The 55,264-nt window shown below is 71.0% G+C and carries 55 protein-coding genes and 1 tRNA gene (1 of these 56 only partly in view); 38 read left to right on the top strand and 18 right to left on the bottom strand.

Annotated elements, in window-relative coordinates; all coding sequences use genetic code 11:
* A protein-coding gene (locus ACLNEE_RS01930) for an LCP family protein (protein ID WP_411424775.1) crosses the window boundary here: on the top strand, positions 1-349 show its end. It extends 713 nt beyond the left edge of the window; only the last 349 of its 1,062 coding nucleotides appear in the window; the start codon falls outside the window, past its left edge; the stop codon is at positions 347-349.
* Here the strand turns inward: ACLNEE_RS01930 and ACLNEE_RS01935 are convergent.
* A complete protein-coding gene (locus ACLNEE_RS01935) occupies positions 346-909 on the bottom strand; it encodes a hypothetical protein (protein WP_412006720.1) in 564 nt (187 codons plus the stop codon). The two genes, ACLNEE_RS01930 and ACLNEE_RS01935, sit on opposite strands and share 4 nt — an antisense overlap.
* Before the next feature lie 126 nt (positions 910-1,035).
* On the opposite strand from ACLNEE_RS01935, the gene ACLNEE_RS01940 reads away from it, so the two are divergent.
* Positions 1,036-2,016 (top strand): ribose-phosphate pyrophosphokinase, encoded by a 981-nt coding sequence (locus ACLNEE_RS01940; protein ID WP_411424721.1) that lies wholly within the window; start codon positions 1,036-1,038, stop codon positions 2,014-2,016.
* Positions 1,971-3,293 (top strand): glycoside hydrolase family 10 protein, encoded by a 1,323-nt coding sequence (locus ACLNEE_RS01945; RefSeq protein WP_411424720.1) that lies wholly within the window; start codon positions 1,971-1,973, stop codon positions 3,291-3,293. The genes ACLNEE_RS01940 and ACLNEE_RS01945 overlap by 46 nt, the downstream gene beginning before the upstream one ends.
* Positions 3,294-3,309: 16 nt before the next feature.
* On the opposite strand, the gene pepN is transcribed toward ACLNEE_RS01945, so the two are convergent.
* The 3 genes from pepN to ACLNEE_RS01960 form a co-directional block, all read right to left on the bottom strand.
* Positions 3,310-6,027 carry an aminopeptidase N gene (gene pepN, locus ACLNEE_RS01950; protein ID WP_411422254.1) on the bottom strand — a complete coding sequence of 906 codons (2,718 nt, stop codon included), beginning with the start codon at positions 6,025-6,027 and terminating at the stop codon, positions 3,310-3,312.
* Between the two features lie 5 nt (positions 6,028-6,032).
* The gene (locus tag ACLNEE_RS01955; RefSeq protein ID WP_412006721.1) at positions 6,033-6,539 is read right to left on the bottom strand and encodes a hypothetical protein; all 507 of its coding nucleotides are present in this window, start codon (positions 6,537-6,539) and stop codon (positions 6,033-6,035) included.
* A 63-nt stretch (positions 6,540-6,602) separates the two neighbouring features.
* Positions 6,603-7,130, bottom strand: a complete 528-nt coding sequence (locus tag ACLNEE_RS01960; RefSeq protein WP_411422252.1) for a hypothetical protein — start codon at positions 7,128-7,130, stop codon at positions 6,603-6,605.
* Between the two features lie 114 nt (positions 7,131-7,244).
* Between ACLNEE_RS01960 and ACLNEE_RS01965 the strand changes: the two genes are divergently transcribed.
* Together ACLNEE_RS01965 and ACLNEE_RS01970 are read left to right on the top strand one after the other, a co-directional pair.
* Complete coding sequence (locus ACLNEE_RS01965; protein WP_411422251.1) at positions 7,245-8,402, top strand: histidine kinase; 1,158 nt, start codon at positions 7,245-7,247, stop codon at positions 8,400-8,402.
* A gap of 61 nt (positions 8,403-8,463) precedes the next feature.
* Positions 8,464-8,536, top strand: a tRNA-Glu gene (locus ACLNEE_RS01970).
* Positions 8,537-8,635: 99 nt separating this feature from the next.
* On the opposite strand, the gene ACLNEE_RS01975 is transcribed toward ACLNEE_RS01970, so the two are convergent.
* Positions 8,636-9,154: an SRPBCC family protein gene (locus ACLNEE_RS01975; protein ID WP_411422250.1), complete on the bottom strand. Its 519-nt coding sequence runs from the start codon at positions 9,152-9,154 to the stop codon at positions 8,636-8,638.
* Between the two features lie 176 nt (positions 9,155-9,330).
* Between ACLNEE_RS01975 and ACLNEE_RS01980 the strand changes: the two genes are divergently transcribed.
* The 6 genes from ACLNEE_RS01980 to ACLNEE_RS02005 all read left to right on the top strand — a co-directional run bounded on the left by ACLNEE_RS01980 (position 9,331) and on the right by ACLNEE_RS02005 (position 16,118).
* On the top strand, positions 9,331-10,497 hold the full coding sequence (locus ACLNEE_RS01980) for a phycobilisome linker polypeptide (RefSeq protein ID WP_412006722.1): 1,167 nt from the start codon (positions 9,331-9,333) through the stop codon (positions 10,495-10,497).
* A 176-nt stretch (positions 10,498-10,673) separates the two neighbouring features.
* A complete protein-coding gene (zwf, locus tag ACLNEE_RS01985; RefSeq protein ID WP_412006723.1) occupies positions 10,674-12,197 on the top strand; it encodes a glucose-6-phosphate dehydrogenase in 1,524 nt (507 codons plus the stop codon).
* Positions 12,198-12,239: 42 nt separating this feature from the next.
* Positions 12,240-13,538 (top strand): glucose-6-phosphate dehydrogenase assembly protein OpcA, encoded by a 1,299-nt coding sequence (locus tag ACLNEE_RS01990; RefSeq protein ID WP_411422248.1) that lies wholly within the window; start codon positions 12,240-12,242, stop codon positions 13,536-13,538.
* A gap of 23 nt (positions 13,539-13,561) precedes the next feature.
* The gene (locus ACLNEE_RS01995) at positions 13,562-15,031 is read left to right on the top strand and encodes a cobyrinate a,c-diamide synthase (protein WP_411422247.1); all 1,470 of its coding nucleotides are present in this window, start codon (positions 13,562-13,564) and stop codon (positions 15,029-15,031) included.
* Positions 15,028-15,282: an acylphosphatase gene (locus tag ACLNEE_RS02000; protein ID WP_411422246.1), complete on the top strand. Its 255-nt coding sequence runs from the start codon at positions 15,028-15,030 to the stop codon at positions 15,280-15,282. Before ACLNEE_RS01995 ends, ACLNEE_RS02000 begins: the two co-directional genes overlap by 4 nt.
* 122 nt (positions 15,283-15,404) lie before the next feature.
* The gene (locus tag ACLNEE_RS02005) at positions 15,405-16,118 is read left to right on the top strand and encodes a GAP family protein (RefSeq protein WP_411422245.1); all 714 of its coding nucleotides are present in this window, start codon (positions 15,405-15,407) and stop codon (positions 16,116-16,118) included.
* A 10-nt stretch (positions 16,119-16,128) separates the two neighbouring features.
* Here the strand turns inward: ACLNEE_RS02005 and ACLNEE_RS02010 are convergent, their stop codons facing one another.
* The 3 genes from ACLNEE_RS02010 to crtE are packed head-to-tail and all read right to left on the bottom strand — an operon-like array spanning position 16,129 to position 19,105.
* Positions 16,129-17,589, bottom strand: a complete 1,461-nt coding sequence (locus ACLNEE_RS02010) for an AAA family ATPase (protein WP_411422244.1) — start codon at positions 17,587-17,589, stop codon at positions 16,129-16,131.
* A complete protein-coding gene (locus ACLNEE_RS02015) occupies positions 17,586-18,146 on the bottom strand; it encodes a divergent PAP2 family protein (protein WP_412006724.1) in 561 nt (186 codons plus the stop codon). Before ACLNEE_RS02015 ends, ACLNEE_RS02010 begins: the two co-directional genes overlap by 4 nt.
* Positions 18,146-19,105, bottom strand: coding sequence for a geranylgeranyl diphosphate synthase CrtE (gene crtE / locus ACLNEE_RS02020; RefSeq protein ID WP_411422242.1), 960 nt, complete (start codon positions 19,103-19,105; stop codon positions 18,146-18,148). Before crtE ends, ACLNEE_RS02015 begins: the two co-directional genes overlap by 1 nt.
* Before the next feature lie 168 nt (positions 19,106-19,273).
* Between crtE and ACLNEE_RS02025 the strand changes: the two genes are divergently transcribed.
* On the top strand, positions 19,274-20,617 hold the full coding sequence (locus ACLNEE_RS02025; RefSeq protein WP_411422241.1) for a hypothetical protein: 1,344 nt from the start codon (positions 19,274-19,276) through the stop codon (positions 20,615-20,617).
* Positions 20,618-20,647: 30 nt separating this feature from the next.
* On the opposite strand, the gene folD is transcribed toward ACLNEE_RS02025, so the two are convergent.
* Entirely contained in the window at positions 20,648-21,529 is an 882-nt protein-coding gene (folD, locus tag ACLNEE_RS02030) for a bifunctional methylenetetrahydrofolate dehydrogenase/methenyltetrahydrofolate cyclohydrolase FolD (protein ID WP_411422240.1), read from the bottom strand.
* 66 nt (positions 21,530-21,595) lie between these two features.
* Here folD and ACLNEE_RS02035 point away from each other — a divergent pair, with 66 nt between their 5' ends.
* The gene (locus ACLNEE_RS02035; protein WP_411422239.1) at positions 21,596-23,677 is read left to right on the top strand and encodes an HDIG domain-containing metalloprotein; all 2,082 of its coding nucleotides are present in this window, start codon (positions 21,596-21,598) and stop codon (positions 23,675-23,677) included.
* Between the two features lie 26 nt (positions 23,678-23,703).
* Here the strand turns inward: ACLNEE_RS02035 and ACLNEE_RS02040 are convergent, their stop codons facing one another.
* On the bottom strand, positions 23,704-24,225 hold the full coding sequence (locus tag ACLNEE_RS02040; protein ID WP_411422238.1) for a hypothetical protein: 522 nt from the start codon (positions 24,223-24,225) through the stop codon (positions 23,704-23,706).
* Between the two features lie 123 nt (positions 24,226-24,348).
* Between ACLNEE_RS02040 and ACLNEE_RS02045 the strand changes: the two genes are divergently transcribed.
* Entirely contained in the window at positions 24,349-25,884 is a 1,536-nt protein-coding gene (locus ACLNEE_RS02045) for a peptide ligase PGM1-related protein (RefSeq protein ID WP_411422237.1), read from the top strand.
* Between the two features lie 70 nt (positions 25,885-25,954).
* The gene (locus ACLNEE_RS02050; protein ID WP_412006725.1) at positions 25,955-26,575 is read left to right on the top strand and encodes a hypothetical protein; all 621 of its coding nucleotides are present in this window, start codon (positions 25,955-25,957) and stop codon (positions 26,573-26,575) included.
* A 4-nt stretch (positions 26,576-26,579) separates the two neighbouring features.
* Here the strand turns inward: ACLNEE_RS02050 and galE are convergent, their stop codons facing one another.
* The gene (gene galE, locus ACLNEE_RS02055) at positions 26,580-27,605 is read right to left on the bottom strand and encodes a UDP-glucose 4-epimerase GalE (RefSeq protein WP_411422235.1); all 1,026 of its coding nucleotides are present in this window, start codon (positions 27,603-27,605) and stop codon (positions 26,580-26,582) included.
* Positions 27,602-27,901: a DUF6165 family protein gene (locus ACLNEE_RS02060; RefSeq protein ID WP_411422234.1), complete on the bottom strand. Its 300-nt coding sequence runs from the start codon at positions 27,899-27,901 to the stop codon at positions 27,602-27,604. Before ACLNEE_RS02060 ends, galE begins: the two co-directional genes overlap by 4 nt.
* A 175-nt stretch (positions 27,902-28,076) precedes the next feature.
* On the opposite strand from ACLNEE_RS02060, the gene gmd reads away from it, so the two are divergent.
* The 4 genes from gmd (at position 28,077) to ACLNEE_RS02080 (ending at position 31,365) form a co-directional block, all read left to right on the top strand.
* Complete coding sequence (gmd, locus tag ACLNEE_RS02065; RefSeq protein ID WP_411422232.1) at positions 28,077-29,216, top strand: GDP-mannose 4,6-dehydratase; 1,140 nt, start codon at positions 28,077-28,079, stop codon at positions 29,214-29,216.
* A 100-nt stretch (positions 29,217-29,316) separates the two neighbouring features.
* Complete coding sequence (locus tag ACLNEE_RS02070) at positions 29,317-29,622, top strand: nucleotidyltransferase domain-containing protein (RefSeq protein ID WP_412006726.1); 306 nt, start codon at positions 29,317-29,319, stop codon at positions 29,620-29,622.
* Entirely contained in the window at positions 29,619-30,644 is a 1,026-nt protein-coding gene (locus tag ACLNEE_RS02075; RefSeq protein WP_411422230.1) for a GDP-L-fucose synthase family protein, read from the top strand. The genes ACLNEE_RS02070 and ACLNEE_RS02075 overlap by 4 nt, the downstream gene beginning before the upstream one ends.
* A 274-nt stretch (positions 30,645-30,918) precedes the next feature.
* A complete protein-coding gene (locus tag ACLNEE_RS02080) occupies positions 30,919-31,365 on the top strand; it encodes a hypothetical protein (protein WP_411422229.1) in 447 nt (148 codons plus the stop codon).
* 27 nt (positions 31,366-31,392) lie between these two features.
* Here ACLNEE_RS02080 and ACLNEE_RS02085 read toward each other — a convergent pair whose 3' ends face one another.
* From ACLNEE_RS02085 to ACLNEE_RS02095, 3 genes are all read right to left on the bottom strand, one after another.
* The gene (locus ACLNEE_RS02085; RefSeq protein ID WP_411422258.1) at positions 31,393-32,157 is read right to left on the bottom strand and encodes a carbohydrate ABC transporter permease; all 765 of its coding nucleotides are present in this window, start codon (positions 32,155-32,157) and stop codon (positions 31,393-31,395) included.
* A gap of 90 nt (positions 32,158-32,247) precedes the next feature.
* The gene (locus tag ACLNEE_RS02090) at positions 32,248-33,891 is read right to left on the bottom strand and encodes a 2-isopropylmalate synthase (RefSeq protein ID WP_411422228.1); all 1,644 of its coding nucleotides are present in this window, start codon (positions 33,889-33,891) and stop codon (positions 32,248-32,250) included.
* 97 nt (positions 33,892-33,988) lie between these two features.
* Positions 33,989-34,564: a LabA-like NYN domain-containing protein gene (locus tag ACLNEE_RS02095; RefSeq protein WP_411422227.1), complete on the bottom strand. Its 576-nt coding sequence runs from the start codon at positions 34,562-34,564 to the stop codon at positions 33,989-33,991.
* 71 nt (positions 34,565-34,635) lie between these two features.
* Here ACLNEE_RS02095 and ACLNEE_RS02100 point away from each other — a divergent pair, with 71 nt between their 5' ends.
* The gene (locus ACLNEE_RS02100) at positions 34,636-36,228 is read left to right on the top strand and encodes a glycoside hydrolase family 57 protein (RefSeq protein ID WP_411422226.1); all 1,593 of its coding nucleotides are present in this window, start codon (positions 34,636-34,638) and stop codon (positions 36,226-36,228) included.
* Between the two features lie 67 nt (positions 36,229-36,295).
* On the opposite strand, the gene crtL is transcribed toward ACLNEE_RS02100, so the two are convergent.
* On the bottom strand, positions 36,296-37,591 hold the full coding sequence (gene crtL / locus ACLNEE_RS02105; RefSeq protein ID WP_412006727.1) for a lycopene beta cyclase: 1,296 nt from the start codon (positions 37,589-37,591) through the stop codon (positions 36,296-36,298).
* A 55-nt stretch (positions 37,592-37,646) separates the two neighbouring features.
* Complete coding sequence (gyrA, locus tag ACLNEE_RS02110) at positions 37,647-40,346, bottom strand: DNA gyrase subunit A (protein ID WP_411422224.1); 2,700 nt, start codon at positions 40,344-40,346, stop codon at positions 37,647-37,649.
* A gap of 69 nt (positions 40,347-40,415) precedes the next feature.
* On the opposite strand from gyrA, the gene ACLNEE_RS02115 reads away from it, so the two are divergent.
* From ACLNEE_RS02115 to rsmD, 7 genes are all read left to right on the top strand, one after another.
* On the top strand, positions 40,416-41,570 hold the full coding sequence (locus tag ACLNEE_RS02115; RefSeq protein WP_411422223.1) for a homocysteine biosynthesis protein: 1,155 nt from the start codon (positions 40,416-40,418) through the stop codon (positions 41,568-41,570).
* A gap of 63 nt (positions 41,571-41,633) precedes the next feature.
* Positions 41,634-42,305 carry a CAAD domain-containing protein gene (locus ACLNEE_RS02120; RefSeq protein WP_412006728.1) on the top strand — a complete coding sequence of 224 codons (672 nt, stop codon included), beginning with the start codon at positions 41,634-41,636 and terminating at the stop codon, positions 42,303-42,305.
* 44 nt (positions 42,306-42,349) lie between these two features.
* The gene (locus ACLNEE_RS02125) at positions 42,350-43,513 is read left to right on the top strand and encodes a GuaB3 family IMP dehydrogenase-related protein (protein ID WP_411422221.1); all 1,164 of its coding nucleotides are present in this window, start codon (positions 42,350-42,352) and stop codon (positions 43,511-43,513) included.
* 180 nt (positions 43,514-43,693) lie between these two features.
* On the top strand, positions 43,694-44,017 hold the full coding sequence (trxA, locus tag ACLNEE_RS02130; RefSeq protein ID WP_006909712.1) for a thioredoxin: 324 nt from the start codon (positions 43,694-43,696) through the stop codon (positions 44,015-44,017).
* Positions 44,018-44,093: 76 nt separating this feature from the next.
* The gene (locus tag ACLNEE_RS02135) at positions 44,094-45,140 is read left to right on the top strand and encodes an LOG family protein (RefSeq protein WP_411422220.1); all 1,047 of its coding nucleotides are present in this window, start codon (positions 44,094-44,096) and stop codon (positions 45,138-45,140) included.
* 16 nt (positions 45,141-45,156) lie between these two features.
* Positions 45,157-45,795, top strand: a complete 639-nt coding sequence (gene hisH / locus ACLNEE_RS02140; RefSeq protein WP_411422219.1) for an imidazole glycerol phosphate synthase subunit HisH — start codon at positions 45,157-45,159, stop codon at positions 45,793-45,795.
* The gene (gene rsmD, locus ACLNEE_RS02145) at positions 45,792-46,370 is read left to right on the top strand and encodes a 16S rRNA (guanine(966)-N(2))-methyltransferase RsmD (RefSeq protein ID WP_411422218.1); all 579 of its coding nucleotides are present in this window, start codon (positions 45,792-45,794) and stop codon (positions 46,368-46,370) included. Before hisH ends, rsmD begins: the two co-directional genes overlap by 4 nt.
* A 5-nt stretch (positions 46,371-46,375) precedes the next feature.
* On the opposite strand, the gene petG is transcribed toward rsmD, so the two are convergent.
* Positions 46,376-46,489, bottom strand: coding sequence for a cytochrome b6-f complex subunit V (gene petG / locus ACLNEE_RS02150; RefSeq protein ID WP_411422257.1), 114 nt, complete (start codon positions 46,487-46,489; stop codon positions 46,376-46,378).
* 138 nt (positions 46,490-46,627) lie between these two features.
* Between petG and ACLNEE_RS02155 the strand changes: the two genes are divergently transcribed.
* From ACLNEE_RS02155 to ACLNEE_RS02205, 11 genes are all read left to right on the top strand, one after another.
* Complete coding sequence (locus tag ACLNEE_RS02155) at positions 46,628-47,005, top strand: c-type cytochrome (protein ID WP_412006729.1); 378 nt, start codon at positions 46,628-46,630, stop codon at positions 47,003-47,005.
* The gene (locus ACLNEE_RS02160; RefSeq protein WP_411422216.1) at positions 47,002-47,763 is read left to right on the top strand and encodes an RNA methyltransferase; all 762 of its coding nucleotides are present in this window, start codon (positions 47,002-47,004) and stop codon (positions 47,761-47,763) included. The genes ACLNEE_RS02155 and ACLNEE_RS02160 overlap by 4 nt, the downstream gene beginning before the upstream one ends.
* Before the next feature lie 28 nt (positions 47,764-47,791).
* Positions 47,792-48,850, top strand: a complete 1,059-nt coding sequence (locus tag ACLNEE_RS02165; RefSeq protein ID WP_411422215.1) for a serine hydrolase — start codon at positions 47,792-47,794, stop codon at positions 48,848-48,850.
* A complete protein-coding gene (locus tag ACLNEE_RS02170) occupies positions 48,847-50,256 on the top strand; it encodes a DUF3370 domain-containing protein (RefSeq protein ID WP_411422214.1) in 1,410 nt (469 codons plus the stop codon). Before ACLNEE_RS02165 ends, ACLNEE_RS02170 begins: the two co-directional genes overlap by 4 nt.
* Entirely contained in the window at positions 50,253-51,341 is a 1,089-nt protein-coding gene (gene bchI, locus ACLNEE_RS02175) for a magnesium chelatase ATPase subunit I (protein ID WP_411422213.1), read from the top strand. The genes ACLNEE_RS02170 and bchI overlap by 4 nt, the downstream gene beginning before the upstream one ends.
* 15 nt (positions 51,342-51,356) lie before the next feature.
* Positions 51,357-51,839 carry a crossover junction endodeoxyribonuclease RuvC gene (gene ruvC, locus ACLNEE_RS02180; protein WP_411422212.1) on the top strand — a complete coding sequence of 161 codons (483 nt, stop codon included), beginning with the start codon at positions 51,357-51,359 and terminating at the stop codon, positions 51,837-51,839.
* Between the two features lie 4 nt (positions 51,840-51,843).
* Positions 51,844-52,476 carry a 5-formyltetrahydrofolate cyclo-ligase gene (locus ACLNEE_RS02185; protein ID WP_411422211.1) on the top strand — a complete coding sequence of 211 codons (633 nt, stop codon included), beginning with the start codon at positions 51,844-51,846 and terminating at the stop codon, positions 52,474-52,476.
* A 71-nt stretch (positions 52,477-52,547) separates the two neighbouring features.
* On the top strand, positions 52,548-52,745 hold the full coding sequence (locus ACLNEE_RS02190; RefSeq protein ID WP_412006730.1) for a hypothetical protein: 198 nt from the start codon (positions 52,548-52,550) through the stop codon (positions 52,743-52,745).
* Between the two features lie 94 nt (positions 52,746-52,839).
* Positions 52,840-53,328 (top strand): hypothetical protein, encoded by a 489-nt coding sequence (locus ACLNEE_RS02195; RefSeq protein ID WP_411422209.1) that lies wholly within the window; start codon positions 52,840-52,842, stop codon positions 53,326-53,328.
* Positions 53,329-53,763 carry a SufE family protein gene (locus ACLNEE_RS02200; RefSeq protein ID WP_411422208.1) on the top strand — a complete coding sequence of 145 codons (435 nt, stop codon included), beginning with the start codon at positions 53,329-53,331 and terminating at the stop codon, positions 53,761-53,763.
* 34 nt (positions 53,764-53,797) lie between these two features.
* Entirely contained in the window at positions 53,798-55,129 is a 1,332-nt protein-coding gene (locus tag ACLNEE_RS02205; RefSeq protein WP_411422207.1) for a homoserine dehydrogenase, read from the top strand.
* Positions 55,130-55,264: the final 135 nt, after the last annotated feature.

Here is a 55,264-nt window from a genome sequence, read left to right on the forward strand (position 1 = left end):
ACGGCCGGTGGAGAGCCGGCTGGCCAACCAGCAGGAGGTGGTGCGCAGCCTGCTCAAGGAGCTGAGCCTGACGAGCCAGGTCGATGCCCTGCCGGAGCTGGTCGAGAAACTGCGCGAGGAGGTGGACACCAACCTCAGCCCCGCCGAGGTGCTGAGCCTGATGGCCGCGTCCGTTGGGGCCGATCCCCCCACCCAGTTCAGCACCCTTCCCCTGGCCCCTCCCCGGAGCGGCGGCAAGGACAAGGGCGGGCCCCAGCAGCTGCGGGAGATGGCCCGCTCGGCCCCGGATCCCCTCTGGCCCGAACCAGCCCCGCCCGAACCGGCTGGGGAGAGGGCCCAGGCCCCCTAGTCCGCCCCCTCGGCCGCCCCCTCGGCCGCCGGGGCCAGATCGAGGCGGGCACAGGCCAGGGCGAGGGCGAGGGCCAGATCGGGAGTCTCCAGGGCCCCGTCAGCTTCGCCGCGGCGACTGGCCTCCACCACCCCGAGCCAGGGCAGGCCCTGCCGCCGCCGCAGCTCGGGCCGCCAGGGCAGGCCCCACTGGATCAGGCCGGCCAGGGGCACGCCCTCCTGACGCGCCAGGGCGACCATGGCCGCCGCGAGGCCGCTCGCCTGCTGCTCGGCGGTGATCAGCAGCAGCGCAGGCTGCCGCCAGGCCCCCAGGGCCTCCGCCCAGGTGCTGCCATCAGCCAGGGGCTCACCGGGGTCGAGCGGCAACGGCACCAGGGCTCCGCTGCCGGAGCTGGACGCGCGTTCCGCCAGGGCCGCCAGCCCCCCGTGGGGATCGGCGGGCGGCAGCGGTGCCTCCAGGCTCAGAGCGAGGGCGGAGGCCAGCACCGGGCCGGCCGTGGCCGTCAGGGCCGCGACCTCCGGGGCCCTGCCGGCGCCCAGCAACACGAGGGCGGGGGGCAAGGGGGGCAACCGCCCGCCAGAAAGCGTCATGGTTATTTGCACTCCAGCAGGCAGGCTCGCTTCTACCATCGGGGTTCAGCCGACGCGCCCGCGCCCGCCGTGACCAGTTTTCTCACCGCTGATCGGCTGGCACAGGAGCGCGCCCACACCGATCCAGGCCACGACACCCGCCGCCTGCGGCTGTTCAGCGGGACGTCCAACCAGGAGCTGGCCCGCGAGATCGGCGCCTACCTGGGGGTTCCCGACGGCCCGCGGGTGATCAAGCGCTTCGCCGACGGCGAGACCTACATCCAGATCCAGGAATCGATCCGCGGCTGTGACGTCTTTCTGATGCAGCCCACCTGCGCGCCGGTGAACGATCACCTGATGGAGCTGCTGATCATGGTGGACGCCTGCAGGCGGGCCTCCGCCCGCCAGGTCACGGCGGTGATTCCCTACTACGGCTATGCCCGCGCCGACCGCAAGACGGCCGGGCGTGAATCGATCACCGCCAAGCTGGTGGCCAACCTCCTCACCAAGAGCGGGGTCGACCGGGTGCTGGCGATGGACCTCCATTCCTCCCAGATCCAGGGCTACTTCGACATTCCCTGCGACCACATCTACGGATCACCCGTGCTGGTCGACTATCTCCAGACCCTCGACCTGGGCGAGGTGGTGGTGGTGTCCCCGGATGTGGGTGGGGTGGCCCGGGCCCGGGCCTTCGCCAAGCAGATGAACGATGCCCCCCTGGCCATCATCGACAAGCGCCGCGCTGCCCACAACGTGGCCGAAAGCCTCACCGTGATCGGCGATGTGGCCGGCAAGACGGCCATCCTGATCGACGACATGATCGACACCGGCGGAACGATCTGCCAGGGAGCCCGGCTGCTGCGCCGCAACGGGGCGGCCCGGGTCCTCTGCTGTGCAACCCACGCCGTGTTCTCCCCGCCCGCCACGGAACGGCTCTCCGAGCCTGGACTGTTCGAGGAGGTGGTGGTGACCAACAGCATCCCCCTGGCGCAGGAGCGCCGCTTCCCCCAGCTGCGGGTGCTATCGGTAGCCAACATGCTGGGAGAGGCCATTTGGCGCATCCACGAGGAGAGCTCGGTCAGCTCGATGTTCCGCTGACCCCGCTGGCGCCCCCTCCCCTGGCGCCCCAGCCCCGCCTGGCGCCCCTGCCGCGCCTTGCGCCCCTGAAGCGGTTCAGCCGCCTCAAGGCCCTGCTGCCGGTGGGCCTGAATCTGCTGCTGGCGGCGGCCTTCAGCCTGCCGAGCCCCGCGCCAGCCCGCCAGAAGCCACCCGTGCAGCCGCGCATCGGTGTCTGGCTGACCAACAGCCCCAGCCCCCTCTACTACGACCCGGCACGCCTCGACCAGGCCGTGGCCGACCTGGCCGACAGCGGCTTCACCACCCTCTACCCCAACGTCTGGAGCCGCGGCACCACCTTCCACCGCTCGCGCCACGCCCCGATGGAGCCGGCGCTGGCCAAGGCCAACCCCAACCTCGATCCGATCTGCCGGATGACCCGCCAGGCGCAGCGCCGCGGCATGGAGGTGATCCCCTGGTTCGAGTACGGCCTGATGGAACCGGGCCAGGCCGCGATCGTGAGCGAGAAACCCGAATGGGTGCTCCAGCGCCGCGACGGCAGCACCGCCTACCCGATGCACGGCCAGACGATGGTGTGGCTCAACCCGGCCCACCCCGGCGTGCGCGAGCGCTTCATCGGCCTGATTCTCGAAGTGGTGCAGCGCTGCGGCGTGGACGGCATCCAGCTCGATGACCATTTCGCCTGGCCGGTGGAGCTGGGCTATGACCCCTACACCCGCCAGCTCTACCGCACCGAGACCGGCCGGGAGCCCCCCGACAATCACCTCGACCGCTACTGGATGAAGTGGCGCCGCCAGCAGCTCACCAGTCTGCTGCGGGAGCTGCGCCAGCGGCTGCGGGATTTCGACGCCACCCCGGCCAAGGGCGGGCGCACCCCTCGGCGGGAGCGGGTGATCAGCCTCTCGCCCGGCCCCTTCCGCTTCGCCTACAACCGCTGGCTGCAGGACTGGGAGCTCTGGTCGGTGGGGGAGCTGGTCGACGACCTGATCGTGCAGAACTACGCCTACTCCGTGAAGGGCTTCGCCAAGGACCTCGACCAGCCGGCCCTGGTCAAGGCCAAGGGCTGGGGCATGCCCGTGGAGATCGGCATCCTGGCGGGCTTCGGCGGTCGCACCCCGGACATGGCCACCCTGCGGGAGAAGGTGCTGCTGGCCACCGGCCGGGGCCATGGGGTCATCTACTTCTACTGGGAGGGGCTGTGGGGGCTCCATGCCGGACCCGAGGGCGGCGCCGCGCGGCGCGCCGCCTTCCGCCGGCTGCACCAGGAGATCCGCTCAGGCCTACCCGGCAGCAGGTAGGGGCAGAGGCCAGGGCTCAGGGGCCCTCTCCAACGCCCTCTGCAGCCGCGAGACACTGGTCCACCACCTCGCGGGTGTTGGTGGAGAGCTCAGCGGCGGCCAGCTCGGAGAGGGCGTCCCGCATGCGATGGCGGCGTTCGGGGCCATAGCTCTGCCAGCGGCTGAACACCTTGGCCATGCGGGAGGCGGTGATCGGGTTGCGGTGATCCAGCGCGGCGATCTGCGCCGCCATGAAGCGATACCCCCGCCCATCGGCGGCGTGGAAGACCGGGGTGTTGCCCGCCAGTCCCCCCAGCACAGCCCGCACGGAATTGGGCGCGGCCGGGTCGTAGCGCGGATGCTCCAGCAGGCGGGCCACCCGCTCCAGCCCATCCTGGAAGGGGGCTGAGGCCTCCAGAGCGAACCAGGCATCGAGGATCACCGGCCGGTCCTGCCAGCGCCGGTAGAAGGCCTCCAGGGCAGCCTGCCGTTCCGGCACCGCCAGACACTGCAGGGCGCGCAGGCCGGCACGGGCCAGGGTCATCGAGGGACCGTCGACGGCGTGGCGGGCCGCCTGCAGCACATCGGCATCGCCGGCCGCGGCCCGCCAGGCCCAGATCGTGCCGGTGAGACGGCGGGCACCGCTGCCCTCGGGCCAGGACAGGCCCCACTGGGGCCGGCAGCGGTCCAGGGCGGAGCGCAGCGGATCGGCCAGGGCTTCGCCGAACAGCCGCTGCAGGGCCAGCAGGGCCTCGAACAGGGCCGGAGGATCCGGCTCGGCAGCGGCATCCTCCAGCTCCGGCAGGCCCGGCAGGGCCATCAGCACACTGCGGCTGGCCTCGGAGAGAACGGGATCCTCCAGGATGCGCTGGAACGCCACGACCAGGGCTTCCTCCAGCCCCCCATCCGGGTGGCCGGCGGCCCGGGCGAGGACCGCCTGGCGCAGCAGCAGCTGGGCCGCATCCCAGCGGGCGAAGGGGTCGCTGTCGTGGGCCAGCAGATGCACCAGCTCGCTGCTGGGTCGACCCAGCGCGAGCTTCACCGGAGCCGAGAAACCACGCAGCAGCGAGAGGGCCGGCGGATGGGGCTGGCGGGGCAGCCCCACCAGCCGCAGGCTCTGGTCCTCCCGGTCAATCACCAGCAGGCGGGTGCCCCGGCCCCAGGGCAGCGAGGACCCGGGGAGTGCATCGGGATCCTCCCCCTCGAACCGCACCGGCAGGGGGAGGCCCGCCTGGTCGATCAGCCCCATCGCCAGGGGGATCACCAGGGGCAGCTTGTCCGGCTGCCCCGGCGTGGCTGGGGTGTGCTGACGGATCTGCAGCTCCAGCAGGCCGGCCTCGCCATCCCAGTGGCGGCGGATGTGCAGTTCCGGAGTGCCGGCCTGGTGGTACCAGCGGCGGAACTGCTCCCCGGAAAAGCTGGGGAGGGCAGGGCTGCCCTCGGCCCAGGCCCGCTCGGCGGCATCCAGCATCGCCTGCAGGAAGTCGTCGCAGGTGGCGGCACTGCCGTCATGGCGGCTCACATACAGCGCCATGCCCTGCATGAAGGTCTCCTCGCCCAGCAGGGTGTGGAGGGTTCTGATCACCTCAGCACCCTTTTCGTAGATCGTCGTCGTGTAGAAATTATCGATGGCCTGGTAAGCGTCCGGCTGCACCGGATGGGCCGTGGGGCCGGCATCCTCCCGGAACTGGGTGTTGCGCAGCAGCGAAACGTTCTCGATGCGATTCAGGGCCTGGCCGTGGAGATCGGCCGTGAAACTCTGATCCCGAAAGACGGTGAGTCCTTCCTTGAGCGAGAGCTGGAACCAGTCCCTGCAGGTGATGCGGTTGCCGGTCCAGTTGTGGAAGTACTCATGGGCCACTACGCTCTCGATGCGCTCGAGCTCTGCATCGGTGGCGGTTTCGGCATCGGCCAGCACGAGCTTGGAGTTGAAGATATTGAGACTCTTGTTCTCCATGGCGCCCATGTTGAAGTGGCGCACGGCGACGATGTTGAACTCGTCGAGGTCGTATTCGAGGCCATAGCGCTGCTCATCCCAGGCCATCGCCCGCTTGAGCGAGGCCATCGCGTGGGCGGTGTACGGCGCATCGCCCGGCTCCACATGGATGCGCAGCTTCACCGGGCGGCCGCTGGCCGTGGTGAACAGGTCGCTCACCTCCTCCAGGCGCCCGGCCACCAGCGCGAAGAGATAGGAGGGCTTGGGGAACGGGTCATCCCAGACCGCGTAGTGGCGCCCCTGGCCGGCGGGATCCTCCAGCAGGCCGGCCTCGATGCAGTTGCCGTTGGAGAGGAGCACCGGGCAGGCCTGGCGATCGGCCTCGATCCGTACCCGGAACGGACTGAGCAGATCGGGGCGGTCGGGATGAAAGGTGATGCGCCGGAAGCCCTCGGCCTCGCACTGGGTGGTGAACAGCCCACCGCTGACGTAGAGCCCCTCGAGGGTGGTGTTGGTCTCCGGGTGGAGCCGCACACGGCTCTCCAGCACGAACGGCCGGGCCGGCGGGGCCTCGAGCACCAGGCCATCCTCCAGCAGGCGGCAGGCCGGGGGCGCCAGCGCCACGCCATCGAGCCGGAGCTCCAGCAGCTCCAGTTCCAACCCCCGCAGCAGCAGGGGGCCGGGGAAACCCGCGGGGTTCGGCACGAGCTCCAGCCGGGTGTCGACCTCGGTGTGATCGGCGAAGAGCCGCACCGTCAGGTCGGTGCGCGCGATCAGGCAGGGGCTGGGACGGTAGTCCGCGAGGCGCACCGTGGCCATGGGGCTCAGTTGCGGGTGGGTGGGGTCTGGGCGGGTTTCGGCGTCTCGGGCGTCTCGGTGGCGCCGGCCTGCTTCAGGGCGGCATCCACCATGCTGCGCACCTCGTCCGGCACCTCCTTCGGGCAGACCTCCGCGGCGCCCAGAACCGCGGAGTTGATCGATCCCTTGCGGAGATCCTCCAGGCTCAGGGGCTTGGCCCCCACCTGGGTGATGGCACCGGCATGCTGGCCCTGGATCACCTGGGCGATCGTCTCCCCGGCGATGGCGACGGCCTTGTCGAACTCCACGCCTGCCGCCCGGGCGATGCAGACGTTGACGGCGGCGATGCGGGTGTAGAGATCCATCTCCGCTTCGGTGGCCGGAGCGGCCAGGGCTGGGGCGGCTGCCCACCACAACGGCAGAGCCAGGGCAGGGGCCAGCAGCAGCAGGCCGTAGCGGCGGAGCAGGAACACCAGGCAGCGGATCCGGATGGTTCCATGCTGCTGCATCGCCCGCTCCGGCGATCGCGGCATGGGGCGACCGGAGCGGGCACGCACAGCCAGGGAACGGCCAGGCAGGGCAGGGGAAGCCAGTGCTCAGGCCACCAGGGCGACCCCGGCCTCCTCGACCCGGATCTCATGGTGGGTCTCCGCCAGCTCCAGGGCGCCGTCCCGCCAGGAATAGATCGACCGGGCGCGGTAGCGGTCCTGATCCACCAGACGGATGTGCTCGAGGATGTCCCATTCCTGGAAGTGGGACTCGAAGATCAGCTCGTGCTCATCCACCTGCCGGATCTGGCTCTTGGTGGGGCTGCCGCAGAGGTAGCCGCGGCTGCGCCGCAGCTGGTGCCCACACAGGTAGGCCTCCATGGTGCCGGTGGGAACGAAGCGGGGTTTGCGCTCGAAGAAGGCGTGGTCCTCGTCGGGCCACCAGGTGAACCGGTAGGCGGCCTCCCCTTCGATCGGCTCGGAGAAGGCTTCCACCCGCAGCATCATGTCGACCCGCAGGGCCTCCCCATCCGAGAAGAAATACAGCCGGCGGGAGCGCCACAGACCCAGGTTGCGGGAAAACCAGCGCCGCAGGCTGCTGTCCAGCTGGATCCGGCTTGGGGCGGCACTGCGCATGGGTTGGGAACACCAGTCCTGGGAAGGGGCCTGATCCGGACGACCGGTCAGGACACGTTCCTTTTCTCATAGCCACGATGGACCGGCCATGCCCAGACCCCATAACGTGGCTGCGTGAGCACGGATCCCTCGCTGACAGGCGCGCTCCCCGGCGAGCGGCAGGTTCTCCAGTTGTTGCTGGTGGCTACCAGCCATCATCTGGCCAGTCCTGATCTGCGCACCCTGCTCCAGTTCCTCCGCCAGGAGGAGCTGGGTTTCGAGGTCAACCTGGAGATCGCCGATCCCCGGCGTCAGCCCGAACTGCTGGAGCTGCACCGGCTGCTGGCCACCCCCGCCCTGGTCAAGCTGGCCCCACCCCCCAAACAGGTGTTCGCGGGCAATCCGATCACCCAGCGGCTGCAGAGCTGGCTGCCCCGCTGGCAGCACGTGGAGGCGGTCAAGGGTCTGGGTCTGCAGCCGAACTCCCTGGACTTCGATGGCAGCCGCTCCCAGCGGGAACTGCAACTGGAGGACCAACTGCTGGTGCTGCGTCAGGAGAACGAGACCCTGATCGAGCGCCTCGGCGTCCAGGAGCGCCTGCTCCGCATGGTCGCCCACGAACTGCGCACCCCGCTCACGGCGGCCAAGCTGGCCATGCAGAGCCACGCCCTCGGCCAGATCGATGAACGCCGCTTCCAGGATGTGGTGCGGCGGCGGCTCAACGACATCGAGGAGCTCTCCAAGGACCTGCTGGAGGTGGGAACGACCCGCTGGGAGGCCCTGTTCAACCCGAAGCGTCTGAGCCTGGGGAAGCTGGCGGCGGAAACCATCCTGGAGCTGGAGAAGCTGTGGGTGGGGCGGGAGCTGCGCCTGGTGACCGACATCCCGGCCGACCTGCCGGACGTGTTCGGCGATGAGCGGCGGATGCACCAGGTGCTGCTCAACCTGCTGGAGAACGCCTTCAAGTACACCCCGGAGCAGGGCAAGGTGAGCCTGACCCTGCTGCACCGCACCGACCAGTGGGTGCAGGTGAGCATCTGCGACAGCGGCCCCGGCATCCCAGCGGAGGAACAGCAGCGGATCTTCCAGGACCGCGTGCGCCTGCCGCAGACCGCCGACACCACCTCGGGCTACGGGGTGGGGCTCTCGGTCTGCCGGCGGATCGCCGAAGTCCATGGCGGCCGGATCTGGGTGGCGTCCCAGCCGGGGGAAGGGGCCTGCTTCCACGTGACCGTGCCGGTCTGGACCGGACAGCGCCAGGCTGCCTTGACGAAGGGTCACCCTGACCCGTAGCTTCCTTCCATCAGCACAACGGCCAAGACACCAGTCCTGAAGCCGTTCCTGCTGTGGCCTCGCCCCCATCGTCTAGAGGCCTAGGACACCTCCCTTTCACGGAGGCGACAGGGGTTCGAATCCCCTTGGGGGTATGCATCCAGCTTCCGTTGCGGGCGGAAGCGCAACGCTCACGCTGGACGTCCTATACCAGGTCCCTCCGCCGGCTCAGCGGGGGCTGATGAGGCCGGTTCTCAGGCGAGTCCGGCGCGGCGCATGGCTTCGAGCTGAACACCCCGCAGGTTGTTGGCCAGGTCGTCCCGCAGCCGCTGCTCGATCAGCCCGATCGGCATGCCGGGGCGGCCCTGCACGATCAGTTCGTAGAGAAGGCTGGTGATCGAGCCGTCGTGGTGGATCCGCCACATGCCCTCGAAGCGCCGGAAATCACCCCGGTTCATCGCGAAACGCAGCTCACCGGCTTCGCGGTCTTCCTCGAGTTCCAGCTCCACCTTGGCGGTGAAGCGCATCCCGCAGAACTGCTGGGTGCCCACCTGCTCGAGGCAGACCCGGTTGCCACGACGCCAGAGCTGGCGGGAGCTGGCGAGGTTGGGGATGAAGCGGCTGAGATTGGCGTAATCGGTCAGCACGCTCCAGAGAAAATCCGGCTCGAGGCCCAGCCGCAGCTGCACAGCCAGGCGGCGGGTCCCCTGGGACAGCCGCTCCATGTCCTGCTGGATGGTGTCGAGACTGCAGCTGCCGCTGAAGGAAGACATCGGCCCAGGGGCCTCGGGCCCGGCAGTCGAGGACGGAGCAACGAGAGGCGATGCGAGGAGCTGCGCCAACGGGAGCTGTGTGTGCTGCGGCACAAACCTAAGCCGTTCCGCCAGAGATCGACGGTTCGGTGTGTTTCCTATGATCAGCCGGATTTTTTGCCGGAGACCCAGCCATCATGCGTGTTTCAACGGGCAGCGCCTCTCAGTCCGACAGCCGCATGGTCACCGTGGTGGTCGAAGCCTTCGGCATCGGCCGCCAACGTCAGGCTGAACGACGTTTCACGGTGCCCTTCCCCCAGCTGCAGAGCACGATGCAGACCATCGCCCGCCAGGGTGGTCGCATCACCGCCGTCGAGGTCGCCGGCGCGCTCTCGGCGACGGCCACCGACGCCCCCGCAGCCTCCCCTGCCCCGGCCCCCGCCGCTGCTCCTTCGAAACCCGCCGCCGTGTCCCACGCCGCCGTTCCCGTCAACCTCTACAAGCCGAAGGACCCGTTCCTGGGCACCGTCACCGAGAACTACAGCCTGCTGGCGGAGGGGGCCATCGGCCGGGTGAACCACATCACCTTCGACCTGGCCGGTGGCGATCCCCAGCTCCACTACGTGGAAGGCCAGAGCATCGGCATCATTCCCGACGGCACCGATGCCAACGGCAAACCCCACAAGCTGCGCCTCTACTCGATCGCCAGCACCCGCCACGGCGACAACATGGCCGATCACACGGTCTCCCTCTGTGTGCGCCAGCTGCAGTACGAGAAGGACGGCGAGACCATCAACGGCGTCTGCTCCACCTTCCTGTGCGACATCGAGCCCGGTGCCAAGGTGAAGATCACCGGCCCGGTGGGCAAGGAGATGCTCCTGCCCGAAGACGAGGAGGCCAACGTGATCATGCTGGCCACCGGCACGGGGATCGCTCCGATGCGCGCCTATCTGCGCCGCATGTTCGAGCCTTCCGAGCGCGAGAAGAACGGCTGGAACTTCCGCGGCAAGGCCTGGCTGATCATGGGTGTGCCCACCACGGCCAACCTGCTCTACGACGCCGATTTCGAGCACTACCAGAGCCAGTTCCCGGACAACTTCCGCTACACCAAGGCGATCAGCCGCGAGCAGAAGAACGCCAAGGGCGGCCGCATGTACATCCAGGACCGGGTGCTGGAGAACGCCGAGGAGATCTTCACGATGATCGAAGATTCCAGGACCCACGTCTACATGTGCGGCCTGCGGGGCATGGAGCCCGGCATCGACGAAGCGATGACCGCCGCGGCTTCGGCCAAGGGCATCGACTGGAGCGAGCTGCGGCCCCAGCTCAAGAAGGCCGACCGCTGGCACGTGGAGACCTACTGATCTGCGGGCCACTGAACCTGCAGGCCGTGGGCGCACCAGCGCGCCCGAGCGCCTCGACCAGGCCCGCCGAACGGCGGGCTTTTTTCGTGTTCGCACACAGAAGGGGTCACAAAGCCGCCGGCAGTCCTGGGCATCGGCGCTGGGGTCGTTAAACCAGAAGGACCAGCCCACCCCCCATGGCCGCCGTCCTGACCAATCCCCTGCGGATCGGCCTTCGCCAGGAGCGGGTCATTCCGCCCCAGAGCATCGTCATCTTCGGGGCCAGCGGTGACCTCACCCACCGCAAACTGGTCCCCGCCCTGTTCGAACTGCACCGGCAGCGGCGCCTGCCCAGCGAGTTCGCCGTGCTGGGCTGTGCCCGGCGGCCCTGGAGCGACGACGAGTTCCGCTCGCGCATGGCCACGTCGCTGGCCAGCACCATCGCGGAGGATCCCGCCGCCTGGGAGGCCTTCGCGGCCGGGCTCTTCTACGAGCCCGCCGATCTCTCCAATCCGGCCTCGATCGTGAAGCTGGGCGAGCGGCTCGAGAGCATCGACCGGCTGCGGGCCACCCGCGGCAACCGCACCTTCTACCTGTCGGTGTCGCCGGCCTTCTACGGCAGTGGCACCCGCGCCCTGGCCGCCGCGGGACTGCTCAGCGATCCCGAGCGCAGCCGGGTGGTGATCGAGAAGCCCTTCGGCACGGACTATCCCAGTGCCCAGGAGCTCAACCGGGTCGTGCTGGGGTGTGCGAAAGAGAAGCAGATCTTCCGCATTGACCACTACCTCGGCAAGGAGACGGTTCAGAACATCCTGGTGCTCCGCTTCGCCAACACCATCTTCGAGCCGATCTGGAACCGCAACTACATCGCCAACGTGCAGATCACGGCGGCGGAAACGGTGGGGGTGGAAGAGAGGGCCGGGTACTACGAGACCTCCGGTGCCCTGCGCGACATGGTGCAGAACCACCTCACCCAGATGCTGGCCCTGACCACGATGGAACCCCCCGGCCGCTTCGATGCCGAGGCGATCCGCAACGAGAAGGCGAAGGTGCTGCAGGCCGCCCACCTGGCCAACGAGAGCGAGCCCTGGAAGTGCTGCGTACGGGGCCAGTACAGCGCCGGGGGAAGCAAGAACCGCCCGATCACCGGCTACCGCGACGAGCCCGGGGTGAACCTCAACAGCACCACGGAGACCTACGTGGCGATGAAGCTGTTCATCAACAACTGGCGCTGGCAGGGGGTGCCCTTCTACCTGCGCACGGGCAAGCGGCTGCCCAAACGCCTCTCCGAAGTGGTGCTCACCTTCCGCGAGGCACCGGTGCACCTGTTCGACGCCGCCAGTGGCGCCCCGACCCCCAACCAGCTGATTCTGCGCATCCAGCCGGACGAGGGGGCCGAGATCAAGTTCGAGGTGAAGGCACCCGGTTCCGGCATGCGCAGCCGCCCCGTGGACATGGCCTTCAGCTACGACGAGAGCTTCGGGGAACCCAGCGACGAGGGCTACGTGCGCCTGCTGGCCGACGCCATGCTCGGCGAACCCACCCTGTTCACCCGCAACGACGAGGTGGAGGCCGCCTGGCGCCTCTACACCCCCCTGCTGGAGCTGATCGAGGATGCGCCCTGGCAGCTGCCGGTGCATCCCTACGAGGCCCGAACCTGGGGCCCGGCCGCCGCCGACAACCTGCTGGCCGAAGACGACCTGGTGTGGCGTCGTCCCTGAACACCCGCCGCTTCCCGCCTGCTTCTCCATCGCCCCGCCCCGATGTCCGCCCAGCTCACCCTCCAGGCCCCCACAGCCCTTCCCCCCGCCGATGTGGCGCCCTACCTGGAACGCCTCTGGGGGGAGGACCTGCAGCATTCCAACGGCGCGGCCACCTTCACCCTGGTGGTGTACGAGCCCTCCTGGCTGCAGCAGCAGCTGATCCGCACCGGCCGCATCCAGGGGCCGCTCACCGGCCTGATGGAAGCGGAGCTGATCGAGGCCGCCAAGGCGGCGGTGCCGGCCCTCGACCTGCCGTTCAGCACGGCGGTGATGGACCAGCGCCTGGCCTGGCGGCTGGGACAGCAGCCCGGCAGCCAGGAGGCCGAAGACCTGCGCGGCCAGTTCGTGGACAGCGCCATCAGCTCCCACATGCCGCGGCGTCTGATCACCCTGGCCCCCACTGTGGACGGGGGCCGGCCCCTGGAGACCCTGGTGGCGGCCTACTGTCCCCTGCCCGAGGAGGGGGCCGGCGGTCCGGCCTGCGGTGACGTGGTGGTCCTGCGGGGGGGGCGCGATGTGCTGAAGAGCAAGCTCGAGCTGGTGCAGCCGCTCATCCCGGACGAGCTGCCCTGCTGGGTGTGGTGGAACAGCAGCCTGGACGAGGCCCCGGAACTGCTCGACGCCCTCGCCCCGCCCCCCCGTCGCCTGGTGGTGGACAGCTCCCTGGGCCAGCCGCGCCGCTGCATCGACCTGCTGGTGCAGCGGATCGCGGTGGGGCAGGCGGTGAACGACCTCAACTGGCTGCGGCTGCGCAGCTGGCGGGAATCGCTGGCGATGGTGTTCGATCCGCCCTCACGGCGCGATGCCCTCGATCACGTGGTGCAGCTGGACATCGACGTGGAGGGTGACCATCCGCTCAAGGGGCTGCTGCTGGCGGCCTGGCTCGCCGACCGCCTCGGCTGGCAGCTGATCGACTCCTACCCCGTGGACGCCGACGGTGCCGGCTCCGGCATCGGCGCCGAGTTCCAGCGGGCCGATGGCTCGTCGGTGCAGTTCCGGCTGATGCCGGTGCCGGTGGGCAGCCCCAAGATTCACCCGGGCGCCCTGGTGGGCCTGCGGCTGATCTGCGCTCCCGCCGGGCGGCCGCCGCTGTGCGTGATCCTGTGCTCGGAGTCCGGCGGCTGCATGCGCCTGGAGGCCGGCGGCATGGCCTCGATGGAGCTGGCGGAGGACGTGGTGCCCCTGCCGAACGAGAGTGAGGAGGTGGAGGTGGCCCGGTTGCTGTCCGGCGGCCATGACACCACCAACCCCCTTCTGGCCGGTGCGGCCCCGATCGCTGCCAAGCTGCTTCCCAGTTAGGGCCGGGCCGGCCCCCCACGCCCTTGCCCTGCCTGATTGCGGCGCCCTGCAGCGGCAGCGGCAAGACCCTGCTGTCGCTCTGCCTGGCGGCCCTGGCCCGGGAGCGGGGCCTGCGACTGCAGCCCTTCAAGGTGGGCCCTGACTACCTCGATCCCCAGCTGCTGAGCCGGGTGAGCGGCCTGAGCTGCCGCAACCTCGATCCGCTGCTGTGCGGCGAGGGGTGGGTGCAGGCCTGTTTCCACTGGCACGGCAGCCGGGCCGACCTGGCCCTGGTGGAGGGGGTGATGGGCCTGTTCGACGGCCGCGGCCCGGGCACGGACGGCAGCTCGGCGGCGGTGGCCCACCTGCTGGATCTGCCGGTGGTGCTGGTGGTCGAGGCCTCCCGCCAGGCCGGCTCCCTGGCCGCCCTGGTGCGGGGCTTCCGCGACCATGGCCCGCCACGGGTGCGGCTGGCCGGCGTGGTGCTCAACCGGGTGGGGAGCGAACGCCATCGGGCCCTGCTGGCGGAGGCCCTGGCGAGCCTGGCGGTGCCCCTGCTCGGGGTGCTGCCCTCCGACCCTTCCCTGGAGCTGCCCTCCCGGCACCTGGGCCTGCTGCCCCCGGGGGAGCTGCCGGACCTTCCAGAGCGCCAGAGGGTGTGGGCCAGCCTGGCCCGGCGTCACCTCGACCTGGAGCGGCTGTGGCCCCTGCTCGCCCCCCCGCTGCGGGGATCGGTCGGGGAGGATCCGGTGCGTGGGCTGCTGCGGCGCCAGGCCACCCCCCCGGCGGCCACCCTGGCCCCCGCCGCCACCGAGCGGCTGCCGGTGGTGGCCGTGGCGCGGGACGCCGCCTTCCATTTCCGCTACCCGGAGGCCGACGAGTTCCTGCGCGGCTGCGGCCTGGAGCCCCACGCCTGGAGCCCGCTGGCGGATGAGGATCTGCCGGCGGGTTGCCGGGCGGTGCTGCTGCCCGGCGGCTACCCGGAACTGCATGCCGCCCAGCTGGCATCCAGCCGCCGCAGCCTCGGCGCCCTGGGCCGGGCGGCGGCGGCGGGGATCCCGATCGCGGCGGAGTGCGGCGGGCTGCTGCTGCTGGGCCGGACGCTGGTCGATCCGCAGGACCGCCCCCACGGCATGGCGGGCCTGCTGCCCTTTTCGGCCCGACGCGGCCCGCTGAGCCTGGGCTACCGCGAGGCCACCGCCTGCGGGGATGGCCTGCTGGTGCGGCGCGGGGAGCGGTTCGTCGGCCACGAGTTCCATCGCTGGCAGCTCGATGGCGTGGCCGATCCGGGCGGACTGTGGCAGGTTGAAGGATGGGGCAGCCTCTGCCGGAGCGAAGGATGGAGCACACCGACCCTGCACGCCAGCTGGCTGCATCTCCACTGGGCTGGATGCCCGGCGATTCCCTCACGGATGGCCGCCGCCGCCGCGCGCAGCGGGCCGCTGTCACCGAGCGGCGGTTCCTCCACCCCAACGAAGCGCGCCGGGGTGAGACCAAGCAGCGCTGGCGCATGATCGTGGGCGGCAGGGTGCAGGGGGTGGGCTTCCGGGCCGCCTGCTGCGCCCGGGCCCAGAGCCTGGGCCTGGGGGGCTGGGTGCGCAACCTCCCTGACGGCTCGGTGGAAGTGCAGGCGGAGGGCCCCACCCACGAGCTGGGCGAACTGCAGCGCTGGTGTGGCACCGGCCTGCCGCCGGCGCAGGTTCACGGCGTCAGCACGGAGCCGCTGGCCCTCACCGGCGAGGACTGGTTCGAAGTTCGCCGCTGAGACCGTTCGTCACTGAAACTGTTCGCCGCTGAAACCGGTCACCGGTGGGCAGCGGTGCCAGAACTTGGTGCCATTCCGTGCTGTCATGCCGTGGTGTCGTCCCGCGCTGATCGCCTGGCCCCATGACCATGCCCACCCTCGCGGCGCCCCCGCTGCCCCACCTGCTGGGGGACCTCGCCGCCTTCGGCCTGGCGATCGGCCTCTCCCCCCTGCACATCGCCCTGCTGCTGCTGCTGCTGCTCGGGGCACGCCCCCTGGAGCGGGGGAGCTGGTTCGTGCTCGCCTGGCTGGTCACCACCGGCCTCGTGGTGACGGCCCTGCTGACGGTGGGTCATGGCCTGCTGCTGACGATGGCGAAGGGCACGGTCCACCGGACCGGCCTGGACCTGCTGGGGGCCGGCGCCCTGCTCGCCCTCGGTCTGCGGGAACTGCTCAGCCGCTCGGAGGAGACGTCGCCGCCGGGATGGACCGACAGGCTCGAGCACTTCGTCGCCCTGCCGCTGCCGCTGCTGCTGGGCGTGAGCGCAGCGCTGCAAATCCTCAGCCCGGACAACCTGGTGCTGTTCGCCAAGGCCGCGGGGACCCTGCTGGAGGCTGGACTGGCACCCGGCCAGGAGGTGGCGGCGACGGCGCTGTTCGCCCTGACCAGCGGTCTGCTGCTGCTGGCCCCCCTGCTGGCTCTGGTGGTGGCCGGCCGCGAGCGCCTGCTGCCCTTGCTGCAGGGCGGCAAGGCGTGGCTGTTCGCCCGGGGCGACCTGCTCCTGGGCCTGGTCAGCCTCAGCTTGGCGGGCTACCTGGGCTGGCAGGGCATCGAGGGGCTCGGCATGCCGCTCTGATCAGCTCCGATCAGCCCATCGCGTCATCCTGCAGCCAGTCGGCCCAGATCCGGGCCTCGTCGCGGGCGGCCGGCGTCGCCATCAGGGCCACGGACTCGCTGGCGCGGCTCACGGCCACGTAGAGCAGCTGGCGGCGGAGCACCGGGTCCTGGGGCCAGAAGACATCGGCATCGACGAACACCTGGGCGAAGGTGCTGCCCTGGCTGCGGTGCACCGTGAGCACCGCGGCGGGTCCGAGGGCGGCGAAGGCATCCCGCACCAGGAAGAAGCGCCGCCAGAGGGCCTTGCCCTCCCGCTTTCCCGCCAGCCGGGCCTGCTGGCGCAGCCGCGCCAGCACGGCCTCGAGGGCGGCGCGCCCCGGGGAGGCCAGCGCCGGCAGCAACCGCAGCGTCAGCTGGGTTTCCCCCGTCTCGACCGTGGCGGTGAGGGTGTCGATCACCGGCACCGCCAGCTCCCCGCCCAGGTCGGCGCTGCTCAGCCCGAAATCGGCCAGGTCGCAGCGCTCCGGGGTCACATCCCGCACCACCAGCTCCCGGTTCGAGCCCAGCACCATGTCGGGCTCCTCGGCGGCGTCCTCCCCCTCGCGGCAGGCCGGAGCCATCACCGCACTGCGGCTGATCAGCACCTCCCCGGGCAGCACGGGCAGCTGGTCGGCCATGGCGCCATGCAGGGCCCGCCGGGCAATCGGCACCAGCCGCTCCAGCGAACGGTTGGTGTAGCAGAGGATCCTGGCCAGATCTGGGTTGTCCGTCTCGGCGCTGCGGCGCATCGCGTCCTGGGCGGCCCGCAGCCAGTCGGAACGGTTGAGCAGGGCCACCATGCCCTCGGCGGTCCGCACCGGCGGCAGGGGCGGTGGCGGCCGGCCGGGCAGGATCGCCTCGCGGATGCCGCGGGCCAGCCGCAGCACGGGCCCCTGGTGCCGCACCACTTCGGTGAGCTGCGAGCCGGCGGAGCGGCCCAGGGCGAACACCGGGCTGCGCGGCTCGGCCACCGGGGGCAGCTGGGCGGGATCCCCGACGAACACCAGACGGGTGCGGAACGGGTGGGCACAGCGCAGGGTGATCTCGAGCAGGTCGCTGTCGACCATCGAGGCCTCGTCGATCAGCACGAGCCCCAGGTGCTCCAGCGCCCCGGCGGTCTGCTCGGTCTCCTCGCAGCGCTCGCGATCCCCCTGGCGCCTGAGCTTGAGCCGCAGCAGCCGGTGGATGGTGGAGGGGTACCAGGTCGGCGCGAGGCCGGCGCGGCGCAGGTGGTCCCGCAGCACGCCCACCGCCTTGTGGGTGGGGGCCACCACGGTCCAGCACAGGCCTGCGGCCTCCGCCTGGGCCAGGAAGGCCATCGAGAGGAAGGTCTTGCCGGTGCCGGCGTAGCCGCTGAGCACGAAGGGGGTACCCTCTGCCGGCCCCGCCAGCCAGGCGGCGAAGGCCTCGGCGGCGGCCTGCTGGTCGGCGGTGAGGGCCAGGGCGCTCAAGCCAGCTGGGGGAGGATCCCCCAGCGCAGGGCCAGCTCCAGCGGCGAACCCACGAACACCAGGCCGGGCAGGGCCACGGCGGGCCCCATCAGGCTGCCGATCAGCACCTCCAGGCGGGTGTGCCCCAGGTTTTCCTTCAGGGGGGGACGGGGCGGCACGGCTCCCGACGCGGCGACGGCCGGCTCCGGATCCCCGGCGGGGCCGGGCCAGAGGGTGTCGGGCAGGCCATTCAGCCGCTGGGCGGTGAGACCGGCGGCACGGCGCACCCCCGCCGCGTCGTAGAGCACCACGAAACACAGCGTGGCCGCCAGGGCGAAGAGGGGATCGCCGAATCCCTGCTGCCAGCCGAGGGCCGCCGTGGTGCCGGTGAGCAGGGCGGAATGGCTGGAGGGCATGCCGCCGGTCTCGAACAGCACGGCCGGCCGCCAGCGGCGGTGCTGCACCAGTTCGATCAGCAGCTTGGAGAGCTGGGCCAGGCCACAGGCCGCCAGCCCCCACCAGAGAACCCCGTTGCCGAAGAGTGCCGTGAGGGGGCTGAGGTCATGGGCGACCGCCATCATCGATCGCGGCTCGTGATGTAGTCCGCCAGGGCCAGCAGGGGAGCGGCCCTGCCCTCCGCGGCGAAGGGGGCCAGGGCCGCCTTGGCCTCGGCCACCAGGTCCTCGGCCCGCTGACGCGACGCCTCCAGGCCGAGCAGTTTGGGGTAGGTGGTCTTGTCGGCGGTGAGGTCCTTGCCGGCCGTCTTGCCCAGCACCTCACTGCTGGCCGTCACATCGAGGATGTCGTCGATGATCTGGAAGGCCAGGCCGATGCCGCGGGCGTAGGTGCGCAGGGCCGTGAGCAGGTCGTCCGGGGCCCCGGCGATCATGGCGCCGGTGATCACACAGGCCCGCAGCAGCGCGCCGGTCTTGTGGAGGTGGATGTACTCGAGGGTGTCGAGGTCCACATCCTTGCCCTCGCACTCCAGATCCACCACCTGCCCCCCCACCAGCCCGGGGGCGCCGGAGGCCAGGCTCAACTCGCCCACCACCCGCAGCAGGCGCTCGGCGGGGATATCCGGACTGCGCAGGGCGACCATCTCGAAGGCCCGGGTGAGCAGGGCATCGCCGGCCAGGATCGCGTTGGCCTCGCCGTAGACCTTGTGGTTGGTGGGCCGGCCGCGACGGAGATCGTCGTCGTCCATGGCGGGCAGGTCGTCATGGATGAGCGACATCGTGTGGATCATCTCCAGGGCCACGGCAGTGGGCAGGGCCCGGTCGCCGTCGCCACCGGCCAGTTCACAGGCGGCGAGGCAGAGGATCGGACGGAGACGCTTGCCGCCGGCCAGCAGCGAATAACGCATGGCCTGGCGCAGGGATTCGGGACGCTCGGGCCCCAGGGCGCCATCGAGGGCCGCCTCCACCCGCAGCCGGGCCGCCTCCAGATAGGCCCCGAAATCGAACCCCGGCGGAGCCTGGCCGACCGCGCTTCGCTCCCCGGTGTCCGGGCCAGAAGTGCCGCCAGGGGTCGTGCTCACCGCCGCAGTCATGGGGGATCGGGATCGGCGGCGATTCTCTCAGGCGATCTCCCGCCGTTCCGGCCGCCTGCCGCGAGCGCACACACTAGGCAACCCATACCCCCGCCAAGACATCCACCCCATCGGGCCGGGGGGCTCACACTGGAGATCGTCCCCGGAACGCTGCCCATGGTCCTGCCCCAGCTCCTGAACGCCGCCGAACGTCGGGCCCGCATCAGCGCCGCCGCGGCCGCCGCCGTGCGGGACCACTGGGTGACCCTGCACGACGGCCCCCGCACGGTGCCGGCCGCCCCGCTGGGCCAGGAGCTGCTGGTGTACCGGGTGGACAACGGCCGCCTGCTGGCCGATCTGGAGGAGCGGCTGGGCGCCCGGCCCGACGGACTGCCGAAGCTGCACGCCGAGGAAGCCAGCCCCCGCACCCAGGCCCTGCTCCACGACCTGCTGGTCACCAAGGCGCGGGATCCGCGCGGACCGATCCTGCAGGAACTGCAGCGCCTGGCGGTGCAGACCGAGCCGCTGCTGGTGGACGCCGAAGGGGTCGTGATCAACGGCAACCGGCGACTGGCGGCGATGCGCACCCTGCTGGACACGGACCCGGAGCGCTACGGCCGCTTCCGCGAACCCCTGGTGGCCATCCTGCCGCCGGAGGTCAGCCGGGCCGACCTGGAGTATCTGGAGGCCAGCCTGCAGATGGCTCCCGAGACCAAGCTGGCCTACGGCTGGGTGGAACGGCGGCTGAAGCTGCGGGAGCAGCACGACCGGCTGGGCCTGGCCGACGACTGGATCAAGGAGGCCTACCGCCTGGGGGATCCCGCCCAGCTCGCCCGGGAGCTCGGCGAACTGGCCCTGGCCGAGGATTTCCTGGAGACCTTCGCGTCGGCGCCGCGGCGCTACTCGTCGATCGCCGATGCCGAAGCCCTGTTCGTGGGGCTGGCGGCGCAGCTGGAGGGCCTGCCGCGGCGGCTGCAACGGCCCTGGCGGCAGCTGGGCTTTCTGCTGATCGAACGCCGGGAGGGCCTCGATCCCGCCCTGCCGAAGCACTTCCCGTTCAGCCCGCCGCCGACCCCCCAGCTGCCGGCCCTGACCCTGCAGCGCCTGGGGCAGGACTGGGGCCTGGGCGACGCCTCCGACGAGGCCGGCGCGCCCGAACTCTCCCGTTCCCTGCTCCAGGAGCTCACCCGGATCGCGAGGGCCCCCCACCGGCGCCCCGTGCGGGCCGCCGCCGTGCAGGAGGCCCTCGATGCGGTGCGGCTGCAGATCCGCCAGGGCCAGACCCCCCAGAAACTGCTCAACAACCTGCGCCAGAGCCGCAAGCTGCTGGAACGTCTGCGGCCCGAGCAGCTGCAGGACCAGGACCGCCACCACCTCCAGGGGGAACTGGCCGCCCTCGCCGCCCAGGGTGCGGTGCTGCTGGGGCCCCAGGCAGCCCCTGGTGTGGCCGCCAGCCGGCCCCGCCCGCTGCGCCGGTCGCTGCCGCGGCGGCTGGGGGACTGGCTGCGCCGGCGCCGCTGATCCGGTCGGGCCTCAGACCACCAGGTCCGTTCAGACCACCAGATCCGTCAGGTCGTGGTCGAGGCCATGGCGGCGGCACCAGGCCACCACGGTGTTGACCAGCAGCATCGTGACCGTCATCGGGCCCACCCCGCCCGGCACCGGCGAGAGGGCGGAGGCGAGGGGCTCCACCTCGGCGGCGCGCACATCGCCGCAGAGTCCGCCCTCCGGCCGGCGGTGGATGCCCACGTCGACCACGACGGCCCCCGGCCGCACGTGCTCGGCACCGACCATCTCGGGTCGACCGGCGGCCACCACCAGCAGATCGGCCTGGCGGGTGAGCGCCGCCAGCTCGCGGGTGCGGGAGTGGGCCACGCTGACGGTGGCATCGGCGGCCTGGAGCATCAGGGCCATCGGCTTGCCGACGAGGATGCTGCGGCCCACCACCACGGCCCGGCAGCCCGCCAGCGCGATGCCATGGCGGGCCAGCAGGGCCATCACGCCCGCCGGGGTGCAGCTGCGGGGCCCGGGTTCGCCCTTGAGCAGGCGCCCCAGGTTGAGGGTGTGCAGGCCATCGGCATCCTTCTCCGGGTCGATGGCTTCCAGCAGCGGCCCCTCATCCAGGCCGGCCGGGAGGGGCAGCTGCAGCAGGATGCCGTCCACGGCGGGGTCGGCGTTGAGGCGCCGGATGGTGGCCAGCACCTCGGCGGCGGGCGTCGCGGCGGCCAGATGGGCGCCGTGGCTGGCGATGCCGACCCGGGCGCAGGCCTTCTCCTTGTTGGCCACATAGACACCGCTGGCCGGGTCGTCGCCCACCCGCAGCACGGCCAGGCCGGGGGCCCGGCCCACCCGCTCGAGGCGCTCCGCGATGGTGCGGGACAGCCGGGCTTCGATCTCGGCTGCCAGTTGACGCCCATCGAGACGGGTGGCCATGGATCAGAGCGTTGCTGTGCCACCAGCTTGCAACGCGGAAGCCGCCGTGGCGGCTAGCGTCCTGGGATGCTTGGGTGGCCGTTCACCAGCGGGCTTCAGCGCCGGCTGAGAAGACTCTGGCGGCGATGGCTGCGCACGGAGTGTCCGCTCCAGGCCCCGGCCTGCTGGCGGGGCCAGGACACGGCGTCGGTGCTGCTGGTCTGCGCCCTGGTGGCCCTGCTCACCAGCTGGCCCTGGCTGGCGGAACCCAACCTGCGGCCAGGGATGGTGGCGCCGTTCACCTACCGCGCAGAGAAGGCCGCGCGGGTGGTGGACAGCAGCGCCCTGGATCAGCGGCGCGAACAGATGCTGCCGCGCACCACGGTGCAGGTGGTGGACGAGCAGGCGAGCATGGTGCTCCGCCGCCAGCTCGATGACCTGCTCCAGGCGATCGAGGCGGGTGCCAGCAGCGGTCAGGCCCGGGTCGAACCGGTGACGCTCAGCGAGGAGGAACGCCGCTGGCTGAAGGGCCTGAGCAGCGTCGCGCTTACCGGCTGGAGCCGGGACGTGCGCCAGGCCCAGCTGCGCATGCTCAGCCAGGGCCTGGCACCGGGGGTGTCGGAAGGCCAGCTGCTGCAGGCCGCCACCCTGCAGCTGGAGCGCCTCCCCCCCCAGGCCCGCAACCTCGGGGCCCGGCTGCTGGTGCACACCCTGCAGAGCCAGTCGAACCTGCGCAGCGACCCGGCCCTGAGCCAGCGGCGCATCGAATCGCTGATCACCCAGCAGGGCATTCCCACGATCGGCGTGAAGCAGGGCGATCTGGTGGTGCGCCAGGGCGAGACGATCAACGCCCAGGCCTTCGACGTGCTCGATTATTTCGGCCTGGTGAACCGGCGGCCGCGGCCGCTGGCCTGGCTGGCCCACTTCCTCGAGGCCCTGGCCATCTGCGGCGTGATGGTGCTGCTGCTGCGGCGCTGGCGCACCAGCCTGGAGCCGCGGCAGGCCCTGCTGGCCCTGGTGACGCTGCTGGCCGTGCAGGGGATCCACCTCTGGCTCGGTCCGCTGGCCAGTCCGATGGTGCTGCTGGTGCCCCCCACCCTGTTGCTGGCCCAGGGGCTGGGCACGGCCTGCGGCCTCGCCTGGCTCGCCGCCGCCAGCATGCTCTGGCCGCTGCCGCTGAGCGCGATCCTCGGGCTGCGCCTGCTGCTGGCGGCGGCCACCGCCGGCATCGCCGCCGTGCTGGCCGGCCGCCAGCGCAGCCGGGCGGAGCTGCTCCAGCTCGCCGTGCTGCTGCCGGCCGTGGCGCTGCTGGTGCAGTGGATGCTGCTGCAGGGGCGGGGGCAGCCCGGCCAGGTCGATCTGATCAGCGAGGCGCTGCTGCTGGCCGGGCTGCTGATGGCCGGCCTGCTGCTGGCGCCCCTGGTGGAGACCTTCTTCGGGCTGATGACGCGCACCCGGCTGCTGGAGCTGGCCGACCTGGAGCGTCCCCTGCTGCGGCGCCTCTCCTGTGAGGCCCCGGGCACCTTCGAGCACACTCTGATGATCGCCGGCCTGGCGGAGGAGGGGGCCCGCAGCATCGGGGCGGATGTGGATCTGGTGCGCACCGGCGCGCTGTACCACGACGTGGGCAAGCTGCATGGCCCGAAGTGGTTCATCGAGAACCAGGAGGAGGGCGCCAACCCCCACGACCAGCTCGATGACCCCTTCGCCAGCGCCGCGATCCTGCAGGCCCACGTCGACGAGGGGCTGAAGCTGGCGCGGCGCTACCGGCTGCCGCGCCCCCTGGCGGACTTCATCCCGGAGCACCAGGGCACCCTCAAGATGGGCTACTTCCTGCATCAGGCCCGGGAGCGGGATCCCTCGATCCCCGAGGCGATGTTCCGCTACCGGGGGCCCACGCCCCGCAGCCGCGAGACCGCGATCCTGATGCTGGCCGATGGCTGTGAGGCGGCCCTGCGCTCCCTGCCCCCCGGCACGAACGAAGCCGAAGCCCGCACGATGGTGCGCCGCATCCTCGAGGCACGGCAGCGCGATGGCCAGCTGGCCCAGAGCGGCATCAGCCGGGCGGAGCTGGAACTGCTGATCCGGGCGTTCGTGCGGGTGTGGAAGCGGATGCGCCACCGCCGCATCCCCTACCCGATTCCGCCGCGGAAGGCCTTCAGCGCCTGAGCCGGGCCTTGGTCTGGGACTGGGCGTCAGGAGCGCAGCTCTTCCCAGGCCTCCAGCAGCCGGTAGGCCGCCATGCGGCGGTGCCAGAGCTCCGGATCGCCGCCGACATCGGGGTGCCACTCGGGCAGGCTGCGCCGCCAGGCCGCGCGGATGGTCGACCAGGAACTGCCGGGCTCCACCCCCAGCTCGAGGCAGGCCCTCCCGTAGTGGTCGAGGCCGTGGGCGGCCGCTGGCCGCAGCAGCTGGCGCTGCCGCGACGGCCGCCAGCTCTCAGGAGGGCGGCGGGGGCCGGGCGCCCGCAGGTGCTCCGGCGAGCGGCGCCAGGGGAGCACGGCGGTCTGGACGAGGCCGCGGCCCAGGAAGAGGGCACCGGCCAGGGCAAAGATGGCCGGAGACCAGCGCATGGCCAGCGTGTCGGCGGCCAGATGGGTGTTGCCACGGCGCAGATGGGCTTTGGCGCCCTCCTCGATGAAACCGGCCACCAGCACGGCCAGGCCGAGGCTGGCCAGACCCATCAGCAGCGAGGCGAGGGGACGGGGACGGTTCATGGGCCCACACCCTGCGACTGCTGGGACGCACGTTACCGGCGGTGGCAAGGCGGCGACTCGGCAGCAGGATGGGGCAGAGCGGCCCACCCGCCCCGACCGGCCCACCCGTCTCCAGGTCCAGCCGTGCCCCTCCCGCCCCTCCGCTTCCGGGAGCTGCAGCGTCAGCTGCAGCCCTCCTGGGGGCACACCACCGAAGGCCGGGGGCCGGACGTGGACGTGCTGATGGTGCCGTCGCTGTCGATGGACCAGAGCCAGATGGACCTGGTGACCGGGTCGCACCACTACGAGGAACGCCAGCTGTTCGCCCTGATCGGGCTGCGCCACCCCGGCGTGCGGATGCTCTACGCGAGCAGCAAACCCCTGGGCGAGCTGGTGGTGGATGCGGTGCTGGAGCTGCTGCCCGGGGTCCCGACCTCCCACGCCCGGCGGCGGCTGCACCTGTTCGACACCGACGACGCCTCGAACCGCCCGCTCACGGCCAAGCTGCTGGAGCGGCCCGCCCTGCTGGCCCGCATGGCCGAGCTGCTGCGGCCGGGCCGCAGCTTCATCAGCTGCTTCGTGGTGAGCGATCTGGAACGGCAGCTCTCCGAGCGGCTGCAGGTGCCGCTGCTGGGAACCCCACCGGATCTGCTGCACTGGGGCAGCAAGGCGGGCAGCCGTGCCCTGTTCGCCCGCTGCGGCGTGCCCCACCCGCCCGGCACGGAGGCGGTGCATGACCTCGAACGGCTGGCGGAGGCCACCGCCGAACTGTGGGAGGCCCATCCGGAGCTGCGCAGCTGCGTGGTGAAGCTGAACGAGGGCTTCAGCGGCGAGGGCAATGCGCGGCTGGCGCTGGAGCCGCTGCAGCTGGACCAGCTCTCGGGCCGGGAGCGGCGCCAGCGGTTGCGCACCGCCCTCGACACCCTGCCGATGCCCTCGCCGCGCTGGCGGGAGCTGCTCAGCCAGCAGGGCGCTCTGGTGGAGGCCTGGCTGGAGGGGGGCGCGGAGCTGCGCTCCCCGAGCGTGCAGGGCACGATCCATCCCGGGGCGGAGGGCCGGCCGGGGGGCGTGGAGGTGCTCTCCAGCCACGAGCAGGTGCTGGGCGGCCCGGGGGGGCAGACCTACCTGGGCTGCCGCTTCCCGGCGGCCGACCCCTACCGGCAGGAGCTGATGCGCCACGGGGCGCGGGTGGGCGAGGCGCTGGCCCAGGAGGGGGCACTGGAGCGCTACGCGGTGGACTTCATCGCGCGCCGCTTCGGGGAGCGCTGGGACCTGCAGGCGATCGAGATCAACCTGCGCCAGGGGGGCACCACCCATCCCTACATGGCCCTGAACGCGATCACCAGCGGCCGGCTGGAGCCCGGCGACGGGCTCTACCGCTCGCCCACGGGCACGCCGCTCTTCTACCGGGCCACCGACAACCTCTGCTCACCGCAGCTGCGGGGCCTGCTGCCGATCGACCTGATCGACATCGTGGCCGAGGCGGGGCTGCACTACGACCCGGCCCAGCTGCGCGGCAGCGTGTTCCACCTGCTCGGCTGCCTGTCGGAGTACGGCAAGCTGGGCATGACCTGCATCGGCCGCAGCGCGGCGGAGGCCGAGGCCGTGTACCGGGCCACCGAGCAGCGGCTGGTGCAGGCCGCCGCCCAGCGCGGCAGGCCCGGCATTGACAGCCCGTGACGGCAGGGGTTGGGTGGGTGCCCTCCCCCCTATCTTTCCCATCACCCGCGCGCCCCTCACGCCCTCGGCCATGGTGCCCCCCAACCCCCGATCCAGGCCCCCGGCAGCCGCCCTGGCGCTCGCCCTGCTCGCGGCGGGGGTGCTGCTGGGCAGCTGCCAGAACCGTGCGCAGCAGGCCGAGCGCCAGCGCCAGGAGCAGGCGCTGCAGGCGGCAGCAGCCCAGCGGCGGGCGCTCGATGCCCTGGTGGAGCGCTGCCGGGCAGGCCAGGCGGAGCTGGTGAAGGCGGCCGATGCGCTGGCCGCCACCGAAACCGCCCTGGCCAACCTGCAGCAGCGGCGCTACAGCGCCACCGCCAGACCCAAGGCGCCGGATCCGGCCGAGCTGCAGCGCTTCACGATCAGCGACCAGGAGCTGGAGCGCGAACGCCACCAGCAGGCCGTGCAGGCCTGGCAGCAGAAGGAGCAGCAGCGCCGGGCGCGCTGGCAGGCGGAGCAGCGGCAGGAGCGCCAGCGGCTCGTGGCACGCCGGGAGCAGCAGCGCCAGGCGCTGGTGAAGGCCAACCCGGCGGTGCTGGCTGCCGGCTCCGACGCCGCTCTGAACGCTGGCCTGAATGCCGGTCTGAACAGCGAGGCCCTGGCGGCCTACCGCAGCTGCGAGCGCGACAACCTGGCCAGCCTGAAGCGCCCCTGAGCGCTCAGCCCCAGCGGCGCTGGTGCCAGCCCCAGGCGTCGGCCAGCACCGTGGCCAGCTCGGAGCGCTGGGGTTTCCAGCCCAGCTCCGCCATCGCCTTGGCGGCGTCGGCCACCAGCTCGGCGGGATCGCCGGGGCGGCGCGGGGCCTCGATCACCCGCAGCTCGCGGCCGGTGTGGGCGCGGGCGGCGTCGATCACCTGCTGCACCGAGTAGCCGCTGCCGGTGCCGAGGTTGTAGATGTGCTGGCCGCCCCGCTCGAGCAGCCGCTCGAGGCCCAGCACGTGGGCGGCGGCCAGGTCACCCACGTGGATGTAGTCGCGGATGCAGGTGCCGTCGGGCGTGGGGTAGTCGCGGCCGAACACCTGGATCGCCTCGCGGCGGCCGGCTAGGGCCTCGAGCACCAGGGGGATCAGGTGGGTTTCGGGGTCGTGGTCCTCGCCGAGGTCGGCGGCGGGATCGGCACCGGCGGCGTTGAAGTAGCGGAAGATCACGCTGGGCTGGCCGTAGGCGGCGCCGAAGTCGGCCAGGAGCTGCTCCACCATCCACTTGCTGCGGCCGTAGGGATTGATCGGCGCCTGGGGACAGCGCTCGCTGATCGGGATCTGATCGGGCGCGGGGATGCCGTAAGTGGCGCAGGTGGAGCTGAACACCAGCGGGATGGGCCTGCCGCAGCGCTGGGCCTCGGCGTGCAACGCCTCCAGCAGAACCAGCGTGTCGCCCAGGTTGTTGCGGTAGTAGCGGGCCGGGTCGGTGACGCTCTCGCCCACGTAGGCATAGGCGGCGAAGTGCAGCACGGCCCGCACCGGCCCGGCCGGCAGCAGGGGATGGTCACCCTGCAGCAGGGCATCGAGCAGGGGGCGATCGCCCAGCTGCCCCACCAGCAGCGGCACCTGCAGCACCTGCTCGGCGATGGCCCGGTGGCCGTAGACGAGGTTGTCGAGCACCAGCACCGGCTGGCCCGCCTGCTGCAGGGCGCGCACGGTGTGGCTGCCGATGTAGCCGGCGCCGCCGGTCACCAGGATCGTCATGGCCGCAACGGAGGGTGGGTGGAGGTGGTGTAGCTCTTCTGCTCGATCAGAGCGCTGCCGCTCTGGAGGTTGATGGCGCGCTTGAGGGCGGAGCGGCGGTCGTTGAGGCGGTAGATGCGGCGGGCCAGCTCCACGAAGCCGGGGCCGAAGTCGCTCTGGCGCTCACAGGCGCGGATGGCCTCCTCGCAGTGCCACAGCTCGGCGTTCACCGCCTGCAGCTGTTCGCGCAGGGCCGGCTCGAAGCGGAGCTCGGCGGCCGTGAACGCCTGCTGCAGCAGGGCATGCTCCTGGGTCACCTGGGCCAGGGCCTCACCTTCGAAGTGCTGGCGCCCAGGCTACGAGCGGCGTGACCACAGCCAGCGGGCATCGCGGCGGACCTGGCGCACAGCGCGGTGGAGCTGGCGCACAGGTTTACTGCCCTCATTGTGGCGAGCGGGAGTAACTTCCAGCCTGGCCTGAGAGGAGACCCCCATGCCGCGCACGGCACTGATCACCGGGATTTCGGGGCAGGACGGCAGCTACCTGGCGGAGCTGCTGCTGGAGAAGGGGTATGTGGTGCACGGCATCAAGCGGCGGGCCAGCAGCTTCAACACGCAGCGGATCGACCATCTGTATCAGGACCCCCACGAGAGCGATCCTCGCCTGGTGCTGCATTACGGCGATCTGACCGACAGCACCAACCTGATCCGGATCGTGCAGCAGGTGCAGCCCGATGAGATCTACAACCTCGGCGCCCAGAGCCACGTGGCGGTGAGTTTCGAGAGCCCGGAATACACGGCCAACAGCGATGCCCTGGGCACGCTGCGGATCCTCGAGGCGGTGCGCATCCTGGGGCTGACGCAGAAGACCCGCATCTACCAGGCGAGCACCAGCGAGCTCTACGGCCTGGTGCAGGAAATTCCGCAGAAGGAGAGCACGCCGTTCTACCCTCGCAGCCCGTACGGGGTGGCCAAGCTCTACGCCTACTGGATCACGGTGAACTACCGCGAGGCCTACGGGATGTATGCCTGCAACGGGATCCTGTTCAACCACGAATCGCCGCGGCGGGGTGAAACGTTTGTGACGCGCAAGATCACCCGCGGCCTGGCGCGCATCAACGAGGGGCTCGATGAGTGCCTGTTCATGGGCAACCTCGATTCGCTGCGCGACTGGGGCCACGCCCGCGACTACGTGGAGATGCAGTGGCGGATGCTGCAGCAGGAGAGCCCGGAGGATTTCGTGATCGCCACGGGGCGGCAGGAGAGCGTGCGGCGCTTCATCGAGCTCACGGCGGCGGAACTGGGCTGGGGGCCGATCCAGTGGGAGGGCGAAGGGGTCAACGAGGTGGGCCGGCGCGACAGCGGTGAGGTGGTGGTGCGGATCGATCCGCGCTACTTCCGCCCGGCGGAGGTGGAGACGCTGCTGGGTGATCCCACCCGGGCACGCGAGCGGCTGGGCTGGACCCCCACCACCACGCTGGAGGAGCTGGTGGCGGAGATGGTGGCGGCGGACAAGGAGGAGGCGCGCAAGGAGGCGATCCTGCGGCTGAAGGGCTTCAAGGTGGTGGGCTCGATGGAGAACCCGCCCACCAACCCCCTGGCCGTGGAGAGGGCGCGGGGAACACGGGGCTGATGGCCGAAGACATCCGCTGGCAGCAGCGCATCGGCAACTACCGCAAGGCGCTGGAGCAGCTGCACAGGAGCCTGGAGCAACGCTTGCGGCAGGAACGCCCGTGATCGCCGGCCTCCCTGAGGCGGCCCAGATCCGGCTGCTGGATCTGGTGACAGCGCAACCACACGTGCAGGCCGTCTGGCTCTTCGGGTCCCGGGCGATGGGGCGGCACCAGCCGGGATCGGACGTGGACCTCTGCCTGGACGCACCCGCAATGACCCACAGCGATCGGCTGCGGCTGATGACCGCGGTGGATGATCTGCTTCTGCCCTGGCGCGTGGATCTGGTGCTGCAGCATGAGCTGCCCGCCGATCTGGCGGATCATGTGCAGCGCGTTGGTCACTGCCTCTGGAGACGTCATCCATGACCACCCCTTCCCTGCTGTATCCCTCCGACCGCATCTTCGTGGCGGGCCACCGCGGCATGGCCGGCGGCGCCATCGGCCGGGCGCTGCGGCGGGCCGGCTACGGCGAGACGGAGCGGGGCGGAGCGCTGCTCACCGCCAGCCGTCAGGAGCTGGATCTGCTCAATGGGGCGGCGGTGGCGCGCTGGTTCAGCGAGCAGCGGCCGGATGTGGTGGTGCTGGCGGCGGCGAAGGTGGGCGGCATCCAGGCGAACGCCACCTACCCGGCCGACTTCCTGCTCGACAACCTCAAGATCCAGAACCATGTGATCGAAACGGCCTGGCGATCCGGTGTGCGGCGGCTGCTGTTCCTGGGCAGCAGCTGCATCTACCCGAAGTTCGCCGACCAGCCGATCCGGGAGGAGGCCCTGCTCACCGGGGCGCTGGAGCCCACGAACGCGTGGTACGCGATCGCCAAGATCACCGGCATCAAGCTGGGCGAGGCGCTGCGGCTGCAGCACGGCTTCGATGCGATCAGCCTGATGCCCACCAATCTCTATGGGCCGGGCGACAACTACCACCCCACCAACAGCCACGTGCTGCCGGCGCTGATCCGCCGCTTCCACGAGGCGGCAGAGGCCGGCGCTCCGAGCGTGACCTGCTGGGGCACCGGCACGCCGCTGCGGGAATTCCTGCATGCCGACGATCTCGGCGAGGCCTGCGTGTTCGCCCTGGAGCACTGGGATCCGGCCGCCGCCGCCGCCCCCTGCGATGACGCGGGCGCACCGCTGGCGTTCCTGAATGTGGGCACGGGGGTGGATCTGAGCATCCGCGAGCTGGCGGAGGCGGTGGCGGCCGCCACGGGCTTCCGCGGCGAGATCCTCTGGGACACCACCAAGCCCGACGGCACCCCGAAGAAGCAGCTGGATGTGAGCCGGCTGGCGGCCCTGGGCTGGCGGGCCCGCATCCCCCTGGCCGAAGGCCTGCAGCAGGCGGTGGCCGCCTTCCGCAGCGAACTCGCCCGCGGCGCCGTGCGGGCGGCCTAGCCCAGGATCGCCGCCGCAGGACAGGGCATCCGCAGCGTTCAACCTGATTGACACGAGACAGTCACCAGAGCAGACGGCAGGGGAAGGCCCTGCCCCCCGGAAACGGCTCGGCGCTGCACTGCTGGGCGCTGCACTGCTGGGATGAACTGCTGCGATGAAGCCCTGGGCTCAGCCGCTGAGCCGAATCACTACAGCCTCTGGCGGGGCAAGGCATCGCCCCGGATGATCGGGCAGGATTGACGTCGCGGCCCATCACCAGCAGGAGCCCTTCTCGATGGCCCAGTCCCCCGGCGCTTCGGCGTCCAAATCCGGGTCCTTGCCCCAGCTTCCCGACTGGGTCAACTGGCTTCAGGCCGGCCTCAGCGCCCTGTTGGCCGTGCTGTTTCTCGTGCTGATCGGCAAGGCGCGCCAGCAGGGCAGCCAGATCCGCGAACTGCAGGACCGGCTTCAGGGGCTGGAGAACAGCCGGGCCCTGGAGCGCACCACCGGCCTGGAACAGCAGCTGCGCTCCACGGTGGAACGGCTGCAGGTGGTGGAGCGCAACTCCAGCCGCATCGACGTGCTCAGTGCCCAGAACGAGGCCCTCAAGGCCGAGATGCGTCGCTTGCAGCGCTCCACGTCCAGCAAGCCCCCTGAGCTCGCGCCGCTCAAGCCGGTGGTTCCCACCCCCCCGCCGGTGGCATCCCCCAATCCGGCGGCGGCTCCGGAGAACCAGCCCTGAGCCTGCAGCTTCCGCCCCTCACCCCCCTCAGCCCTTCACCGCATCGCCGGTGGCGCTCGGGAGGATGAACCGCTGCAGCGCGATGAACAGCAGCAGCACGGGCAGGATCGAGATCACCGAGCCGGCCGCCACGAGCCGCCAGTCGAGCGAGAAGCTGCTGGCGAGCTGCTGAAGGCCGAGCGGCAGGGTGTAGAGCTGCGGCTCATCGAGGATCACCAACGGCCAGAGGAAATCGCTCCAGGTGCCGATGAACACGAACATCGCCAGGGTGATCAGATCCGCCCGGGCGGCCGGAATCATCACGTTCCACCACTCCCCGAGCGGGGTGCAGCCATCGCTGCGCGCCGCCTCCTCCAGCTCCACCGGCACCCCCAGGAAGCTCTGACGCAGCAGAAAGATGCCGAAGGCTGTCGCGGCCTGGGGAATGATCAGGGCCCAGAGGGTGTTGCGCAGCCCGATCTGCACCATCAGCAGGTACAGCGGAATCATCACCACCTGGAAGGGGATCAGGATCGTGGCCACCACCAGCGCCAGCACCAGCCCACGACCGGCGAAGCGCAACCGCGCCAGCGGATAGGCCGCCAGGGAGCAGAACAGCAGGTTGGCCACCACCGCCAGCACGCTGACGATGGTGCTGTTGATCAGGTAGGTGCCGATCGGGTTGTCGGCGAACAGACGGCGGTACGCGTCCAGGCTGGGCTCAGCGGGCAGCAGGGCCGGCGGGCTGGTGAAGATGTCCTCCGCCGGTCCCTTCAGGGAGGTGCTGACCAGCCAGAGCAGCGGCACCAGCATGGCCAGGGCCACCAGCAGCAACAGCCCCAGCTGCAGCGAGGAGGCCAGCAGGGAACGGCGCGGTGCGGCAGGGTACGGGCTCACGGCGCGTCACACCCGGGGCCGGTCGGCCAGGGGCAGATCGCCCAGCTGGGGCAGGGGTGCCTTCTGGGGGTGAAGCGGCTGCTGATGGCTGCCGTTCAGCAGCCGGTTGAGGGCATTCACGAAGGCCTGGGCGGCGGCCACCACGATGTCCGTGTCGGCCGCATGGCCGGAGTAGAGCACCCCCTGGTGGCGCAACCGGATCGTCACCTCCCCCATGGCGTCGATGCCCTCGGTGACACTCTTCACCGAGAACTCCACCAGTTCGTTGGGGACCTGGGCGAGGCGGTTGAGGGCCTGACACACCGCATCCACCGGACCGGTGCCGATCGCCGCCTCGGTGATCTCGGCGCCGTCCGCTGTGATCAGGGTCACGGTGGCGGTGGGCTGCAGGCCGGTGCCGCAGCTCACCTGCACGCTCTTGAGGGTGAAGCGCCCCTCGTCGTACTGCTGCACCTGTTCACTCACGATCGCCTCGAGATCCCGGTCGGTGATCTCCCGCTTGCGGTCGGCCAGCTCCTTGAAGCGGGCGAAGGCGTCATCGAGGTCCTCCCGGGTGAGCTCGTAGCCGAGCTCCTCCAGCCGCGCCCGGAAGGCGCTGCGGCCGCTCAGCTTGCCCAGGGAGATGCGGTTGTCGGAGAGGCCGACGGTGCGCGCGTCGATGATCTCGTAGGTGAGGCGGTTCTTGAGCACCCCATCCTGGTGAATGCCGGATTCATGGGCGAAGGCGTTGGCGCCCACGATCGCCTTGTTGGGCTGCACCGCCATGCCGGTGAGGTTGCTCACCAGGCGGGAGGTCTTGGTGATCTCCTCGGTGCGCACGCCGGTGAGCGGCTCGGTGCTCTCGGGCGGCCGCCCCAGGAAGGGATTGAAGTAGCTGCGGCGCACGTGCAGCGCCATCACCAGCTCCTCGAGCGAGGCGTTGCCGGCCCGCTCGCCGATGCCGTTGATCGTGCACTCGAGCTGGCGGGCGCCGTTCTTGACGGCCTCGAGGAAGTTGGCCACGGCCAGGCCCAGGTCGTTGTGGCCGTGCACCGAAATCACGGCCTGGTCGATGTTGGGCACGTGGGCGTTGATCCCGGCGATCAGCTCGCCGAACTCCGCCGGGGTGGTGTAGCCCACCGTGTCGGGGATGTTGATCGTGGTGGCGCCGGCCTTGATCGCCGCCTCGATCACCTCATACATGAACTCCGGATCACTGCGACCGGCGTCCTCGCAGGAGAACTCCACGTCGTCCACCAGGGAGCGGGCGTAGTCGACCATGTCGCCGGTGATCGCCAGCACCTCGGCGCGGCTCTTGCGCAGCTTGTGCTCCAGGTGGATGTCGCTGGTGGCGATGAAGGTGTGGATCCGCCGGCGGACGGCCGGCGCCACGGCATCGGCACAGGCCTTGATGTCGCCGGCGGCGGCGCGGGCCAGGCCGCAGATCACCGGACCATCGGCATGGCCCACGCTCTCGGCGATGCGCTGCACGGCGTTGAAATCACCGGGGCTGGCGAACGGGAAGCCGGCCTCGATGATGTCCACCCCGAGGCGGGCCAGCTGCTGGGCGATGGCCAGCTTCTCCTCCAGGTTGAGGCTGGCGCCCGGCGACTGCTCGCCATCGCGCAGCGTGGTGTCGAAGATCAGGACACGGCCTGGGTCGCGGGCCATAACGGCGCCTCTATCCGTAGCGACTATGAGTTAATCCATTCTATGGCTTGGCCGCTCGGCCTTCCCCCGCGCCGGAGCGCTCCCAGCCTCCGGGCGATCAGACGGCCGCGGTGCGCACGAAGACGGGCTGCTGCAGCGACTCGGCCTTCTCCAGCAGCCCGCGCAGGCTGCTCAGATCCACGAAGCGATCCACCGCGTTGCGCAGTTCCCGCGCCACCATCCCCTCGGTGCTCATCAGCGTGATCCGCAGCCCCTGGGCCCGCAGCACCTCCACCAGCCGGTCCAGGTCCCGGCTGCCGCTCAGCAGCCAGACCTCGTCGGTGCGGGGGGCCACCGTCAGCAGGTCGACGGCGATCTCCACATCCAGGTTGGCCCGCACGAACTGGCGCTGCTCGGAATCCGCGGCAGCCGCCCCCAGCTCCCGCAGGGGGCGGGTCCGCACCGTGAAGCCCAGGCTGGTGAGGGCATCGCGGAAGGGCCGCTGGTCGGATGGATCCTTCAGCCCCGCGTACCAGAACGCTCCGGCCAGCTCCAGCCCGGGCTGGGAGCTCGCATGGGCCAGCAGACGGCGGGGATCGAAGAACCAGCCCAGCTTCTGCTGGGCATAGAACATGCTGTGCCCGTCCACGGCCACGACCAGCTGCAGGGGGCGATGGGCGGCACGGGTCTCCATGGCTTGAGCGTAGGGCGGTGAGCGGGGGGCTTCGGGGACTGCGCCTAAAGTGATCCGACTGCGGGAAGGCCATGGCCACCGGGGATCTGGCCCTCGTCCTGCACGCTCACCTTCCGTATGTCCGCTCCGGGGAGCCCGGCTCCCTGGAGGAAGACTGGTATTTCCAGGCCCTGCAGGAGTGTTACCTGCCCCTGCTGGCGGTGCTCGAGGCCGCCGCGCAGGATCGTCGCCAGCAGCCGCGCCTCACCCTGGGGCTCTCCCCCACCCTGCTGAGCCTGCTGGGGGACACCGAGCTCAACGCCCGCTTTCTCGCCTGGCTGGAACAGCGCCTGCAGCTGCTGGTGCAGGCGCCCGAATCCCACGCCGGGGCCGCCATGGCCCTCACCCGTCAGCTGGAGGGTGTCATCCGCCAGTGGGAGGCGTGCCGGGGCCTGCTGGTGCCCCGCTTCCGCCAGCTCGAGCAGCTGGGGGTGCTGGACCTGATCACCTGCGGCGCCACCCACGGCTACCTGCCCCTGCTGCGGCAGGTGCCGGAGGCGGTGCGGGCCCAGCTGCTGAACGCGGTGCGGGAGCACGAGCGCCAGCTCGGGGCGCGGCCCCTCGGGATCTGGTTGCCGGAGTGCGCCTACTACGAGGGGCTCGACCAGCAGCTCGCCGCCTGCGGCCTGCGCTACACGGTGCTGGACGGCCACGGCCTGCTGCACGCCCTGCCCCGCCCGCGCTACGGGGTGTTCGCCCCGATCTGCTCCCCCACCGGCGTGGCCTTCTTCGGTCGGGATGGCAACGCCACCCTGCCGGTCTGGAGCGCCCGGGAGGGCTACCCCGGTGACGGGGTCTACCGCGAATTCCATCGCGACCTGGGCTGGGATCTGCCTCAGGAGCGTCTGCAGGAGGTGGGGATCACCAGCCCCAGGCCCCTGGGTCTGAAGCTGCATCGCGTCACCGGCCAGGGCTGTCCCCTGGATCAGAAGCAGCCCTACGACCCGGAGGCCGCGGCCATGCGGGTGGAGGAGCATGCCCAGGCCTACCTGGAGGGCAGGCGGCAGGAACTGGCCGGCCTGAGCCATTCGATGGCCCAGCCGCCCCTGCTCGTCGCCCCCTTCGATGCCGAGCTGTTCGGCCACTGGTGGTTTGAGGGGCCCCAGTTCCTGGCGGCCCTGTTCCGCCAGGCGGAAGCGGCCGAGGTGCAGCTGGTCAGCCTGCGGGAGGTGCTCGCCCGGGACCGGACCCTGCAGGTCTGCCGCCCCTCGCCCAGCAGCTGGGGCCAGGGCGGCTACCACACCTACTGGTTGAACGACACCAACGCCTGGGTGGTGCCCCAGTGGCAGCGCGCCTCCCGGGCCATGGTCAGCCGGGTCAACCGCGGGGTTCGCACGGCCCTCCAACGCCAGCTGCTCACCCAGGCCGGACGGGAACTGCTGCTCGCCCAGAGCTCCGACTGGAGCTTCATCCTGCGGGCCGGCACCACCACCGACCTGGCCCGCCAGCGGATCGAACGCCACCTCGACCGCTTCTGGCGGCTCATGGATGCCATCGATCGCGGCACGGCCCTGCCCGAGGGCTGGCTGCAGGCCGTGCAGCGCGAGGATGGCCTCTTCCCCGCCCTGAACGCCGCCGACTGGGTCAGCCTCCCCAGCGCTGCCGACCTGAAGGCGTCCACCTGAGGTCGTTCAGCTGAGGTCGTTCACCAGCCTCGGCCTCACCGGCTTCAGGGGGTTCAGCGGCGCTGGCTCAGGGACGCCACAGCCGGGCGAGCATCCCCAGCTCCCGCCCCTGCATGCCCATCAGGCCCCAGCGCACCCCGGCGGGGGCCGTGGCGAACAGGCGCACCATCGCCGCCAGCAGGGCGGGCAGGGTGAGGGTGTTGGACAGGAAGCCGTACCACTGCTCGGCCGGCAGGGCAAAGAAACTCGCAAAGAAGGCCCGCAGCTGGGGTGCCTCGAAGCGCATCAGCTTCTCCAGGCCGAACTGGTAGAGGGCCTGCTTGCGCCGCAGCTCCAGGGGCCAGAGCGCGTGCCATCCGGCGGCCGCCAGCGCGGCCGGTGACGCGTGGGGATCGGCCAGGGCTGCCGCCACAGCCCGGGCCAGGCCGGGTGCCCGCCGCAGCAGGGAGCCCACCAGGTAGCCCGAGGCCGGATGGACCATGGACGCCGAGCCACCGAAGGCCAGCACGGGCTGATCCAGATCAGGCAGCGCCAGGTTCATCGGAAAGAGGCACCATTCCTCGTGCTCCACCGCCGTGATCGTGATGCCGCGGTGGGTCAGCCGTTGCGCGAGCCGTGCCTTGAGGGTCTCGAAGGGCAGGGGGGGCGCCAGCGCCAGCGAGGTCTCCTCCACAAAGAAGCAGCCCTCCCCCAGATCCATGGCATACAGAAAGGACGGGGGCTCCAGCCGCTGCTCAGGCGTCAGATGATCGCTGCGGTAATCCATCAGCACGAACTGCCGGGGGCCCACCGGCGGGTCACTGAAGCGACCCACCACGCCGTAGGCCGCCTGTCCGGCCACCGGCCCGCGGTCGGGGCGGCGGATGAACGCGGCCTCGTGGCCACTGGCATCGATCACCAGGCGCGCCTGCAGCACACGGCCATCGGCGCTGGTCACCGCGCAGCTGCCGCCGGGGCTGGCCGCCCCGGCCGGGCCGTCGAACCCGATCGCCGTCGCCCGCCCCCGCACCCAGGCGACCCCGGCGGCTTCGGCCTGGGCCAGCCAGTGGGCCTGCAGCCCGTGCTTGTCGAACAGGCCGTAGTCGCGGCCGTGGACCGTCGGCCGGTTGGCCGGCGCGGCGGGATCGGCATCGCCCGCACCGAAGTAGCTGACGGTGTCCTTCCAGCGGTGCTCCAGCAGATGCCCCAGACCGAGGGCGTCCACCTCATCGCCCCAGATGCCATAGGTGTTGGGCCAGGGAGCCGCGGGATCCCCCAGCGACAGCACGGTCACCGCCAGCCCTTCGGCGCCGAGCGCCGCCGTGATCGCCAGGGCGGCCGGGCCCGCCCCGATCACCAGCACGTCGCTCATCGATGCCGGCATGCAGGCCGGGCGGCGGGGTTCAGGGCCCGGCCCACCTCACCTCTGCTCCGCAGCATCAGGCGGACTCGGTGGATGCCGTGGGCGCCGATTCCGCCCCACTGAGTTCGTCGGCCTCCTCCTCCTCCGGTGGCGCCGGCGGAACCAGCACGACCTCCACCAGCCGATCCCCGGCATCGAGGCGCTGCAGGCGCACCCCGGTGGCCGCTCTGGATTGCTGGGGGATCGCATCCGCCTGGGTGCGCACGATGACGCCCTTCTCGCTCACGAGCAGCAGTTCCTCGCCCGCCCCCAGCACCTTGAGGCCCACGAGCACATCCCCCTCGCGGCGGAACTTGATCGCCCGCAGCCCCATGCCGGCCCGCTTCTGGAGACGGAACTGATCAACGGGCACCCGCTTGCCCAGACCGCTGGCACTGGCCACCAGCACCCAGGGCCCCTCGCTGGGGGTCACCTCCTCCCCGTCGCCGGCTTCGGTGCCCTCGCCTGCCTCGGCGCTGGCCTCCTCCTCCTCGAGGGCCGAGACCTCGGCCGCGAGCTGGCTGTTCGCCACCCGATCCGCCAGGTCGGCCGAGAGCACATCCATGCTCACGAGCTGATCCCCCGGGCGAAGGTTCATGGCGCGCACACCCCGGGCGGTGCGGCCCAGGGGGCGCAACTCCTCATCACTGAGGCGGAAGTGAATCGTCATCCCCTTGAGGGAGCCGATCAGCACACTGTCGCCAGGCTGGGCCAGGCGAACCCAGCGGAGATCGTCACCTTCCTCCAGGGAAATGGCGATCAGCCCGTTGGAGCGGATGTTGGCGAAGGCCGAGAGCCGGGTGCGCTTGATGTAGCCGCCGCTGGTGAGCATCACCAGCACCGCATCCTCGGTGAACGCAGTCACGGCCTGGAGCGAGGTGATCTGCTCCTCCCGGGGGATCGGCAGCAGCTGCACGATCGGCGTGCCCTTGGCGGCGCGGCTGCAGATCGGCACCCGGTAGGCCGGCACCGCATAGACCACGCCACGATCACTGAACAGCAACAGGTTGTCGTGGTCGTTGCAGCTGATGAACAGCCGCACGGCCTCCTCCCCCTGGCTGCGGGTGCCGGCCTTGCCCCGGGTGCCGCGGCTGGTGGCCTCGAACTCGCTCACGGGCATGCGCTTGAGATAGCCGGTTTCGGTGAGCAGCACGACGGATCGCTCGTTGGCGATCAGGTCGATGTCTTCCAGCCCGCCCTCGAGATCGAGGATCTCCGTGCGCCTCGGCGAGTCGTAGCGGGTCCGGATCGCCACCAGCTCCTCGGTGATGATCCCGAACACCCGCTCCCGCCGCGCCAGGATGTCCTTGTAATCGGTGATCTTGGCCAGCAGATCCTCGTGTTCCAGCCGGATCTTGTCGGCCTCCAGGGCCGTGAGCCGCCGCAACTGCATCTGCAGGATGGCGTCAGCCTGGATGTCGGTGAGGCCGAACTGGGCGATCAGTTCGGTGCGGGCGGTGGCGGTGTCGGCGGCGGCCCGGATCAGGGCGATGATCGCATCCAGACTCTCGAGCGCGATCAGCAGGCCGAGCAGGATGTGGTCGCGCTCCTCGGCCTTGCGCAGCAGATAGCGGGTGCGGCGCTCGATCGTCTCGACCCGGAAGTCGAGAAACACCTCCAGCATCTTGCGCAGGGTGAGCAGCACCGGCTCGCCCTTGACCAGGGCCAGCATGTAGGCGCTGAAGTTGTTCTGCAGGGGGGTGAGCTTGAACAGGTTGTTGAGAACGACCTGGGGATAGGCATCCCGCCTAAGCTCGATCACGATCCGCATGCCATCGCGGTCGGACTCATCCCGGATGTCGGCGATCCCCTCAAGCTTCTTGTCATTGACGAGCTCGGCGATCCGTTCGATCAGCGAGGCCTTGTTGGTCTGGAAGGGCAGTTCCGTGATGATCACCGCATCCCGGTCAGGCCGGCCCTTGGCCTCGATCGTCTCCACCGAGGCCACACCACGCATGGTGACCGAGCCGCGGCCGGTGCTGTAGGTCTCCCGGATGCCGCGGCGACCCAGGATCTGACCGCCGGTGGGGAAGTCCGGGCCGGGGATGATCGCCAGCAGGCGTTGATCATCCAGATCGGGATCTTCAATCAGGGCCAGCAGGCCATCGATCAGTTCGGTGAGGTTGTGGGGCGGGATGTTGGTCGCCATCCCGACGGCAATCCCCGTGGACCCGTTCAGCAGCAGCTGGGGGATGCGGGCGGGCATCACCGTGGGTTCCTGCTGGGATCCGTCGAAGTTGTCCGCGAAGTCGACCGTCTCGGCTTCGATGTCCTCCAGCAGGGCATCCGTGGTCAGCGCCTGGAGGCGCGACTCGGTGTAACGCATGGCGGCCGGCGGATCGCCATCGACCGATCCGAAGTTGCCATGCCCATCCACCAGGGGAAGGCGCATGTTGAAGTCCTGCGCCATGCGCACCAACGCGTCATAGACCGCGGTGTCACCGTGGGGGTGGTACTTACCGAGGACTTCACCCACGACGCGGGCGCACTTGCGGTAGGGGCGATCACTGGTGAGCCCCAGCTCATACATCGCATAGAGGATGCGGCGATGCACGGGCTTGAGTCCATCGCGGGCATCGGGCAGCGCCCGTCCCACGATCACGCTCATCGCATACTCCAGATAGGAGCGCGACATCTCGTTGCGAAGGTCGGTCTGGATGATCCGTGAATCGCCGTTCGAACCGGAATCACCGGCGCCGGAATCACCGGGATTGTTCGGTCCGGTGGGATCCGCCATGCAGGACAACCTTCAACCGGGTCATTCTATCGACAGCTCCGCACGCGGTTCCGATCCGCCGCCGCGCCGATGACGCCACCTCCCCGCAGCGAAGCCGGGCTGCGCCAACGCCAGGAGCGGGGTGAACTGCGGGTGCTCACGGCGGCCCACTACCGGGCCCTCGTGGCGCGGGAGGGCCTGGCCGCGGCCTATGCCGCCACCGATGTGGTGGTGGCGGCGGATGCGGGCTTCACGGACCAGGCCAGCCTGCAGCTCTCCCTGGGCCCCTGCGACCCACCGATCCGGCTGCGGACTGTGCAGCTGGGGGGGGTGAACGGGCTGGCCAGCGGCGGCAGCGGCGAGCTGGTGCTGCCGATCGGCGGCGCCGCGACCGAGCGGGAGGGGCCCAGCGGAGCCCGGCTGCTCGGTGCCCTCCTCGCCGGCAGGAGCGTGCCCCTGGCCGCCGGCGGGGAAGCCACCCCGCTGCATCCGCGGCGGGAGTTGCACACCGACCTCAGCCTGGAGCGCATCGCAGCGGGTCGTCTGCTGCTCCATCGCGCCATCGGCGAGAACGGGATCGTGGCGGTGAGCAGCGCGCCGGAGCTTTGCCACAGCCCGCTCGGCCCGCTGCTGGGCCCCTTCACCACGGCCCTCTACAGCTGCGGAGGCCCCGGCAGCATCGGCCTCACCATGCCCGGCCTGCACCTGCTCGGTCCAGGCTCGCCGGTGCTGGTGGGCGGAGCCATCGGCTGGGTGATCGGCAGCGGCAGCGGCCATCAACCCGAGCCCAGGCGACAGCCCAGCGGTCATGCCCGCACCCCCGGAGCCGTGGCGGCCGTGGCCGTGGACCTGCATGGCCTGGATGGTCGCTGGCTGCGGCCCTGTTTCTTCGAGGGGCATGGCCATGCCCTGCTCGTGGCGATCGCCGCCCCGGTGCCCCTGCTCGACCCCACGGTGGCCCGTCAGGCCGCCGCCGGCCCGGAGCAGCTGGAAGCGCCGGTGCTCGACCTGGCGATCCCGCGACGGGTCAAGCCGTCCCTGGGAACGGCCTCCTATGCCGATCTGCTGCACGGCGACCTGACGGTCGGCGGGCGTTCCCTGCGCTGTGCGCCGGCCCACAGCCCTCGCCTGGCGCAGGAGGTCGCCGAGGACCTGGTGCAGCGCCTGAGCTCCGGCACCTTCCCGTTGCGCCTGCCCGGCCTGCCGCTGGGTGGACGCCCCGCACTGGTTCCCCTCGATCCCTGAGGGTCCCGGGAATCACGCTTAAGCTCCCGGCCAGCCACCCCCCTGCCCCGGGTCCACTGCGCCATGGCCGACGACAACCTTGCCGCCGACAGCCGTCCCGAAGCCAGCCTTCCGGAGGAGAAGCCGCCCGTGGACGGCCGACCAGCGGACGGCCAGCCGAACCTGAGCGGCCAGGAGGAGGCCGCCCCCCAGGATCCCGTCGGCGCGTCCAGCGCGGAGCCGCAACCCGTCCAGCTGGCGTCCCCCGAGCGGGCGACCCCTGAGCCGGAGCCCTCCACGCCCGAGCCCACCGCCGCAGCCCCCGCCGCAGCCCCGGCCGCGGCCCCAGCCGAGCAGCCCCCCGCTGAGGTCCCCGGCGTGGCCGCCACGGTCACCGTTCCGCCGCGGGAAGGGGCGACGCCTCCGCCCGGCGACGGCGAAGGGGGCGAATGGGACCTCCTCACCGGCAAGGTGCGCGACTGGCTGGCCAGCGGCCGGCTGCAGGAGACCTGGCAGCAGGCCCGCACCCCCCTCACCGCCCTGCTGGCGGTCGTGGCGGTCGTGCTGGTCCTGCGCATCTACGCATCCCTGCTGGCCGCCCTCGACGGACTCCCCCTGGTGCCCCGGCTGCTGGAGCTGATCGGCATCATCTGGCTGCTGCGCCATGGCCTGCCCCGGCTGCTGCGCAGCAGCGAGCGCCAGCAGATCCTCGACGATCTGAACCGCCGCTGGCAGGCCTTCCTGGGCCGCGGTTGAGCGTCGCACCGGTTGATAGCTTGGCCCGAATACGTCTGTTTCCGGTGGACATCCAGCTCGGCCGCTCCCGCAACGTTCGTCGCGCCTACGGGATCGACGAGATTGCCCTGGTGCCCGGCGGCCGCACGGTTGACCCCTCCGTCACCGACAGCACCTGGAGCCTCGGCGGTGTGACCCGCGAGATCCCGATCATCGCCAGCGCCATGGACGGGGTGGTGGATGTCGGGATGTGCGTCGAGCTCACCCGGCAGGGCGCGCTCGGGGTGCTGAACCTCGAGGGTGTCCAGTGCCGCTACGACGATCCCAACCCGGTGCTGGATCGCATCGCCGCGGTCGGCAAGGAAGAGTTCGTGCCGCTGATGCAGGAGCTCTACAGCCAGCCGGTGCGGGAAGACCTGATCCGCAAGCGGATCGCCCAGATCAAGGAGCAGGGCGGCATTGCCGCGGTGAGCGCCACCCCGGTGGCGGCCATCCGGTTCGGGCGCGCGATCGCCGAAGCGGGTGCCGACCTCTTCTTCGTGCAGGCCACCGTGGTGAGCACGGAGCACATCGGGCCGGAAGGGCAGGAGACCCTGGACCTCGAGGCCCTCTGCCGGGATTTCGGCGTTCCCGTGGTGATCGGCAACTGCGTCACCTACGAGGTGGCCCTCAAGCTGATGCGGGCGGGTGCCGCCGGCGTGATGGTGGGCATCGGCCCGGGTGCCGCCTGCACCAGCCGGGGCGTCCTCGGCATCGGCATCCCCCAGGCCACCGCGGTGGCCGACTGCGCCGCCGCCCGGGATGACCATGCCCGCGAGAGCGGCACCTACGTGCCGGTGATCGCCGACGGTGGGATCGTCACCGGTGGCGACATCTGCAAATGCCTGGCCTGCGGCGCCGACGCCGTGATGATCGGCTCGCCGATCGCCAGGGCCGCCGAGGCCCCGGGCCGGGGCTTCCACTGGGGCATGGCCACCCCGAGTCCGGTGCTCCCCCGCGGCACCCGCATCAAGGTGGGCACCACCGGCAGCCTGGAGAAGATCCTGCGCGGCCCGGCCAGCCTCGACGACGGCACCCAGAACCTGCTCGGCTGCATCCGCACCTCGATGGGCACGCTGGGGGCCCGCAACCTCAGGGAGATGCAGCAGGTGGAGGTCATCGTGGCCCCCTCGCTGCTCACCGAGGGCAAGGTGTACCAGAAAGCCCAGCAACTGGGCATGGGCAAGTAAGTCCTACCAAGTAAGCCCTACATTGAAACCGTGGGGGCTTCACGGCTCACACACTCCTCACACCCTCCGGCCCGGCACGTCCGGGCCTTCTGTCTTTAACGCCCTGCAACGCTTGGCTGGTCTGCCGAGAGGAGGGCGGAGCACCCTTGCTAGATTGCCACAACCCCGATCACCACAAGGATGTCCAGCGCTGCCGCTGTCACCGACGCCTCCTTCGAGCAAGACGTGCTCAAGAGTGACGTGCCCGTGCTGGTTGATTTCTGGGCTCCCTGGTGCGGCCCCTGCCGGATGGTGGCCCCCATTGTGGACGAGATCGCCAAGGAGTTCGAAGGCCAGATCAAGGTCTTCAAGCTGAACACCGACGAAAATCCCAACGTCGCCAGCCAGTACGGCATCCGCAGCATCCCCACCCTGATGGTGTTCAAGGGCGGCCAGAAGGTCGACACGGTGGTCGGAGCCGTTCCCAAGACCACCCTCTCCGGCACCATCACCAAATACCTCTGAGCCTTCCATCGCCGAGCCCCTTCCCCTGAACGGCCGCCCAGCGGCCATCAGCCAGCCGTCCAGCCGGGGGGGCGGCGTGAGTCCGGTTCAGGCCCTCGCCGAGGTGCTCGTCGGTCACCCCCAACGGCGGGTGATCGACCGAGCCCTCGTCTCCCTGCTGGAGATCTGCCGCAGCGAGCAGGAACCCGAGGCCTGGCGCATCGTCAGTGGCACCCTCGCGGACATCAGCGAGGCCCTCGGGGTGTTTCGGCCCCGGCGGGACATCCGCAAGGTCACGGTGTTCGGCTCGGCCAGGACCGTCAGCACCGACCCCAGTTACCTTCTGGCCGAAGAACTGGCCCGGGAAGCCGTCGCCGCCGGCTTCGAGGTGATCACCGGCGCCGGTGCGGGCATCATGGAGGCCGCCAACCGGGGAGCCGGCTGCGAGAACAGCATCGGCCTGAACGTCGATCTCCCCTTCGAGCAGCATCCGAACCCGATTGTCAGCAGCTGCGAGGGGAGACTGCTGCACTTTCGCTACTTCTTCACCCGCAAGCTCTTCTTTCTGCGGGAAAGCGACGCGCTCGTGGTGCTGCCCGGCGGCTTCGGCACCCTCGATGAGCTCTACGAATCCCTCACCCTGATTCAGACCGGCCGCACCCCGCCCATGCCGCTGGTGCTGCTGGCCCCGGAGGGCGATCCCTTCTGGCTGGGCTGGGAGGAGAAGAGTCTCACCGTCATGCGGGAGCGGGGCCTCGTCTCCCCCGAGGACAGTTCCCTGCTGTTCCTCACCCACAGCGCCCGGGAGGCCATGGCCCAGATCCGCCGCTTCTACCGGGTCTTCCATGCCGCGGAACTGCAGAGCGATCGGGTCGAACTGATGCTCAACCTGCCGATCCCGCCCGAGGCCCTCGACCAGCTGAACCGGGAGTTTGACGATCTGGTTGACGAGGGGGCGATCCAGGCGGCCGAGACCAGTGATGAGAACGGCTTCCTGCGTCCCTGCCTGCGCTTTCACTTCGACAAGCGGCGGATGGGACGGCTCTACCAGCTGATCGACCGGCTCAACCGACTGGAGCTGCCGCACTGCGAAGCCCTGGAGTCGAGCGGCCAGCGCAGCGGCAGCTCCGCCACCGTGGTCTGACCCCACCCGCCAGGACATGAAGCGCATCGGCCTGATCGATTACGGCATGGGCAACCTGCACTCGGTGCAGCGGGCCTTCGAGCGGCTCCAGGCCACGGTGATCCCCGTCCATGACGCGGCGGCGATGGAGCCGTGCGAGGCCCTGGTGCTTCCCGGCGTGGGTGCCTTCGACCCCGCCATGGCGCGGCTGGAGAGCAGCGGCCTGGCCGACGCGACCCGCTCCTGGTGCGACGCCGGCCGGCCCCTGCTGGGGATCTGCCTGGGGCTGCAGCTGTTGTTCGAAGCGAGCGATGAGGGCGTGGCCAGGGGCCTGGGACTGCTCGCCGGCCGCGTCCGGGCCCTGCCGCGCACGCCGGGCCATCCCATTCCCCACATGGGCTGGGAGCCGCTGCTGCCCGCCACCCCGAGCCCCCTGCTGCCGGCGGGATCTCCCGAAGCCTGGGTCTATTTCGTCCATTCCTATGCGGCCGATCCCACCGATCCGGCCTGCACCACCGCCCGGGTGGACTTCGCGGGCCAGGCCATCACGGCAGCTGTCTGGCAGGGGGAGATCGGCGCCTGCCAGTTCCACCCCGAGAAGTCCGGAGCGGCCGGCCAGGCCCTGCTGCAGCGCTGGCTGCACTGGCTGGATCAGCGGCAGGAGCCCGGCGCGTGACCCTGCGGCTGAGTGGAGGCCGCCGACTGCAGAGTCCACCGGGTGAGCGGGCTCGCCCCACCGCCTCGCGGGTGCGGCTGGCGGTGATGAACCTCCTGGCGGACAGGCTTCCCGGCTGTCGCTGGCTGGACCTCTGCAGCGGCAGCGGGGTGATGGCCTGTGAGGCGTTGCAGCGGGGCGCCGGTCGGGTGGTGGCGATTGAACAGGATCGCCGCATCGCCGCCGTGGCCCGGGCCAACCTGGCGATGGTGGAGCGGGGGCTGGGCCAGCCGGGGCACGCCGAGCTCCACTGCGGCGAAGTGGTCCGCTGGTTGCGGCGGGGCTGCAGCGGGGAAGGGTTCGACATTGCCTACGCCGACCCGCCCTATGCCGCCGGGCTGTACGGAACGATCGCCGACGCCCTGCTGGCCGGTGGCTGGCTGAGGCCCGGTGGCCTGCTGCTGTGGGAGTGTGCCAGCAGGACCCCTCCCCCGGTGCCGGCGGGCTGGCAGGCCGTGGATCGCCGCCGTTACGGCAGCTCGAGCCTGGTCCTGCTCACGGCGGCCCCGTCGGGGACCAGCCCTGGGGAGGACTGAGCGCCTCAGGCGTCGAGCACGCTGCCGCGCCGATACTGGTTCCAGGCCGCCACGAACAGCCCCACCAGCGTGACGGGAATCAGACCGAGCACGATGCCGCAGAGCAGGGGTTCGATCATGGGAGGCGCCGGACGTCGATCAGGGCACAATTCTTCCATGCCCAGCGCCGCATCCGCAGCCCAGCCTCTCCCTCTGTGATCCTGGATCCTGGTCTCCTGTGAACCTTCCCCTGTGACCGCTGCCCTGTGAGCGCCGAGATGAACGGCCAGATCGCCCAGCCCGCCATCCCCCGAGGCCTGGTCGCCGCCCTGGTGCTGGCGGCCGCCGCGGCCTGCATCGTGGTGGTGATCCTGGTCCTGCCGGCCGCCCGGACTGATCCCTACACGCGCCGCACCCTGGAGCTCAGCGGTTCGGTGGAGCACGGGGCGCGTCTGTTCCGGCTCAACTGCGCCGGCTGCCACGGGATCGCGGCCCAGGGCCTGGTCGGGCCCGACCTGCACGGGGTGTCCCAGCGCAGGAACCAGCGCCAGCTGATCCAGCAGGTGGTGAGCGGCCGCACCCCTCCCATGCCCCGTTTCCAGCCGGAGCCCCAGGCGATGGCTGACCTGCTGGCCTACCTGAACGGCCTGGTGTGAGCGGCGCCCTGGTGGTGGTGCTGGTCGAGCCGGCCGGCCCGCTCAATGTCGGCAGCGTCGCCCGCCTCTGCGCCAACTTCGCGGTGCAGCAGCTGCGCCTGGTGGCCCCCCGCTGTGACCATCTGGGGGAGGAGGCCTGCCGGATGGCCGTGCACGGCCGGAACATGCTCGAAACGGCGCGCCTGTTTCCCGACCTGGCCGCGGCGCTGGCTGACTGCCAGAGGGTCGTGGCCACCAGCGGCCGCCGGGATGGCGAGCCCCTGCCGCTGCTGCCTGCCGATCAGGCGCTGGCCTGGCTGGCGGCGTCCCGGGAGGACAGCCCCGTGGCGCTGGTCTTCGGCCGGGAGGACCGGGGGCTGAGCAACGGCGAGCTGCTCCAGGCCGGCCGCCTGCTGGCCCTGCAGACCGCCGGGAGTTACCGCTCGCTGAACCTCTCCCATGCCGTGGCGGTGGTGCTCCACGCCTGGCATGGTCTGGGGCCGGTCGCTGGGGCAGGGCCCACGCCGGAGTCGCCTGAACCCAGCCGTCGCGGTCCGCTCGAGGCCCTGCTGGCCGATGCCGAGGCCCTGCTGCTGGAGGCGGGCTTCCTCTACCCCCACACCGCCGAGGCCCGGATGGCCAAGGTCCGCCGGCTGCTGCAGCGCGGCCAGGTCAGCGGCGAGGAGGTGGCGCTGTTGCGGGGCATGGTGCGCCAGCTCCGCTGGGCCAGCCGTCGGGGCGCCAACCCCGAAGGCGGCAGCGGCCCCGACCCCTCTTAGCGTCGGTGCGCCGACACCCCCACCTGCCTTGACCGCTGGCCGACCACCACAGACTCCCCGGGCCGGCTGGGGCCAGCCGCTGCGGCTCCTGCTCCGCCTCACCGTGATGGGGGTGGGGATGGGGGTCCTGGTGGGCACGGGGCTCAAGCTGCTGGCCCCGCAGCTGGCCAAGAGCACCCTCAATGCCCCCAGGCCGGATGGGGCGGCCTCCCTCCCGGCCAAGACCCTGGATCTGGGTCGATTCGAGCCCCGCAAGGAACTCCCGGCCCTCAGCCAGAGCTGGGCTCGCCTGGCCGCCGCCCAGAAGGACCTCAAGGTCAGCGGCTTCATGCTCGTGCTCGATGACGGGCGCTATGCCCAGCTGCAGCCCGATCTGCCCCTGCCGGCAGCGAGCTCCATCAAGACCCCGATCCTGCTCGCCGGCCTGGAAGACCTCGACTCCGCCAGGCTCCGCTGGAACGAGCCCCTGCCCCTCACCAAGGAGGTGGTGGGCGGCGGCGCCGGCTGGATGGCGAACAAACCGATCGGGACCCGGTTCCCCTTCTTCGAGGCCGCCACCGAGATGATCCGGGTCAGCGACAACAGCGCCACCAACCTGCTGATCAAACGCCTGGGGGGCAAGACCAAGCTCAATGCCCACTTCCAGACCCTGGGACTCCAGGCCACGGTGGTCAACAACTGGCTGCCGGACCTCGAAGGCACCAACACGACCAGCTCCCGGGATCTGGCCCGCTCCATCGCCCTGGTGGACACGGGCGAGAAACTGAGCCCCCGCGCCCGGGACCTGTTCCGGGAAATCATGGGCACCTCCCGCACCAACACCCTGATCCCCCTGGGGATGCTGCAGGGGCTGGGCAAGGACGCGGCCGATCCCGACAGCGAGCTGCTGAGTTACGGGATCACCGTCTACAACAAGACCGGTGACATCGGCATCGCCTATGCCGATGCCGCCCTGATCCAGCTGCCCAACGGCCAGCGGGCCGTGGCGGCCTTCATGGTCAAGGGTCCGTTCAACGACCCCCGCTCCACCGACCTCATCCGCGCCATGGCGGCCGAAGTCGCCAAAACCCTGGTAGGCCGCCCATGACCCCCCGCCTCAAGCCCCTGCTCGCCGCGACGGGATCGCTGCTGCTCCTGGCGCCGGCCTGGGGGCAGCCCGCCCCCTCCTCCCCCGCGCCCGTGCTGCGGTCCCAGACCGTGGCCCCCCTGCCGGGGGGACTCGACCGGCTGCTGGTCGTGAACGACAACAACCCGGAACTGATCACCGGGCCGGGGATCCTGCTCTCCACCTTCCCCGGCCAGGGACGGCCGGTGCCGGCCGCCCACCTGGACGTGCCGCTCAGCGGACGCTTCGACCTGTTCAGCCACCACGTCTACGCCGGCAAGCCGGAGACCCTCGACTCCACCCTCTGGCTGGCGGTGGTGGCGCAGCCGCGGGGGAACCAGCCGGTGACCCTCAAACTGCTCGGCGGGTCCACGGCGCTGTCCCAGTCCCTGGACCCGGCCATGGCCGGCGCACCCTTCCTGCCCCTGCCGCCCCTGCTGGCGGAGACCACCACGCCGGCCTACGCCGGCCCGGGCAGCCGGGTGGCCACCGAACTGCTGGCCAGGACGCCGAGCCGTGAGATCCCCCAGCAGTGGACGCTGCCGGCCGGCAGTGCCACCACCCTGCTGGTGCTGCCCCTGCCGGTGCGCGGTCTCGATCCCCTGCTCAACGGCCGCAACCTGCAACTGCGGCTGGTCAGCAGCGGGCCGGTCAGCCTGGCCACCCTCGCCGCCTTCGGAGCGGACGATGCGCCCCCGCCGCCCGACACCTGGCCCCGCCTGCTGGATGGGGACCTCAGCCCCAAGGAACACCAGCCGACCCCCCGCGGTGCCAGCGGCCGGATCATCTATTCCCGCGTCAGCGGGGTGCAGATCGGCAGCACCTGGAAGGGCACGATCACCGATCCGGGCAAGCCGTGGCTGAGCGCGGGCCGGGCACCGATCTCGTGGCCGATCGCCTCCCTGGAACGGGGCAGCCTCGGCACCGGCCAGGTGCAGACCGCCGAACTCCAGGCCTTCTACCCCGGCACCGCCTGGGCGGCCCACGGCAATTACGGCGTCGAGTACGACCTCACGATCCCGCTGCGGAACGACGGCCCGCAGCCGGTGGCTCTGCAGCTGGCCCTGGAATCCCCGCTCAAGACCGACCAGCAGGCCGGCGGCCTGCGCTTCAACGCCACCCCGGCCCGGGCCGTGATGTTCCGCGGCCCGATCGAGGTGAGCGGCCTGGACGGCCCCGCCGGCCGACCCAGCCGCCGCCGCCGCTTCCATCTGGTGCAGCGGGCCGGGGAGCCCGGTCCGGCCCTCGGCACGGTGACCCTGGCCCCGGGGGCCCAGCGCCAGCTGCGGGTGCGGCTGATCTACCCGGCCGATGCCACGCCACCCCAGGTGCTCAGCCTGTTGCCTGTGAAACAATCCCCACCGACCCCAGCCAGCAGCCAACCGTGACGCAAGCCCGCAAGCGCCGGGTCTTCCCCTTCACCGCCATCGTGGGTCAGGAGGAGATGAAACTGGCCCTGCTGCTGAACGTGATCGACCCCCGCATCGGCGGGGTGATGATCATGGGGGACAGGGGCACGGGCAAGAGCACCACGATCCGGGCCCTGGCCGATCTGCTGCCCGACATCGACGTCGTGGCCGGCGATCCCTACAACAGCTCTCCCGACGATCCCGATCTGCAGAGCGCCGAGGTGCGTCAGCGGCTGGAGCACGGCGAGCAGCTGCCCACCGAGAAGCGCCAGGTGCCGATGGTGGACCTCCCCCTGGGTGCCACCGAGGATCGCCTCTGCGGCACCATCGACATCGAGAAGGCCCTCAGCGAGGGGGTGCGGGCCTTCGAGCCAGGCCTGCTGGCCAAGGCCAATCGGGGCCTGCTCTACGTCGATGAGGTGAACCTGCTCGACGACCACCTAGTGGATGTGCTGCTCGACTCGGCCGCCTCCGGCTGGAACACCGTGGAACGGGAGGGTGTGAGCGTGCGCCACCCGGCGCGCTTCGTGCTGATCGGCTCCGGCAACCCCGAGGAGGGCGAACTCCGTCCCCAGCTGCTGGATCGCTTCGGCATGAGCGTGGAGGTGCGCACCGTGCGCGATCCGGAGCTGCGGGTGCAGGTGGTGGACCAGCGCACCGCCTTCGACAACGACCCCGACGGCTTCAACACCGCCGTGCAGGCGACCCAGGATGGCCTGCAGGCCCGGGTGGTGGAGGCCCAGAACCGCCTCGGCCAGGTGCAGATCGACGATGACCTCCGGCTGCGCATCTCCGCCATCTGCGGCGAGCTCGATGTCGATGGCCTGCGCGGCGACATCGTGACCAACCGGGCCGCCCGGGCCCTGGCGGCCTTCGAGGGACGCACCGAGGTCAGTGAAGACGACGTGGCCCGCGTGGCCGCCTGCTGCCTCCGCCACCGCCTGCGCAAGGACCCCCTCGAGCAGATCGACTCGGGCGACCGCGTCGTGAAGGTGTTCTGCAAGGTGTTCGATCGGGCCGACTCCGGCGACCGGAGCCAGTTCGAACTGGCCCTGGCCGCCTGAGGCCGCGGCGTACCCGTGCGCATCCTGGGCATCGATCCCGGTCTCGCCCGGGTCGGCTACGGGGTGATCGAGGCAGCCCCGCCTGGCCAGGCTGGGCTGCCGAGCCAGCGCCTGCTCGACTGCGGCATCCTCCGCACCGACGCCGGGCGGGGGGAGGGTGAGCGCATGGTGGAGATCGCCAGCGATCTGCGGGTGCTGGTGCGCACCTGGCGCCCCGATCTGGCGGTGGTGGAGAAGTTCTTCTTCTACCGCTCCAGCACCACGATCGCGGTGGTGCAGGCCCGCGGGGTGATCATCATGACCCTGGCCCGGTTCCGGATCCCGATCGTGGAGATCCCCCCCATGCAGATCAAGCAGGCCCTCACCGGCAACGGCCATGCCGACAAGCCCGAGGTGCTGGAGGCGGTGATGCGGGAACTGGAACTCGAAGTGCCCCCGCGCCCGGACGATGCCGCCGACGCCCTGGCAGCCGCCCTCACCGGCTGGTTCCAGCGCTGACGGCATGGGCAGGGAGGGGGGCCTGGACGCAGCCCGGAAGGCGGACCTGCGACGTCACTTCCGGGCCCGGCGCCGCCGGCTGCTCAGCCATGCGGAGGGCGCGGTGATCGCCCAGGTGCAACGGCTGCTGCCCGGCCTGCTGCGGGGTGAGGGTCGGCTGGGCATCTACTGGCCCCTCGAGGGGGAGATCGACCTACGGGAAACCCTGGCCGCGCCCGGCTTCGGGCCGGTCCGCCTCGCCCTGCCGGCCATCGACGATGGCCGGCTCCTGTACCGGCCCTGGCAGCCGGGCGAGCCCCTCGAGCGCGACGCCTGCGGCATCCCGGCGCCGCCCCCAGCCGCCGGCAACCTGGCGGCGAGTGCCCTGCAGCTGCTGCTGGTGCCCGCCCTGGCCATGGATGCGCAGGGTGTGCGGCTGGGCTACGGCGGCGGCTGGTACGACCGCCTGCGCGGCCAGCTCAGCTGGCGTCGGGTCCCCGCCCTGGCCGTGCTGCCGGCCGGCTGTCTCACGCCGCGGCTGCCGCGCGAAGCCTGGGACGTGCCGTTCGATGGCTGGATCAGCGAGCAGGGCCTGGGCCTGGTCGGCGCGGGTTCCTCTGGGGAGGCGGGCCGCGGCGCGCTCCGCGACGAACCTTGACAAACCCTGGTGCCGCCCCTGGCCAGGCCGTGGAATTTGCGAAGATCCCTGGAATGCTCCAGCGCTGGCCTGTGAACCTGTCCGTACCCGGCTCCCTGTCCAGCCCTGTCTCCAGCCCCAGCGCGGCCCCCTGCGCCGCCGATCGCGTGCTGGCGTCGGAACTGGCGGGCCGCGGCGACGTCCATGACGCGCTCTCGATGATGGTGAGCTCGATGGTGCGGATGGTGCAGGCCGGCAAGACGCGCGAAAGTCGCTGGAAGGATTCCTGAATCCGCTCCTCGGCCGCTCCCCGTCCCTAACCTGTCCCTGCAGCTCACCGTGCAGCCCACGGAATCCCAGCAGTCCATGGAATCCCAGCAGCCCATGGCCCGCACACTTGCGGGTGCGCTCACCTGCACCGCCCTGTCGGCGGCCGCCCTGATCCTTGGCGTGATCGGCACGGCTGCGCCGGTCCGCGCCCACGCCATCGAGAGCAGCCTCGATCGGGTCACCGCCCTCAACGATGAGCTCCTGCTCGAGAGCCGCTTCGGGAGTGGGGAACCCGCGGACGATGCCGTGGTGCGCCTGGTGCCTCCGGGGGGCGAGCCGATTGAGGTGGGGCGCACCGATGCCACGGGCAGGCTGCGCTTCCGCCTGCCGGCCGATGCCGGCTCCGCCTGGGAGGTGCAGGTTGACCGCGGTCCCGGCCACCGCGACTATCTGGAGCTCCCGGGCACCGAGCCCACGGCGAGCAGCCCGGTGCTCAGCCGGGCGGTGCAGGGCTCCCTCAGCAACCCAGCCGGCGTGACCGGCTGGCTGCTCGGCCTGAGCGGCACAGCCGCCGGCATGCTGGCGCTGCGACGTCGCCGCTAGATGGCCGATTCCACGCCTGGGCCCACCGGCAGTCCGGCCCTGGATCGCATCGTCGCCAGGCTGGCCAGCACCACGGACCCGAGGCGGCGCTACGAATACGTGCTCTGGCTGGCCAAGAAGCTCGAGCCTCTCCCGGAGGAGTTCCGCAACGACGCCTTCAAGGTGAAGGGCTGCGTCTCCCAGGTCTACGTCGTGGGCCAGCTCCGGGAGGGCAAGCTGCACTGGCTGGGGGACTCCGATGCCGCCATCACCAAGGGCCTGCTGGCCCTGCTGATCGAGGGGCTGGAAGGGCTCTCCCCCGAACAGGCCGCCACCATCGACCCCGGCTTCATCGCCGCGACCGGCCTGCAGGCCAGTCTCACCCCTTCGCGGGCCAACGGTTTCCTCAACATCCTGCGGCTGATGCAGGCCCAGGCGAAGGCCCTGGCCGCCTGATTTCTAGGATCCCCGCAGTGCGGGAATCCAGAGCATGACCATCGGCATCGGCTTGCTCGGGATGGGCACGGTGGGAGCCGGTGTGGCCGGCATCCTGACCACCCCCGCCGGGCGCCATCCGCTGGTGGCGGCCCTGCAGCTGCGACGCGTGGCCGTGCGGGACCTGACCCGCCCCCGGGCCGTCCCCCTGCCGGTGGAGATCCTCACCAGCGACCCGAATGCCGTGGTGGACGACCCGGACATCGACATCGTGGTGGAGGTGATGGGGGGCCTCGAACCCGCCCGCTCCCTGATCCTGCGGGCGATCGCCGCCGGCAAATCGGTGGTCACCGCGAACAAGGCGGTGATCGCCCGCTACGGCGAAGAGATCGGGGCGGCGGCGGCGGCCCGCGGCGTGTACGTGCTGATCGAGGCGGCCGTGGGCGGGGGGATCCCGATCATCGAACCCCTCAAGCAGTCGCTCGGCGGCAACCGCATCCAGCGGGTGAGCGGCATCATCAACGGCACCACCAACTACATCCTCAGCCGCATGGCGGCGGAAGGGGCCGACTACGCCGAGGTGCTGGCCGAGGCCCAGAAGCTCGGCTACGCCGAGGCCGATCCGGCGGCCGACGTGGAAGGTGGCGATGCCGCAGACAAGATCGCCATCCTGGCCGGGCTGGCCTACGGCGGCCCGGTGCCGCGGGAGGCCATTCCCACCGAGGGCATCGATCGGCTGGACGCCCGCGATGTGAGCTATGCGGCCCAGCTGGGCTTCGTGGTGAAGTTGCTGGCCGTCGCCCAGCTGGTGGACGCCCCGGCCGTCCCGGCGAAGCAGCCGCCCAGCGGCCTCCAGCTGCTGGATGTGCGGGTCCATCCCACCCTGCTGCCCAGGAGCCATCCACTGGCCGGCGTCAACGGGGTCAACAACGCCATCCTGGTGGAGGCGGACCCGGTGGGTGAGGTGATGTTCTTCGGACCCGGCGCCGGCGCCGGTCCCACCGCCTCGGCGGTGGTGGCCGACATCCTCAACATCGCCGGCATCCGACAGGCGACCGGGGGCCACCCCGGCGGCGGCGTCGATCCGCTGCTGGCCGCCGGCAGCTGGCGCCAGTGCGCCCTGGTGGATGGGGCCTGCACCACCCATCGCAACTACGTGCGCCTGCGCACCACCGATCAGGCCGGAGTGATCGGCAAGATCGGCACCTGCTTCGGTCAGGCGGGGGTCTCGATCCAGTCGATCGTGCAGTTCGAGGCGGACAGCGAAGCCGCCGAGATCGTGGTGATCACCCACGAAGTCCTCGAGGCCGACTTCCGCCGGGCCCTGAACGCCATCGCCGTCCTGCCGGAGGTGGCGTCGGTGGCGGCCTGCCTGCGTACGCTGTGATCGACGGGCCGATCCCGCCGCCGGGCTGATCGCGGTGATCAGCTCTGCCAATCACGCACCCCTGGCGCCGGGGCGGCTCCAGGGGGCAAAGTGGAGGAAGATCCGGAGATATCCTTAAGAAACCGCGTTTATCGC

This window comes from Aphanothece stagnina RSMan2012 (genome assembly GCF_046764815.1).
GTDB lineage: Bacteria > Cyanobacteriota > Cyanobacteriia > PCC-6307 > Cyanobiaceae > NIES-981.

What these genes read in the sequence shown, in the direction of transcription:
- ACLNEE_RS02205 (WP_411422207.1), top strand. Translation starts at nt 53,798, where the DNA reads ATGACCATCGGCATCGGCTTGCTCGGGATGGGCACGGTGGGAGCCGGT.
- ACLNEE_RS02000 (WP_411422246.1), top strand. Translation starts at nt 15,028, where the DNA reads ATGATCGTGGGCGGCAGGGTGCAGGGGGTGGGCTTCCGGGCCGCCTGC.
- ACLNEE_RS02095 (WP_411422227.1), bottom strand. Translation starts at nt 34,564, where the DNA reads ATGGAGACCCGTGCCGCCCATCGCCCCCTGCAGCTGGTCGTGGCCGTG.
- ACLNEE_RS01990 (WP_411422248.1), top strand. Translation starts at nt 12,240, where the DNA reads ATGTCCGCCCAGCTCACCCTCCAGGCCCCCACAGCCCTTCCCCCCGCC.
- folD (WP_411422240.1), bottom strand. Translation starts at nt 21,529, where the DNA reads ATGGCCACCCGTCTCGATGGGCGTCAACTGGCAGCCGAGATCGAAGCC.
- ACLNEE_RS02170 (WP_411422214.1), top strand. Translation starts at nt 48,847, where the DNA reads ATGACCCCCCGCCTCAAGCCCCTGCTCGCCGCGACGGGATCGCTGCTG.
- ACLNEE_RS01980 (WP_412006722.1), top strand. Translation starts at nt 9,331, where the DNA reads ATGCGTGTTTCAACGGGCAGCGCCTCTCAGTCCGACAGCCGCATGGTC.
- ACLNEE_RS02075 (WP_411422230.1), top strand. Translation starts at nt 29,619, where the DNA reads ATGACCACCCCTTCCCTGCTGTATCCCTCCGACCGCATCTTCGTGGCG.
- ACLNEE_RS02090 (WP_411422228.1), bottom strand. Translation starts at nt 33,891, where the DNA reads ATGGCCCGCGACCCAGGCCGTGTCCTGATCTTCGACACCACGCTGCGC.
- petG (WP_411422257.1), bottom strand. Translation starts at nt 46,489, where the DNA reads ATGATCGAACCCCTGCTCTGCGGCATCGTGCTCGGTCTGATTCCCGTC.
- ACLNEE_RS02025 (WP_411422241.1), top strand. Translation starts at nt 19,274, where the DNA reads ATGGTCCTGCCCCAGCTCCTGAACGCCGCCGAACGTCGGGCCCGCATC.
- gyrA (WP_411422224.1), bottom strand. Translation starts at nt 40,346, where the DNA reads ATGGCGGATCCCACCGGACCGAACAATCCCGGTGATTCCGGCGCCGGT.
- ACLNEE_RS02120 (WP_412006728.1), top strand. Translation starts at nt 41,634, where the DNA reads ATGGCCGACGACAACCTTGCCGCCGACAGCCGTCCCGAAGCCAGCCTT.
- ACLNEE_RS02115 (WP_411422223.1), top strand. Translation starts at nt 40,416, where the DNA reads ATGACGCCACCTCCCCGCAGCGAAGCCGGGCTGCGCCAACGCCAGGAG.
- ACLNEE_RS02200 (WP_411422208.1), top strand. Translation starts at nt 53,329, where the DNA reads ATGGCCGATTCCACGCCTGGGCCCACCGGCAGTCCGGCCCTGGATCGC.
- ACLNEE_RS02005 (WP_411422245.1), top strand. Translation starts at nt 15,405, where the DNA reads ATGACCATGCCCACCCTCGCGGCGCCCCCGCTGCCCCACCTGCTGGGG.
- galE (WP_411422235.1), bottom strand. Translation starts at nt 27,605, where the DNA reads ATGACGATCCTGGTGACCGGCGGCGCCGGCTACATCGGCAGCCACACC.
- ACLNEE_RS02085 (WP_411422258.1), bottom strand. Translation starts at nt 32,157, where the DNA reads ATGCTGGTGCCGCTGCTCTGGCTGGTCAGCACCTCCCTGAAGGGACCG.
- zwf (WP_412006723.1), top strand. Translation starts at nt 10,674, where the DNA reads ATGGCCGCCGTCCTGACCAATCCCCTGCGGATCGGCCTTCGCCAGGAG.
- crtL (WP_412006727.1), bottom strand. Translation starts at nt 37,591, where the DNA reads ATGCCGGCATCGATGAGCGACGTGCTGGTGATCGGGGCGGGCCCGGCC.
- ACLNEE_RS02100 (WP_411422226.1), top strand. Translation starts at nt 34,636, where the DNA reads ATGGCCACCGGGGATCTGGCCCTCGTCCTGCACGCTCACCTTCCGTAT.
- ACLNEE_RS01960 (WP_411422252.1), bottom strand. Translation starts at nt 7,130, where the DNA reads ATGCGCAGTGCCGCCCCAAGCCGGATCCAGCTGGACAGCAGCCTGCGG.
- ACLNEE_RS01975 (WP_411422250.1), bottom strand. Translation starts at nt 9,154, where the DNA reads ATGTCTTCCTTCAGCGGCAGCTGCAGTCTCGACACCATCCAGCAGGAC.
- hisH (WP_411422219.1), top strand. Translation starts at nt 45,157, where the DNA reads ATGAAGCGCATCGGCCTGATCGATTACGGCATGGGCAACCTGCACTCG.
- ACLNEE_RS02155 (WP_412006729.1), top strand. Translation starts at nt 46,628, where the DNA reads ATGAACGGCCAGATCGCCCAGCCCGCCATCCCCCGAGGCCTGGTCGCC.
- trxA (WP_006909712.1), top strand. Translation starts at nt 43,694, where the DNA reads ATGTCCAGCGCTGCCGCTGTCACCGACGCCTCCTTCGAGCAAGACGTG.
- ACLNEE_RS02015 (WP_412006724.1), bottom strand. Translation starts at nt 18,146, where the DNA reads ATGGCGGTCGCCCATGACCTCAGCCCCCTCACGGCACTCTTCGGCAAC.
- ACLNEE_RS02195 (WP_411422209.1), top strand. Translation starts at nt 52,840, where the DNA reads ATGGCCCGCACACTTGCGGGTGCGCTCACCTGCACCGCCCTGTCGGCG.
- ACLNEE_RS02035 (WP_411422239.1), top strand. Translation starts at nt 21,596, where the DNA reads ATGCTTGGGTGGCCGTTCACCAGCGGGCTTCAGCGCCGGCTGAGAAGA.
- ACLNEE_RS01955 (WP_412006721.1), bottom strand. Translation starts at nt 6,539, where the DNA reads ATGCCGCGATCGCCGGAGCGGGCGATGCAGCAGCATGGAACCATCCGG.
- ACLNEE_RS02050 (WP_412006725.1), top strand. Translation starts at nt 25,955, where the DNA reads ATGGTGCCCCCCAACCCCCGATCCAGGCCCCCGGCAGCCGCCCTGGCG.
- pepN (WP_411422254.1), bottom strand. Translation starts at nt 6,027, where the DNA reads ATGGCCACGGTGCGCCTCGCGGACTACCGTCCCAGCCCCTGCCTGATC.
- ACLNEE_RS02185 (WP_411422211.1), top strand. Translation starts at nt 51,844, where the DNA reads ATGGGCAGGGAGGGGGGCCTGGACGCAGCCCGGAAGGCGGACCTGCGA.
- ACLNEE_RS02080 (WP_411422229.1), top strand. Translation starts at nt 30,919, where the DNA reads ATGGCCCAGTCCCCCGGCGCTTCGGCGTCCAAATCCGGGTCCTTGCCC.
- gmd (WP_411422232.1), top strand. Translation starts at nt 28,077, where the DNA reads ATGCCGCGCACGGCACTGATCACCGGGATTTCGGGGCAGGACGGCAGC.
- ACLNEE_RS02040 (WP_411422238.1), bottom strand. Translation starts at nt 24,225, where the DNA reads ATGAACCGTCCCCGTCCCCTCGCCTCGCTGCTGATGGGTCTGGCCAGC.